60 protein-coding genes (2 of these 60 running past the window's edge) are annotated in these 55343 nt (G+C 62.1%); 40 read left to right on the forward strand and 20 right to left on the reverse strand.

All coding sequences use genetic code 11. The annotated features are described in order from the left end of the window. On the forward strand, positions 1–443 hold the final stretch of the coding sequence (locus GGR30_RS10575) for an alpha/beta fold hydrolase (RefSeq protein WP_183486027.1). The gene continues 478 nt to the left of window position 1, outside the view; 443 of the gene's 921 nt are visible here — the last part of the coding sequence; its start codon lies off the left edge, out of view; the stop codon is at positions 441–443. On the opposite strand, the gene GGR30_RS10580 is transcribed toward GGR30_RS10575, so the two are convergent. From GGR30_RS10580 to GGR30_RS10590, 3 genes are read right to left on the reverse strand one after another with little or no spacing between them, the layout of a single operon-like run. Then, on the reverse strand, positions 435–962 hold the full coding sequence (locus tag GGR30_RS10580; RefSeq protein ID WP_343066491.1) for a GNAT family N-acetyltransferase: 528 nt from the start codon (positions 960–962) through the stop codon (positions 435–437). The genes GGR30_RS10575 and GGR30_RS10580 overlap by 9 nt on opposite strands. A 27-nt stretch (positions 963–989) precedes the next feature. Next, positions 990–2408 (reverse strand): metalloprotease TldD, encoded by a 1419-nt coding sequence (gene tldD / locus GGR30_RS10585; protein ID WP_183486267.1) that lies wholly within the window; start codon positions 2406–2408, stop codon positions 990–992. Between the two features lie 57 nt (positions 2409–2465). Continuing rightward, entirely contained in the window at positions 2466–3074 is a 609-nt protein-coding gene (locus GGR30_RS10590; protein ID WP_246413742.1) for an invasion associated locus B family protein, read from the reverse strand. 361 nt (positions 3075–3435) lie between these two features. Between GGR30_RS10590 and coxB the strand changes: the two genes are divergently transcribed. The 15 genes from coxB (at position 3436) to GGR30_RS10660 (ending at position 14016) form a co-directional block, all read left to right on the forward strand. Beyond that, positions 3436–4329, forward strand: coding sequence for a cytochrome c oxidase subunit II (gene coxB / locus GGR30_RS10595; RefSeq protein WP_183486029.1), 894 nt, complete (start codon positions 3436–3438; stop codon positions 4327–4329). 17 nt (positions 4330–4346) lie between these two features. Then, on the forward strand, positions 4347–6002 hold the full coding sequence (gene ctaD, locus GGR30_RS10600; RefSeq protein WP_183486031.1) for a cytochrome c oxidase subunit I: 1656 nt from the start codon (positions 4347–4349) through the stop codon (positions 6000–6002). Between the two features lie 91 nt (positions 6003–6093). Next, a complete protein-coding gene (locus GGR30_RS10605) occupies positions 6094–7029 on the forward strand; it encodes a heme o synthase (protein WP_183486033.1) in 936 nt (311 codons plus the stop codon). A 7-nt stretch (positions 7030–7036) separates the two neighbouring features. Beyond that, the gene (locus GGR30_RS23565) at positions 7037–7171 is read left to right on the forward strand and encodes a hypothetical protein (protein WP_281378119.1); all 135 of its coding nucleotides are present in this window, start codon (positions 7037–7039) and stop codon (positions 7169–7171) included. A 13-nt stretch (positions 7172–7184) separates the two neighbouring features. Then, positions 7185–7787 carry a cytochrome c oxidase assembly protein gene (locus tag GGR30_RS10610; protein ID WP_183486035.1) on the forward strand — a complete coding sequence of 201 codons (603 nt, stop codon included), beginning with the start codon at positions 7185–7187 and terminating at the stop codon, positions 7785–7787. Positions 7788–7883: 96 nt separating this feature from the next. Next, the gene (locus tag GGR30_RS10615; RefSeq protein WP_183486037.1) at positions 7884–8768 is read left to right on the forward strand and encodes a cytochrome c oxidase subunit 3; all 885 of its coding nucleotides are present in this window, start codon (positions 7884–7886) and stop codon (positions 8766–8768) included. Positions 8769–8830: 62 nt separating this feature from the next. Then, a complete protein-coding gene (locus tag GGR30_RS10620; protein ID WP_183486271.1) occupies positions 8831–9109 on the forward strand; it encodes an N-acetyltransferase in 279 nt (92 codons plus the stop codon). A 36-nt stretch (positions 9110–9145) separates the two neighbouring features. After that, entirely contained in the window at positions 9146–9538 is a 393-nt protein-coding gene (locus GGR30_RS10625) for a DUF983 domain-containing protein (protein WP_183486039.1), read from the forward strand. Beyond that, entirely contained in the window at positions 9531–10268 is a 738-nt protein-coding gene (locus tag GGR30_RS10630) for an SURF1 family protein (RefSeq protein WP_183486041.1), read from the forward strand. Before GGR30_RS10625 ends, GGR30_RS10630 begins: the two co-directional genes overlap by 8 nt. Next, positions 10261–10788, forward strand: coding sequence for a uracil-DNA glycosylase family protein (locus tag GGR30_RS10635; protein WP_183486043.1), 528 nt, complete (start codon positions 10261–10263; stop codon positions 10786–10788). The genes GGR30_RS10630 and GGR30_RS10635 overlap by 8 nt, the downstream gene beginning before the upstream one ends. A 20-nt stretch (positions 10789–10808) precedes the next feature. Continuing rightward, on the forward strand, positions 10809–11804 hold the full coding sequence (ispH, locus tag GGR30_RS10640) for a 4-hydroxy-3-methylbut-2-enyl diphosphate reductase (RefSeq protein ID WP_183486273.1): 996 nt from the start codon (positions 10809–10811) through the stop codon (positions 11802–11804). Between the two features lie 31 nt (positions 11805–11835). Further along, positions 11836–12300 (forward strand): hypothetical protein, encoded by a 465-nt coding sequence (locus tag GGR30_RS10645; RefSeq protein WP_183486045.1) that lies wholly within the window; start codon positions 11836–11838, stop codon positions 12298–12300. Then, on the forward strand, positions 12264–13226 hold the full coding sequence (locus GGR30_RS10650) for a homoserine kinase (protein WP_183486047.1): 963 nt from the start codon (positions 12264–12266) through the stop codon (positions 13224–13226). The genes GGR30_RS10645 and GGR30_RS10650 overlap by 37 nt, the downstream gene beginning before the upstream one ends. A 2-nt stretch (positions 13227–13228) precedes the next feature. Beyond that, the gene (gene rnhA / locus GGR30_RS10655) at positions 13229–13672 is read left to right on the forward strand and encodes a ribonuclease HI (protein WP_183486275.1); all 444 of its coding nucleotides are present in this window, start codon (positions 13229–13231) and stop codon (positions 13670–13672) included. Between the two features lie 35 nt (positions 13673–13707). Then, complete coding sequence (locus tag GGR30_RS10660) at positions 13708–14016, forward strand: Dabb family protein (RefSeq protein ID WP_183486048.1); 309 nt, start codon at positions 13708–13710, stop codon at positions 14014–14016. Positions 14017–14020: 4 nt separating this feature from the next. On the opposite strand, the gene GGR30_RS10665 is transcribed toward GGR30_RS10660, so the two are convergent. From GGR30_RS10665 to GGR30_RS10675, 3 genes are all read right to left on the reverse strand, one after another. Then, entirely contained in the window at positions 14021–15130 is a 1110-nt protein-coding gene (locus tag GGR30_RS10665) for a hypothetical protein (RefSeq protein WP_183486051.1), read from the reverse strand. 173 nt (positions 15131–15303) lie between these two features. Then, positions 15304–15789, reverse strand: a complete 486-nt coding sequence (locus GGR30_RS10670; protein WP_183486053.1) for a peroxiredoxin — start codon at positions 15787–15789, stop codon at positions 15304–15306. Between the two features lie 43 nt (positions 15790–15832). Further along, the gene (locus GGR30_RS10675; RefSeq protein ID WP_183486055.1) at positions 15833–16666 is read right to left on the reverse strand and encodes a protein-disulfide reductase DsbD domain-containing protein; all 834 of its coding nucleotides are present in this window, start codon (positions 16664–16666) and stop codon (positions 15833–15835) included. 167 nt (positions 16667–16833) lie between these two features. Here GGR30_RS10675 and GGR30_RS10680 point away from each other — a divergent pair, with 167 nt between their 5' ends. Both GGR30_RS10680 and GGR30_RS10685 read left to right on the forward strand, forming a co-directional pair. Next, complete coding sequence (locus tag GGR30_RS10680; RefSeq protein WP_425488354.1) at positions 16834–17421, forward strand: YqgE/AlgH family protein; 588 nt, start codon at positions 16834–16836, stop codon at positions 17419–17421. Positions 17422–17495: 74 nt separating this feature from the next. Next, a complete protein-coding gene (locus tag GGR30_RS10685; RefSeq protein ID WP_183486059.1) occupies positions 17496–18551 on the forward strand; it encodes a zinc-binding metallopeptidase family protein in 1056 nt (351 codons plus the stop codon). A 57-nt stretch (positions 18552–18608) separates the two neighbouring features. On the opposite strand, the gene GGR30_RS10690 is transcribed toward GGR30_RS10685, so the two are convergent. The 4 genes from GGR30_RS10690 to thrC all read right to left on the reverse strand — a co-directional run bounded on the left by GGR30_RS10690 (position 18609) and on the right by thrC (position 24908). After that, the gene (locus GGR30_RS10690; RefSeq protein WP_183486061.1) at positions 18609–21500 is read right to left on the reverse strand and encodes an EAL domain-containing protein; all 2892 of its coding nucleotides are present in this window, start codon (positions 21498–21500) and stop codon (positions 18609–18611) included. A gap of 15 nt (positions 21501–21515) precedes the next feature. After that, a complete protein-coding gene (locus GGR30_RS10695) occupies positions 21516–22118 on the reverse strand; it encodes a GNAT family N-acetyltransferase (RefSeq protein WP_425488355.1) in 603 nt (200 codons plus the stop codon). Positions 22119–22195: 77 nt separating this feature from the next. After that, positions 22196–23494, reverse strand: a complete 1299-nt coding sequence (locus GGR30_RS10700; RefSeq protein WP_183486063.1) for a M16 family metallopeptidase — start codon at positions 23492–23494, stop codon at positions 22196–22198. A gap of 13 nt (positions 23495–23507) precedes the next feature. Beyond that, positions 23508–24908: a threonine synthase gene (gene thrC / locus GGR30_RS10705; protein WP_183486065.1), complete on the reverse strand. Its 1401-nt coding sequence runs from the start codon at positions 24906–24908 to the stop codon at positions 23508–23510. A 200-nt stretch (positions 24909–25108) separates the two neighbouring features. On the opposite strand from thrC, the gene GGR30_RS10710 reads away from it, so the two are divergent. Next, positions 25109–25645 carry a hypothetical protein gene (locus GGR30_RS10710; protein ID WP_183486067.1) on the forward strand — a complete coding sequence of 179 codons (537 nt, stop codon included), beginning with the start codon at positions 25109–25111 and terminating at the stop codon, positions 25643–25645. Positions 25646–25667: 22 nt separating this feature from the next. Here GGR30_RS10710 and GGR30_RS10715 read toward each other — a convergent pair whose 3' ends face one another. The 4 genes from GGR30_RS10715 to GGR30_RS10730 all read right to left on the reverse strand — a co-directional run bounded on the left by GGR30_RS10715 (position 25668) and on the right by GGR30_RS10730 (position 29440). Continuing rightward, on the reverse strand, positions 25668–26357 hold the full coding sequence (locus tag GGR30_RS10715) for an HAD family hydrolase (RefSeq protein WP_183486069.1): 690 nt from the start codon (positions 26355–26357) through the stop codon (positions 25668–25670). Positions 26358–26449: 92 nt separating this feature from the next. Continuing rightward, positions 26450–27358: an NAD-dependent epimerase/dehydratase family protein gene (locus GGR30_RS10720; RefSeq protein WP_183486071.1), complete on the reverse strand. Its 909-nt coding sequence runs from the start codon at positions 27356–27358 to the stop codon at positions 26450–26452. Next, complete coding sequence (locus GGR30_RS10725) at positions 27355–28215, reverse strand: glycosyltransferase (RefSeq protein WP_183486073.1); 861 nt, start codon at positions 28213–28215, stop codon at positions 27355–27357. The genes GGR30_RS10720 and GGR30_RS10725 overlap by 4 nt, the downstream gene beginning before the upstream one ends. A gap of 4 nt (positions 28216–28219) precedes the next feature. Beyond that, on the reverse strand, positions 28220–29440 hold the full coding sequence (locus tag GGR30_RS10730) for an NAD-dependent epimerase/dehydratase family protein (RefSeq protein ID WP_183486075.1): 1221 nt from the start codon (positions 29438–29440) through the stop codon (positions 28220–28222). A 298-nt stretch (positions 29441–29738) separates the two neighbouring features. Between GGR30_RS10730 and ybgC the strand changes: the two genes are divergently transcribed. The 15 genes from ybgC (at position 29739) to GGR30_RS10805 (ending at position 46460) form a co-directional block, all read left to right on the forward strand. Continuing rightward, positions 29739–30209: a tol-pal system-associated acyl-CoA thioesterase gene (ybgC, locus tag GGR30_RS10735; protein WP_183486077.1), complete on the forward strand. Its 471-nt coding sequence runs from the start codon at positions 29739–29741 to the stop codon at positions 30207–30209. Positions 30210–30533: 324 nt separating this feature from the next. Then, positions 30534–31253 (forward strand): protein TolQ, encoded by a 720-nt coding sequence (tolQ, locus tag GGR30_RS10740; RefSeq protein ID WP_138748323.1) that lies wholly within the window; start codon positions 30534–30536, stop codon positions 31251–31253. A gap of 18 nt (positions 31254–31271) precedes the next feature. Next, the gene (tolR, locus tag GGR30_RS10745; protein WP_138748324.1) at positions 31272–31724 is read left to right on the forward strand and encodes a protein TolR; all 453 of its coding nucleotides are present in this window, start codon (positions 31272–31274) and stop codon (positions 31722–31724) included. Positions 31725–31733: 9 nt separating this feature from the next. Next, positions 31734–32885, forward strand: coding sequence for a hypothetical protein (locus tag GGR30_RS10750; protein WP_183486079.1), 1152 nt, complete (start codon positions 31734–31736; stop codon positions 32883–32885). A 79-nt stretch (positions 32886–32964) separates the two neighbouring features. Beyond that, a complete protein-coding gene (gene tolB / locus GGR30_RS10755) occupies positions 32965–34272 on the forward strand; it encodes a Tol-Pal system beta propeller repeat protein TolB (RefSeq protein ID WP_183486081.1) in 1308 nt (435 codons plus the stop codon). A gap of 209 nt (positions 34273–34481) precedes the next feature. After that, on the forward strand, positions 34482–35027 hold the full coding sequence (gene pal, locus GGR30_RS10760; protein ID WP_425488350.1) for a peptidoglycan-associated lipoprotein Pal: 546 nt from the start codon (positions 34482–34484) through the stop codon (positions 35025–35027). A gap of 160 nt (positions 35028–35187) precedes the next feature. Further along, on the forward strand, positions 35188–36006 hold the full coding sequence (ybgF, locus tag GGR30_RS10765) for a tol-pal system protein YbgF (RefSeq protein ID WP_183486082.1): 819 nt from the start codon (positions 35188–35190) through the stop codon (positions 36004–36006). Next, entirely contained in the window at positions 36000–37322 is a 1323-nt protein-coding gene (gene tilS / locus GGR30_RS10770) for a tRNA lysidine(34) synthetase TilS (RefSeq protein ID WP_183486084.1), read from the forward strand. Before ybgF ends, tilS begins: the two co-directional genes overlap by 7 nt. A gap of 110 nt (positions 37323–37432) precedes the next feature. Beyond that, positions 37433–39379, forward strand: coding sequence for an ATP-dependent zinc metalloprotease FtsH (ftsH, locus tag GGR30_RS10775; protein ID WP_183486086.1), 1947 nt, complete (start codon positions 37433–37435; stop codon positions 39377–39379). 217 nt (positions 39380–39596) lie between these two features. Then, positions 39597–40955, forward strand: a complete 1359-nt coding sequence (glmM, locus tag GGR30_RS10780; RefSeq protein ID WP_183486088.1) for a phosphoglucosamine mutase — start codon at positions 39597–39599, stop codon at positions 40953–40955. Positions 40956–41178: 223 nt separating this feature from the next. Continuing rightward, entirely contained in the window at positions 41179–41631 is a 453-nt protein-coding gene (locus GGR30_RS10785) for a hypothetical protein (RefSeq protein ID WP_183486090.1), read from the forward strand. Positions 41632–41860: 229 nt separating this feature from the next. Beyond that, on the forward strand, positions 41861–42967 hold the full coding sequence (locus GGR30_RS10790) for a linear amide C-N hydrolase (RefSeq protein ID WP_183486092.1): 1107 nt from the start codon (positions 41861–41863) through the stop codon (positions 42965–42967). Between the two features lie 224 nt (positions 42968–43191). Then, entirely contained in the window at positions 43192–44361 is a 1170-nt protein-coding gene (locus GGR30_RS10795) for a phosphoserine transaminase (protein ID WP_183486094.1), read from the forward strand. Between the two features lie 91 nt (positions 44362–44452). Then, on the forward strand, positions 44453–46048 hold the full coding sequence (gene serA / locus GGR30_RS10800; RefSeq protein ID WP_183486095.1) for a phosphoglycerate dehydrogenase: 1596 nt from the start codon (positions 44453–44455) through the stop codon (positions 46046–46048). 136 nt (positions 46049–46184) lie between these two features. Further along, positions 46185–46460: a hypothetical protein gene (locus GGR30_RS10805; RefSeq protein ID WP_183486097.1), complete on the forward strand. Its 276-nt coding sequence runs from the start codon at positions 46185–46187 to the stop codon at positions 46458–46460. Positions 46461–46511: 51 nt separating this feature from the next. On the opposite strand, the gene GGR30_RS10810 is transcribed toward GGR30_RS10805, so the two are convergent. After that, positions 46512–46769, reverse strand: coding sequence for a YjhX family toxin (locus GGR30_RS10810; protein ID WP_183486281.1), 258 nt, complete (start codon positions 46767–46769; stop codon positions 46512–46514). Positions 46770–47078: 309 nt separating this feature from the next. On the opposite strand from GGR30_RS10810, the gene gatB reads away from it, so the two are divergent. The 6 genes from gatB (at position 47079) to GGR30_RS10840 (ending at position 52001) form a co-directional block, all read left to right on the forward strand. Next, the gene (gene gatB, locus GGR30_RS10815; RefSeq protein WP_183486283.1) at positions 47079–48581 is read left to right on the forward strand and encodes an Asp-tRNA(Asn)/Glu-tRNA(Gln) amidotransferase subunit GatB; all 1503 of its coding nucleotides are present in this window, start codon (positions 47079–47081) and stop codon (positions 48579–48581) included. Between the two features lie 5 nt (positions 48582–48586). Then, positions 48587–49090: a GNAT family N-acetyltransferase gene (locus GGR30_RS10820; RefSeq protein WP_183486099.1), complete on the forward strand. Its 504-nt coding sequence runs from the start codon at positions 48587–48589 to the stop codon at positions 49088–49090. A 1-nt stretch (position 49091) separates the two neighbouring features. Continuing rightward, positions 49092–49559 (forward strand): GNAT family N-acetyltransferase, encoded by a 468-nt coding sequence (locus GGR30_RS10825; protein ID WP_343066495.1) that lies wholly within the window; start codon positions 49092–49094, stop codon positions 49557–49559. Between the two features lie 94 nt (positions 49560–49653). Next, complete coding sequence (locus GGR30_RS10830; RefSeq protein WP_183486103.1) at positions 49654–50052, forward strand: NADH:ubiquinone oxidoreductase subunit NDUFA12; 399 nt, start codon at positions 49654–49656, stop codon at positions 50050–50052. Between the two features lie 95 nt (positions 50053–50147). Beyond that, positions 50148–50558, forward strand: coding sequence for a DUF2155 domain-containing protein (locus GGR30_RS10835; RefSeq protein ID WP_183486105.1), 411 nt, complete (start codon positions 50148–50150; stop codon positions 50556–50558). 27 nt (positions 50559–50585) lie between these two features. Next, complete coding sequence (locus GGR30_RS10840) at positions 50586–52001, forward strand: pectinesterase family protein (protein ID WP_183486107.1); 1416 nt, start codon at positions 50586–50588, stop codon at positions 51999–52001. A 7-nt stretch (positions 52002–52008) separates the two neighbouring features. On the opposite strand, the gene aat is transcribed toward GGR30_RS10840, so the two are convergent. From aat to GGR30_RS10865, 5 genes are all read right to left on the reverse strand, one after another. Beyond that, the gene (gene aat / locus GGR30_RS10845) at positions 52009–52626 is read right to left on the reverse strand and encodes a leucyl/phenylalanyl-tRNA--protein transferase (RefSeq protein ID WP_183486109.1); all 618 of its coding nucleotides are present in this window, start codon (positions 52624–52626) and stop codon (positions 52009–52011) included. Positions 52627–52636: 10 nt separating this feature from the next. Further along, positions 52637–53983 carry an acetyl-CoA carboxylase biotin carboxylase subunit gene (gene accC / locus GGR30_RS10850; RefSeq protein WP_183486111.1) on the reverse strand — a complete coding sequence of 449 codons (1347 nt, stop codon included), beginning with the start codon at positions 53981–53983 and terminating at the stop codon, positions 52637–52639. Positions 53984–53996: 13 nt separating this feature from the next. After that, on the reverse strand, positions 53997–54473 hold the full coding sequence (gene accB, locus GGR30_RS10855; RefSeq protein WP_183486113.1) for an acetyl-CoA carboxylase biotin carboxyl carrier protein: 477 nt from the start codon (positions 54471–54473) through the stop codon (positions 53997–53999). Positions 54474–54494: 21 nt separating this feature from the next. Beyond that, the gene (aroQ, locus tag GGR30_RS10860; RefSeq protein WP_183486115.1) at positions 54495–54932 is read right to left on the reverse strand and encodes a type II 3-dehydroquinate dehydratase; all 438 of its coding nucleotides are present in this window, start codon (positions 54930–54932) and stop codon (positions 54495–54497) included. Between the two features lie 110 nt (positions 54933–55042). Then, a protein-coding gene (locus GGR30_RS10865) for a DsbA family protein (protein WP_183486117.1) crosses the window boundary here: on the reverse strand, positions 55043–55343 show its end. It continues 503 nt past the right edge of the window; 301 of the gene's 804 nt are visible here — the last part of the coding sequence; its start codon lies off the right edge, out of view; it ends in the stop codon at positions 55043–55045.

Raw genomic sequence — 55343 nt, forward strand, 5'->3', positions numbered from 1 at the left:
CGCGATCAGCCCTGGTAAACCGCATGCTGAAACGCAGGCTCGGCGATCCTGTCGAGGCTGCCCGCCGTTCGATCCGCGATCCGGATGTTCTGGCCCGCACGCTCGCCGACCCCGACGCCTCGCGGCTGATGGCTCTGCTCAACAGAAGCGTCAGCGACCGGATGGCGGAAAGGCTCCCGGGTACGATCGCCGATACCCGATGTTTCGCAGCGCAGGCGGAGATTGCCGTGAAAAGCCTGAAGGCGCCGACGCTGGTCATCCACGGAACGGCGGACAGGGTCGTGCCGTTCGAGCACGGAAGTCGGGTCGCCGAGCAAGCGCCTTCCGGCGAACTGATGGCGGTGGAGGGCGGCGAGCACGTGGCCCTCTTTACCGCGCTTGATCACGTGCGAAGCCGGGTGGCGGTATTTCTGGCGGCTAACGAGAAGCCCGCCTCAGGCTGATGGCCGCGGCGTTGCCCTCTGTCCGGTCGGGCAGGGTTTCTGCATCAGGATCAGCGGATGCGGCAGGCCGTTGTCGTCTGTCTCGCGGCGGCGTACGCCGCAGAAGCCGTGACGACGGTAGAAGGCGACGGCGCGATGGTTGGCGGCATAGACCTCGAGCGCCAGTTTGCGCTTCAGGTCAAAGGCATGGCCAAGCAGCCTGCCGCCGATGCCCGAACCCTGGGCCTCAGGCGCCACGAAGAGCCCGCCGATGAACGTGTCCATAAGGCCGATGAAGCCGACCGGACCGTTTTCGCCGACGGCGACCCAGGTCTCCGTTTGCGGCAGGTATTTCTCCGCGATCTCCCGGCGCTGGCGCAAAAGAAGGTCGTCCGGCAGAAAGCCATGTGAAAGACGGGAGGCCTGATACCAGATTTCGGTGAGCGATGCGTTGTCATCCGCCGCATAGGGGCGGATGACAAGCTTCGTTTCGCGGGCAGGTCCGCTCGTGGTCTGGGCTACGCAATACATGGCACCCATCAAAGCCCATCAGCGGTAAAAAAAACGCTAAGCCTGCGTGCCGCCGACGGTCACTTGGTCCAGCCTGAGATGCGGCTGACCGACGCCGACCGGCACCCATTGGCCGGCCTTGCCGCAATTGCCGATGCCGTTGTCGAGCGCAAGGTCATTGCCGACCATGGAAACGCGCTTCATCGCGTCCGGCCCGTTGCCGATCAGCATCGCGCCCTTGATCGGCGCGCCGATCTTTCCGTTCTCGATCATATAGGCTTCGGTGCAGGAGAAGACGAACTGGCCGGAGGTGATATCCACCTGTCCACCGCCAAAGGTGACGGCGTAGATGCCCTTCTTGACCGATCCAATGATCTCGTCCTTGGTCTTGTCGCCGGCGAGCATGTAGGTGTTGGTCATGCGCGGCATCGGCAGGTCCGAATAGGACTGGCGGCGGCCGTTGCCGGTGGGCGCAACGCCCATCAGCCGCGCGTTCATGCGGTCCTGCATGTAGCCTGTCAGTCGGCCGTTCTCGATCAGGACGTTATAACCCGAGGGCGTTCCCTCGTCGTCGATCGAGATCGAGCCGCGCCTGCTGGCGATCGTGCCGTCATCGACGATGGTGACGCCGGGCGCTGCGACCATTTCGCCGACGAGACCGGAAAAGGCGGAAAGGCCCTTGCGGTTGAAGTCGCCTTCCAGCCCGTGGCCGACGGCCTCGTGGATCATCACGCCCGGCCAGCCATTGCCGAGCACCACATCCATGGTGCCGGCTGGCGCTTCGATGGCTTCCAGATTGACGAAGGCCTTGCGCAACGCCTCTTCCGCACCCGACTGCCAGTCCTGGCGCGCGAACAGATCGGTGAAGCCTTCCCGTCCGCCGATGCCGAAGGAGCCGGTTTCCTGCCGGTCGCCGTCGCCGACGACAACGGAAATGTTCAGCCGTGTCATCGGCCGGACATCGCCGACGCGGTAGCCGTCGGCCCTGAGGATATCGACGATCTGGTGGCTTGCGGCAAGCGAGGCCGAGACCTGGCGCACGCGCGGATCGCGCGCGCGCAGATAGGCATCGATCTCGCCGAGAAGCTTGACCTTCTCCTCGAAGCTCGGCGCGCCGATCGGGTTCTCGTCCGAATAAAGCTTCGTATTAGTGCCCCGCGGCGGTTCGGCATAGGTGCCGGCATAGCCGGAGGTGACGGCCTTGGCGGTCGCGGCGGCGCGTTTCAGCGCGCCGAGCGACAATTCGCCCGCATGGGCAAAGCCGCTCGCCTCGCCGGCCACCGCCCTGAGGCCGAAACCGTGCCCGGTATTGAAGGAGCCGCTCTTCAGCCGACCGTCATCGAAGGTCAGTGATTCGTTCTGGCTGTATTCGACATAGAGCTCGCCGTCGTCCGCGCCGTGAAGAGTATCCGAAACGATGTCGCGGATCGTGCTCTCGTCTGCGTCGAAATGGCTGATCAGGTCGCGATCCGTCATGTGGCTGTCGTCCTTTTTCTTGTCCACGCCTCCATATAGGACGTGGCGGGCGCAATATCAGGGCAGGGCGTCAAAGCCTTCGCCGAAGCCGGAAAGATCGACCGGAATGCCGATCGTGTCCTGATCGATGGAGAAATTCAGCGTGAACACGGCCTCGGTGCCGGCGCGCAGGATCTTCATCAGATCCTCGTCGATATCGACCTCCACATAGCAGCCATCAAGGTAGCAACGGGAATAGGCAGCCTTGCCGATATTGATGCCGTCGACGAAGAGGCCCATGCCCTCCGGCAGGAATACGCCGAGCGGAGAGAGAACCCTGAGCAGTGTCGCCTGCCGGTCGGCCGTCTTCAGCACGGCGATTGAAAGACCGATTTCCGGGCGGTCATCGGCGATTACGTTCTGCATCAGGGCGCATTGCTCGAGTGTTGCGCCCGGCGGCTGATCACAGATCATCGACCAGGCGCCGTGATTCTCCCGCACCATGGTCGGATCCTGCTCGTCTCCGAGATCGATGCTCTGTTCGGTCGGCGGCGCGACGTTCTCCGCGCCGGTGCTCTCCTGGGCGCTGGCCTGAAACGGCGCAAAGGCGATCAGCGCGGTTGAGAGCGCAAGCCCGGCTGCGGCGCCGATTGCGCGCGACGGGCGTTTTGCGGGAAGTGTGGGCATGGAGCGGGTTCCTGCATGAGAGGATAAGGCGTTGTCTTCTGAAAGGGTTTTGCAGGTTTCAAAAGAAATTTTCAACGGCGCGGGACACTGGCGCGAGGCAAACACGAAACGAAATTTCCGTTTTTTATTTCGTGCGCATGAGACAATTTGACGCTTCAAATCGGCAAATGCTATGGCATAATTGTGACTGAGGGAGAAAAAGGGGCACACGCACCGCGCCGCCGCGCGCAGCAGGGGCGTGCGCCAGCGAAAACAAATGTTATCATGGCCTAAGATGTGCTTCGGGCCTTCACGCCATATAGCGTTCTAGGAAAGGGTCCGGTTTGACCACGGTCAAACGATGGAGGGAGAATTCAACGTGATGAACAAGACCAGAGCATGCATGGCAGCTCTTCTCTGTCTTGCGGGCACGGGCAGCGCCTTTGCGGCGCAGCCTCAGCCGTGGGAAATGGGCATGCAGCCGGCGGCATCGCCGATCATGCATCAGATTCGCTGGTTCGAGCAGTATACGCTCTGGTTTATCGTGCCGATCGTGCTTTTCGTTCTGGCACTGCTGATCACCGTGATCGTGCGCTTCAGGGCGTCAAAGAACCCGGAAGCCTCGCGCACCAGCCACAACACCGCAATCGAGGTGGTCTGGACCGTTGCGCCCGTGCTTATCCTCCTGTTCCTGGCCGTGCCGTCGTTCAATCTTCTGACGGCGCAGCTGACCATGCCGGAAGACCCGAAGCTGACGGTCAAGGCCACCGCGACTCAGTGGCTGTGGAGCTATGACTATCCGGAAATCGAGGATGGCGAGATCTCCTACTCCTCCTACATGCTGACGGAAGACCAGCGCGCCGAATACGGCAAGGAAGACAAGGCCGTCTATCCGCGCCTTCTCGCCGTCGACAACGAGATGGTGGTGCCGGTCGGCGAGGTGGTGCGCCTTCTGGTGACGGCGGCGCCGACGGACGTCATCCATTCCTTCGCCATGCCGGCCTTCGGCATCAAGATCGATGCCGTGCCGGGCCGTCTCAACGAGACCTGGTTCAAGGCCGATGAAGAGGGCATCTACTACGGCCAGTGTTCCGAACTGTGCGGCAAGGACCACGCCTTCATGCCGATCGCGATCCGCGCGGTCTCGGCCGAGCAGTTCGCGACCTGGCAGGCCTCCGCCGCGACCGATGTGGAAGCCGCCAACAAGGCGCTGATGGCCAGCATCGACACCGAAAAGCAGGGCGACGACGCCGTTCTGCTGGCAGACAAAGACTAAGGGGGAGGGAGACGATCATGGCCGAAGCAGGCACTCACACCGCTCACGACGACGACCATAAGCCCGGCTTTTTCGCCCGCTGGTTCCTGTCGACCAATCACAAGGATATCGGCACGCTCTACCTGATCTTCGCCATCTGTGCGGGCATCATCGGCGGCGCGCTCTCCGTTGCCATGCGTATGGAGCTGCAGGAGCCCGGCATCCAGATCTTCAACGGTCTGGCCTCCATGGTCTATGGCGACGCAGGCGCTGCGGCCGTCGACCAGGGCAAGCACCTCTACAACGTCTTCACCACCGCGCACGGCCTGATCATGATCTTCTTCATGGTGATGCCGGCGCTGATCGGCGGTTTCGCCAACTGGATGATCCCGATCATGATCGGCGCGCCGGACATGGCCTTTCCGCGCCTCAACAACATTTCTTTCTGGCTGATCATTCCCGCCTTCCTGCTGCTGCTTCTTTCCATGTTCGTGGAAGGGCCGGCGGGGTCCAACGGCGTTGGCGGCGGCTGGACGCTCTATCCGCCATTCTCGTCGACCGGCATGCCGGGCCCGGCGGTGGATCTGGCGATCTTCGCGCTGCATGTCGCGGGTATCTCGTCCATTCTCGGCGCGATCAACTTCATCACCACGATCCTCAACATGCGCGCGCCGGGCATGACGCTGCACAAGATGCCGCTCTTTGCCTGGTCGGTGCTGGTCACTGCCTTCCTGCTGCTCCTGTCGCTGCCGGTTCTTGCTGGCGGCATCACCATGTTGCTGACGGACCGGAACTTCGGCACGACCTTCTTCTCGCCCGATGGCGGCGGTGACCCGATCCTCTACCAGCACCTGTTCTGGTTCTTCGGTCACCCGGAAGTCTACATCCTGATCCTGCCGGCCTTCGGCATCATCAGCCACATCATCTCGACCTTCTCGAAGAAGCCGGTGTTTGGTTATCTCGGCATGGCCTATGCCATGGTCGCGATCGGCGCCGTCGGCTTCATCGTCTGGGCGCACCACATGTATACGGTGGGTCTTTCGCTCGACACGCAGCGCTACTTCGTCTTCGCCACCATGGTGATCGCGGTGCCGACGGGCGTGAAGATTTTCTCATGGATCGCGACCATGTGGGGCGGGTCGATTTCTTTCCGCGCTCCGATGGTCTGGGCGGTCGGCTTCATCTTCCTGTTCACCGTCGGCGGCGTCACCGGCGTGCAGCTTGCCAATGCCGGGCTCGACCGGTCGCTGCACGACACCTATTACGTGGTGGCCCACTTCCACTACGTTCTGTCGCTCGGCGCCGTCTTCGCGATCTTCGCCGGCTGGTATTACTGGTTCCCGAAGATCACCGGCTACATGTACAATGAGCGGGTCGCGGTCATCCATTTCTGGGTCATGTTCGTGGGCGTGAACCTCGTGTTCTTCCCGCAGCATTTCCTCGGTCTTTCGGGCATGCCGCGCCGCTATATCGACTATCCGGACGCCTTTGCCGGCTGGAACGCGGTGTCGTCCTACGGCTCCTATATTTCCGCCATCGGGGTTCTCATCTTCCTTTACGGCATCTATGAAGCCTTTGCGAAGAAGCGGGTGGCCGGCGACAATCCCTGGGGTCCGGGCGCAACCACGCTCGAATGGCAGCTTTCCTCGCCGCCGCCCTATCACCAGTGGTCGGAACTGCCGCGCGTGCGCTGAACCGCGCCGCTGAAGAGAGACAAAGGCCGCGCGCCCGCTGAACGAGCGAGGGGCGCGCGGTTTTTTCAAGAGAATTGAGACAGAGCAGAACATGACAGTTTTGGACAGCGAGACCGGCCTGGGACATGCCGATATCGGCCTTTCGGAGGCGACGGCGCGCGACTATTTCGCGCTTTTGAAGCCGCGGGTGATGTCGCTGGTGGTCTTTACCGCCTTTGCCGGGCTGTTTCTGGCGCCGGGACCGATCAACCCGGTCATGGGCGCGATCGCAATCCTGTGCATCGCCACAGGGGCGGGCGCGGCCGGCGCGCTCAACATGTGGTATGACGCCGATATCGATGCCGTCATGTCGCGCACGGCGAGGCGGCCTATCCCCGCCGGTCGCGTGGCCCGCCAGGAGGCGCTTGCCTTCGGCATCGCGCTCTCCTGCTTTTCCGTCGCCACGCTCGGGCTTGCGGTCAACTGGTTTGCCGCGGGCCTGCTGGCCTTCACCATCTTCTATTATGCCGTCTTCTACACGATGTGGCTGAAGCGTTCGACGCCACAGAACATCGTCATCGGCGGGGCCGCCGGGGCCTTTCCGCCCATGGTCGGCTGGGCCGCCGTCACCGGCAGCGTGTCGCTCGACAGCATCATCCTGTTCTCGATCACCTTCCTGTGGACGCCGCCGCATTTCTGGGCGCTGGCACTCTTCAAGATGCGCGACTACGACGATGTCGGCATTCCGATGATGCCGAATGTCGCCGGCGAGAAATCGACCAAGAACCAGATGGTGGCCTATGCCGTGCTGACGGCAATCGCCGGCGTCGCGCCCGCGCTCACCGGCCTTGCAAGCCCGGCCTATGCGGTCTTTGCCGGAGCGATGGGGGCCTATTTCATCTACGCCTCGCTGAAGGTGCGGGCGATGCCCGAGGGCGACGAGCGCATGGTGCCGGCACGGAAGATGTTCGGCTTCTCCATCCTCTATCTGTTTTCGATCTTCGCGGCGCTGATCGCCGACCGCGCCATCTTCATGTTGTTCGGGTGAGGGCGTCATGATCGAGACCGTCAAGCTCACCGACAAGCAGAAGAAGGCCCGGCGCGGGCGCAACGTGGCGCTCGGCGTGGTGCTCTTCGGCCTCGTCGTGCTGTTCTACGTCATCACCATGGTCAAGTTCGGATCGGTCTGAGGAGGCGGCACGCATGACGGAGGAGACGGGACAGAGAAAACCGCGCAACAACGGCGCGATCGTCGCCATGTGCCTTGTCTTCGTGATCGGCATGACCGGCATGAGCTTTGCCGCCGTGCCGCTCTACCGCATCTTCTGCCAGGTGACCGGCTATAACGGGACCGCCCAGCGCGTCGAGCAATATTCCAACACCATTCTCGACAAGACCATCAAGGTGACCTTCGACGCCAATGTCGCCCCCGGCCTCGACTGGGAGTTCAAGCCGATGCAGAAATCGGTCTCGCCGAAGATCGGCGAGACGGTGCAGGTCATGTTTGAGGCGCGCAACAAGTCGAGCGAGCCGATCAACGGCCAGGCGATCTTCAACGTGACGCCACTGCAGGCCGGCGCCTATTTCAACAAGGTCGAGTGCTTCTGCTTTACCGATACGACGCTGCCGCCCGGCGAAACGCTCGAGATGCCGGTGGTCTTCTTCGTGGATCCTGCCATCACGGAAGCCGAGGAGACGAAGGACATCAAGGTCCTGACGCTGTCCTACACATTTTTCGAGCACGACTTGCCTGCCGGGGCAGAAGCCGCGGCACTGGAGGTGAAGGCTGCTGGCAGCAAAGGCTGAGCCGGTCGCCTGAATTGCGGATTGTCATCCGCGGGGATTGATTAAAGCAGCAAATTCGGCCCTTATGCTGCGAGGGAGAGGAAACGGGGACCATCCATGGCGGAAACGCAACACAAAAACCACGACTACCACATCATCGACCCGAGCCCGTGGCCGCTGGTCGCCTCGATCGGCGTGTTCCTGATGGCCTTCGGCGGCGTCGGCTACATGCGCTATCTGAGCGGCGGCACGTTTTCGATGTTCGGCCTTAACCTGGCGCAGCCCTGGCTGTTCCTGATCGGTCTGGTCGTCGTTCTCTACGTGCTTCACGGCTGGTGGTCGGACACGATCAAGGAGGGGCAGGAGGGCCATCACACGCCGGTGGTGTCGCTGCATCTTCGCTACGGCATGATCATGTTCATCGCCTCGGAGGTGATGTTCTTCGTTGCCTGGTTCTGGGCCTTCTTCGACGCAAGCCTGTTTACCGGGGAGGCGATCCAGGCAGCGCGCGTCGAGGCGACGGGCGGCACCTGGCCGCCGGAAGGCATTGCCGTTGTCGATCCGTGGCACTTTCCGCTCTACAACACCGTCATCCTGCTGCTTTCGGGCACGACGCTGACCTGGGCGCATCACGCGCTCCTGCACGGCGACCGCAAGGGCATGATTCAGGGGCTGTCGCTGACGATCGCGCTCGGCATACTGTTCTCCGCCGTTCAGGCCTACGAATATTACGAGGCGCCGTTTGCCTTCAAGGATTCCATTTATGGCGCGACCTTCTTCATGGCGACCGGCTTCCACGGTTTCCACGTCATCGTCGGCACGATCTTCCTGATTGTCTGTCTGGTGCGCGCATCGCGCGGTGCGTTCACGCCGGAGAAACATTTCGGGTTTGAGGCGGCGGCCTGGTACTGGCACTTCGTCGATGTCGTCTGGCTGTTCCTGTTCTTCACGATCTATATCTGGGGCGGCTGGGGCGCACCGCTTGCCGAAACCGGACATTGATCCTAAATTCACGGTCGCCGCGTCAGAAGATGCGGCGGCCGCAGTTTTCGTGAGGCACCGTCATCGATATCCATGAAGAAAAGGCCGCTTCGGGCGGACGCTATTTCACCAATGTGGATGGCCATGAGGCCGAGATGACCTATTCGCGGGCATCCGCAAATCTCGTCATCATCGATCACACCGGCGTGCCCGATGCGCTGCGCGGCAAGGGCGTCGGCCAGGCGCTGGCCGAACATGCCGTTTTGGCCGCGCGCGAGGGAGGGTGGAAGATCGTTCCCCTTTGCCCCTTCTTCAAGGCGCTCAGCATTCGCCAGAGGGAATGGCAGGACGTCATTCAGTAAGAGGCGCCGCGCAGTCTGCCTGGCGGCGAGCAATTCATGCCAGACGAGCATCACAGCAAGCAATCCGTCGGTCTGATCGTGCCGGGGCTCGCCGGGCGCTGCCCGCGCTGCGGCAAGGGCAAACTGTTTGACGGTTTTCTGGCGCTGAAGCCGGAATGTGAGAATTGCGGGCTCGACTATGCCTTTGCCGATTCCGGCGACGGACCGGCCGTCTTCGTCATGTTCGCCGTCGGCTTTCTCGTGATCGCGCTGGTGCTGTGGACCGAGATCACCTATTCGCCGCCGCTCTGGGTGCATGCGCTCATCTGGGTGCCGGTGACGATCGCGCTGTCGCTCGGCGCGCTCAGGGCCTTCAAGGGCGTGTTGATCGGCCTGCAATATCGCCACAGCGCCGCGGAAGGCGTGATCGATCGCTCCGACGATGCCTGAGCGCCGCCTTTCTCCGCTCAGCGTCATCGGCCTCGGTCTGGCGCTCGTCGCCTTCATCTGCCTCATCCTCCTCGGCAACTGGCAGGTTCGCCGGCTCCACTGGAAGGAAGGCCTTCTGGCGACGATCGAGGCGCGCCTTGCCGCACCGCCGGTCTCGCTTGCCGAAATCGAGACGATGGCGACAGAGGGCGCGGATATCCGTTACCGGCCGGTGACGGTTACCGGCACTTTCGAACACGACCGCGAGCGGCACTATTTCGCGACCTTCGAGGGCCTGTCCGGCTATTACGTCTATACGCCGCTCAAGCTTGAGGACGGCCGGATCGTTTTCGTCAATCGCGGCTTCGTGCCCTTCGACAGGAAGGATGCCGCAACGCGCGCCCAAGGGCAGGTGGAGGGGCCTGTCACCATAACCGGCCTTTCGCGCGAGCGCCTGCCGGAAAAGCCGTCCTTTCTCGTTCCCGAAAACGATCTGTCGAAGAACATCTTCTACTGGAAGGACCTTGATGCCATGGCGGCTTCCGCCGGGCTTGGCGCGGAGACCGTGCTGCCCTTCTTCATCGATGCCGGCGACGCGGAAAATCCGGGCGGCCTGCCGGTCGGCGGGGTTACCCGCATTTCCTTCCCCAACAACCACCTGCAATACGCCATCACGTGGTACGGGCTGGCGGCGGTGCTTGCCATCGGGGTCTGCGTGTTGGCGATCAGAAGGCGCCGCAACCGTGATTGACCTTCTGGCGCCGGAGCTGAAGATCGTTTTCTGCGGAACCGCGAAGGGCACGATCTCGGCCCGCACCGGTTCCTTTTACGCCAACCCGTCAAACCGCTTCTATCGCACCCTGCACGAGACGGGTCTGACGCCCGAGCGGATCGACCCGGCAGAGTTCCGCCGGCTCCTCGATTACGGCATCGGGCTGACGGACCTCAACCAGGTCGAAAGTGGCATGGACCGGGTACTGAACGAGAAGCATTTCGACCTTCAGGGCTTCCGCGAAAAGATGCTGCATTTCCGGCCGAGGCTGATCGCCTTCACCAGCCTGACGGCCGCCCGCATATTCTTTGCCGACAGGACGATCCGCTGCGGGCTTCAGGACAGAGCCATCGGCGATATACCCGTCGTCGCCCTGCCGTCCACATCCGGCGCCAACGCGCATTGGACAAGGGACCGTGATCATTGGTATCAGTTGCGGGCGTTGATTTGCCGCGCCGAAAACCCATCTTGGGGCGAAGAGCAAAAGGCGACGGAATGACAGATACGAAAGAGCCCGACATGACCAAGTGCCCTCTCACCATCCGTCTGTGCGGGCCGCGCGGCTTTTGCGCGGGCGTTGACCGGGCAATCCAGATCGTGGTGCTGGCGCTGAAACGCTACGGCGCGCCGGTCTATGTACGCCACGAGATCGTTCATAATCGCTATGTGGTCGAGGGGCTGGAGGCCATGGGCGCGATCTTCGTCGAGGAACTCGACGAGATCCCGACCGAGCACCGCGAGCAACCGGTGGTTTTTTCCGCCCATGGCGTGCCGAAATCCGTGCCGGCGGATGCCGAAAGCCGCAATCTCTTCTATCTCGACGCCACTTGCCCGCTGGTCTCCAAGGTGCACAAGCAGGCCATGCGCCACGAACGGCTCGGCCGCCACGTGGTGCTGATCGGCCATGCCGGCCATCCGGAAGTGATCGGCACGATGGGGCAGTTGCCCGAAGGCGCGGTATCGCTGGTTGAGACGGTGGAAGACGCGGAAAATTACGTGCCCGTCGACCCGGACAATCTCGGCTACGTCACCCAGACCACACTTTCGGTGCAGGATACGGCGGCAGTGATTGCCAAGCTTCAGGAGCGTTTTCCGAACCTGACCGCGCCGTCAGCCGATTCGATCTGCTATGCAACCACCAACCGGCAGGAGGCGGTCTCTGCCGCTGCGCCCGGCTGTGATCTCTTCATCATCGTCGGCGCGCCGAATTCTTCGAATTCCCGGCGTCTGGTCGAGGTCGCCAGCCGTGCCGGCGCCAGGAACGCCATACTCGTCCAGCGTGCCTCGGAGCTTGATTTCGACACGATCGGAGATATCGGGACACTCGGCATTTCCGCGGGTGCTTCCGCGCCGGAAGTGGTCGTCAACGAAATCATCGAGGCCTTCCGCGACCGTTTCGACGCCACGGTCGAACTTGCCGAAACGGCGATCGAAAACGAGCATTTCCTCGTTAACCGGGAGCTTCGGGACGTCGAGCTGACGGTCGAGGACATGGCCTTCGTGAACGGGCGGTAGGCGCGCAGAGCACTCACTAGGGAGGGCAGGGATGTACGGTGTTCTTCTCGCGCTCCAGATGCTCGCTTATGCGATTGCAACGGTTGCTCTCATGATTTTCGTCATCGGTGTTGTGACCTGGAGAGTGAACCCGCCGATTGATCTTGTCCGGCTTCTCACCAGGCATCCATCCGACACTGCCGACGATTTCAAGCTGTTCTGGTATATACGTCTTCATGGCGGGCGATACCGGATAGAGCGCGGCATGGTGCGCTGGGGGCTTGCCGTTGCGGTGATCGGCGCTTCCTGTGTCTATCTCATCGGCGATATCGCGATCTGGCAGACCTGCCGCGCGCGCGAGGATGTCGGAGCGTGCTGGAAAGAATATTGGGGCTCGCAGTTCTTCATCGACACGCGTTTGCTTGACAGCGGCGCGGCCATCGTGAAAACCAGCAGCAGATTTTCCATCGGGGATTTGCATTGGCCGTCTATACCGACATCAACGAGGTCGAGCTGAAGGACTTCCTTCAGGCCTACGACGCCGGAACGCTCCTGTCCTTCAAGGGCATTGCCGAGGGCGTCGAGAACTCGAACTTCCTGCTTCACACCGACCGGTTTCCGCTGATCCTGACGCTTTACGAAAAGCGGGTCGATGAAAACGACCTGCCCTTCTACCTCGGGCTGATGCAGCACCTGGCCGAGCGGGGCATTTCCTGCCCGCTGCCGTTGCCGCGCTCCGATGGCGCGCTCTACGGTGAACTCTGCGGCAGGCCCGCCGCGCTGATCTCGTTTCTGGAAGGCATGTGGCTTCGAAAGTCCGAGGCGAAACACTGCCGCGAACTGGGTGCGGCGCTTGCCCGCATGCACATCGCCGGCCATGACTTTGATATCCGGCGCGAGAACGCTTTGTCGCTGAAGGGCTGGGTCGATCTGTGGGACAAGTCCGCCGCGCGCGCCGACGAGGTTCAGCCGGGCCTTGAAAACGAGATTACCGACGAGCTGGCGCTGCTTGAGGACCGCTGGCCGGTGGACCTGCCGGAAGGTGTCATTCATGCCGACCTCTTTCCCGACAATGTGTTCTTCATCGGCGACGAACTTTCGGGGCTGATCGATTTCTATTTCGCCTGCAATGATTTCCTCGCCTATGATCTGGCGATCTGCCTCAATGCCTGGTGTTTCGAAAAGGACGGCGCCTTTAACGTCACCAAGGCGCGGGCGCTGATCGAGGGCTATCAGAGCGTGCGCCCGCTGAATGCCGCCGAGATCGAGGCGCTGCCGCTTCTGGCGCGCGGCTCGGCGCTGCGTTTCTTCCTGACGAGGCTTTACGACTGGCTGACGACGCCGGAGGGCGCGCTGGTGGTCAAGAAGGACCCGCTGGAATATCTGCGCTATCTGCGCTTCCATCGCTCGGTGAAAAGCGCCGGCGAATACGGGCTGTCATGAGCATGAAGCAGGTCGAGATCTTCACCGACGGGGCCTGTTCCGGCAATCCCGGGCCCGGCGGCTGGGGCGCCGTGCTGCGCTACGGGGACAAGGAGCGCGAGCTTTCGGGCGGCGAGGCGCTTACCACCAACAACCGCATGGAGCTGATGGCGGCGATCGAAGCGCTGAAGGCGCTGAAACAGCCTTGCGCGGTGTCGCTTTATACCGATAGCGTCTATCTGAAGGACGGGATCGGAAAATGGATCCATGGCTGGAAGAAGAACGGCTGGAAAACGGCTGCGAAGAAGCCTGTCAAGAATGCCGAACTCTGGCAAGCGCTCGAGACCGAGCGCAATCGCCATGAGGTTACGCTTTTCTGGGTGAAGGGCCATGCCGGCCACGAGGAAAACGAACGCGCGGACGAACTGGCGCGTCAGGGGATGGAACCATATAAGAAAGGCCGGTAATGGCGCGGGCGCCCTTGCCGCCATGGAGGATGTTCATGATCTTGCATTGTGTTTTCATACGGTTTCGACAGGAGGTCACTGCCTCCGAGAAGGAAGCGATCTATGCCGGCATCGCCGCGCTCAAGGGCATCATCGACGGCATCGTCGATGTGAAGGCGGGGCCGAATGTTTCGCCGGAAGGGCTCGACAGCGGCTACGGAGACGGTTTCGCCGTTACCTTCGAGAACGCCGCGGCGCGCGATGCCTATCTCGACCATCCAGATCACAAGGCCGTCGGTGAGAAGATTGTGGCGGCTGCAGCAGGCGGCATGTCGGGTCTTCTCGTCTTCGACATGAAGGTTTGAGACATCACGCGACGAGGCGCACGATCAGTCTTCCCGCAGGCAAGAGCGCGATCCGCCACGACAGCCTGAGCAGGCGAAAGCCGAAATAGGCCGCACCCGCAAGCCAGACGGCAAAAGAGGCCGTCCAGCTTGCCGCGCTGAGCAAAAGCCCTCCAAGGGTGATGGCGCCGGATCCAAGAAGAAGCAGGACAGCGCGGAAGCGCTTGCCGACCCGCGCGGAAAGCTTGCCGAGCTTGCCGAGGTCGGCGGGCGTGTCGGCTACCTTCAGCATGTCCGTTCCGGCCCTGAGACCCTGCTTGGTCATCACTGTGCCAACATTGGCCGCGGCGTCCTGCATGCGCATCAGCGGTTTGGCATTGAGCGAAGAGGAAAGAGCGCGGCTTGCGGCCGGCACATTGCCGCGCTTGAGCATGGGCACGGCCGTGCGCAGGGCGGGCGCGTTGACGGCCTGGCGCGAGAGGCGGGTGAAGGAGCGTCTCAGCGGCGCCGTCAGCGCACCGGTCTTGCCTGCCGCCTTCAGCGCGCTGGTGCCCACTTTGGCGGCCGTCGCCGATCCCGCCGAGAGGATCACGGCTCCGGTAATCGCCAGACCTGCGACCGATATCCCGAGGATGAAAGGGTCGTATTCCTCGCCGGAGAGATAGGCGTCGCCCTCGATGATGATGTCGCGCACGTCGCCGACCGTCGTCAGGTCGGTGGCAACCGCGCCGATCAGGCCTGCCGTGCTGTCGGGACGGCCGGTCAGAGCCCCCTCGAACAGTTGCGAGAGCCGGTTGCCGAGGCTGTTTTCGTTGGAGACGGCGACTTCGATACGATCGCGCAGCGCGCCGTCTACGGGAATGTCGCGGTTGTCGGCGAGCGCCATGACGCTTGCTGCAAGGTCCGGGTCATCGTCCGCAAGCGCCTCCAACATCGCCACTTCGTATTGCGCCGGCGCCAGCCGGTCCAGCCGGTAGTCGGTGATCGCCACCGGGTCGTTGCGCTCTGCGAGCAGCCGAACGGCATCAATGCCGTTCGGCACGACAAAAGGCGTCGTCACGACAAGGGCCGCAACGAGGACCGCCGTGCCGATCCCGCGAACCGATTTCCGTGCTCCAAGCCTCATCGCAGCCATTTCCGTTTGCTGCATTCTAGATCAGCTCTCTCAAAGATTGAAACAAATAAATCATTGCAATCTCGGCTGGCCGGAAGCGGGCGCCCGGGCCGTCAGCCAGGCGCGGGCGTGCCTTTTTGGGTGTCTGGATGTGCGGGCGGGCCGGAGGAAAACCTGCGGCCCGGCCAAAACGATCAGAGCTGGCCGAGAATGGTTGCGGCGGCCGAAACCGTGGCCTCGCCGGAATTGTCCTCGACGTTCAGCTCTTCGACGACGCCGTCCTTGACCAGCATGGAATAGCGCTTGGAGCGGGTGCCCAGCCCGCCGCCCGAAAGGTCGAGCTCCATGCCCAGAGCCTTTGCGAACGCGCCGTCGGGGTCGGCGAGATAACGGATCTTGCCTTCGCCGCCCGTTGCCTTGGCCCAGCCGCCCATGACGAATGGATCGTTGACGGCGACGACAGCGATCTCGTCGACGCCGCGCGAGAGGATGGCGTCCCGGTTTTCCAGATAGGTGGGCAGATGGTTGATCGAGCAGGTGGGCGTGAAGGCGCCCGGCACGGCAAACAGCACCACCCGCTTCGACTTGAAGAATTCATCGCTTGCGACTTTCTCCGGCCCGTTTTCCGTCAGTTCCATGAAGGTCGCGGAAGGCAGGGTGTCTCCCTTGGCAATCGGCATCTTGAAATCCTCTTTGCGTTTGTTGAAAAGGCGTAATGAGGACTTAGGGTCGCATGCGGGCGATGACAAGCGGTGTTTCCATGGTGCGATCGCCGGATTTCGCCAGTAACAGCCAGTCTCCGTGTTCCGGATCGGCATCCTGCGGCAGGGCGGACAGGGGAATGTCGATAACGTAATGCCCGTCCGCAAGCCGCCCGGCAGGCGCTTCGACAATATAGCCGCTGCTGTTGGCGAGAGTGATCTCGCGTGCGGCATCCACATCGGGAAGGGTGAGCGAAATCCGGATGAAGTCGGGGCCCACAAACGCATCATCAACCTGGAAATCCGCCGAGGGCTTTTCGGGAAGGCTCGCGCGGGCGACGGCCAGAATGGCTCTTTCGACGGGCGTTTCCTCAAAGGCCTTTTCTTCGGGGGCAATTTCGAAACTTGCCTGGAAGGGGATGCAGATATCCTTGCAGAGCCCGATGAAGGCCGAGACTGTGAGGGCCGGAAGAGTGCCGGGTTCAGCCTTCAGCTCCAGCGGAAAGGTCACCGGGCCGTCATAGCCCATGTCGGTTGCCGCCGCGATCTTCAGCCTCTTCGGCACGGGGTATTCAATTGCCTGAAATCGGACGCCGTCCGTCCCGGTGACGTCGATCTGCGGAGGTATGCCGCTTTCACCAGGCTCGCGCCAATAGGTGATGAAGCCCGGATCCGGCTCGACCTGCAGAGCGGCCCTGATCGTGCCGTCGCTTGCCGGCGGCGTGACGATGACGCGCATGCGTCCGCCCATGTCCTCCGCCCACGGCGTTGCGGCCGCTTGCGCGTGGATCGCCGAAGCGCAGGAGAGAAGGCCCAGAATAGCGGCGGCAGAAATTTGATAAATCCAGCGTTGCATTCGGTCTATTTAGCGCAGGCGCCCATCCGCCGCCACGCACGTCTTTGTCTTTTCGGACAAATTGATTTGAACATTGCGTGACCTTGCCCCATGTTGCTCCTATGCCTACGATGAACTTCGAAAGCGGCGCGAACACTTTGCTGGAGGCCGACTTGTTTGACAACCTGATGACAGGGCGCGAGCGGGGCCCATTCGACGGCCAGTTCCTGATCGCCATGCCGCAACTTGCGGAAAGCGATTTTGAACGCAGCGTGATCTATATCTGCGCCCATTCCGAAGATGGCGCGATGGGTTTCGTCATCAATCGCGCCCAGTCCGTGACCTTTCCCGAAGTGCTGGAACAGCTCAAGCTGGTCGGCGAGGGCATGCCGGATCTTTCCGCGCCGGGGATCGGAGATTTCCCCGTTCTGTGCGGAGGACCTGTGGAGCCCGGCCGCGGCTTCGTGCTCCATTCCGACGACTATGCCGGCGACGGCAGCATTCCGATCACCGACGAGTTGTTCATGACCGGCACGCTGGACGTGCTGCGTTCGGTTGCCGCCGGCAAAGGGCCCGACAAGGCAATTCTGGTGCTCGGCTATGCCGGTTGGGCGCCCGGACAGCTCGAAGGCGAGATCGCCAACAACGACTGGCTCACCTGTCCGGCGATCGAGGATCTGCTGTTCGACCGCGATCTCGACAGCAAATATGAGCGCGCGCTGTTCTCCATGGGCGTGCGTCCGTCCTCTCTCTCCTCCAATGTCGGGCATGCCTGAAACAAATCGGCGGCATTTCCGTTTACCGGACGCTGTCGGCCGCTGATGAGCGCGGTCGCGACTGTGAGGTTCTCATGAAGATATTTGAATGCGACCATTGCCGCCAAGCCATCTATTTCGACAACGAGGTCTGCGTCGCCTGTGGGCATCGGTTGGGTTTCGATCCTGATACGATTGCCATGTATGCCCTGAAGCCGGTGGATGCGGTCAACTGGCACAAGGCCGACGAAACCGGGCGGCAGTTCCGCTTCTGCGACAACGCCCAGTTCAACGTCTGCAACTGGCTGCTGCCGGAAGGCAGCGACGAGCCCTTCTGCCCGTCCTGCCGGCACAACAACCTTATCCCGGACACGAGCACCGAAATCGGCCTTGCCCGTTTCGGCAGGATCGTGGCGGCTGAGCGCCATCTCTTCTATTCGCTGCTGCGCTGGGATGTCGACACGCCGACGCGCGCCGAGGATCCCGATTGCGGGCTGGTCTTCGATTTTCTCGAGGATAGGCTCGATCCGAGCGGCAATCTTCAGCCGGCGATGACCGGGCATGAAAACGGCCTGATTTCCCTGCGCGTTGCCGAGGCCGACGACGTCACGCGCGAGATTGCGCGCCAGCAGATGAACGAGCCCTACCGGACCCTGCTCGGCCATTTCCGCCACGAGGTCGGCCATTATGTCTGGGATCGGTTGGTGCGGGATGGCGGCAGGCTTGAGGAATTCCGCGCGCTTTTCGGAGACGAGCGACTGGATTACCAGGCAGCGTTGCAGATTCATTATGAAAACGGGCCGCCGGCCGGTTGGCCGGACAATTACGTCAGCGCCTATGCCTCGACGCACCCCTGGGAGGACTTTGCCGAAAGCTTCGCCCATGCGCTGCATATCGTCGATACGCTGGAAACCGCTCGCGCCTTCGGGCTGATGCTGGACGATGCCAGCCTGGAACCGCTCGGCGACCCTTACAAATGCGCAAGCGGAAAGCGATTGGCCGATGCCTGGGTGCCGCTGACCATCGCGATGAACGCCATCCACAAATCGATGGGCCAGAAGGATTTCTATCCCTTCGTGCTGACGCTCGAGATCATCCGCAAGCTCGATTTCGTCTTCGCCCTGCTGATCCGGCAGATGAGCGAGGACTGAGGCATTGCGCCCGGTCGGCTGCCGCGCTGCAGCTCAGGACCGGCCGCCCGATGTTTTTCAAGCCTCGGCGGCGGCGACTTCCTTGAGCAGGCGAAGCGCTGTCGGGGCTGCGACAGAAGCGCCGTAGAGCGGGCCGCTGGCATAGGTGCAGCCGGCATCTCCAAGCGCCTGCGCGTCAACCTCGATTGCGACATCCGTGACGCCGACGGAGGTGCCGAGCCTCGAGGCCAGTTCGGTGAAGGCCTTGACCACATCCGTCTGTGTCTCGCCATTCTGCTTGAAAACGGCATTGTCGACATAGGTCGCGTCGAAGCGGAAACCCTTGAGCAGTGTCAGCGAGCCGTGACCGTTGCCGAAGCCGGACAGCGTCACGCCCGCGCCGATCGTGCGCAGGTACTGGAGCGCGAGCTTGGCCTGTTCGGGCGCTTTCTGGACGACATCCTCGGGAATGGAGAAGACCACCTGGCGCGGCGCGTTTTCCGATTGGCGCACCAGGCTCTCCAGTTCGATCAGTGTGCTGGTTCTCAGCATCTCAGTGCAGTTGAGTTCGATCGACACGAAAGGGCGGACCTTAGGCAAGGTCTGCTGCCAGGCGGAGAGATCTTCCAGGGCCTGGCGAACGGTATAGAGCACCAGTTCCGCTGAACGCTCCGCCTCGCGGCTGATCTCGAAGATCTCCCCAGTCGAAATCTCGCCGCGCTGGGGATGTTTCCAGCTCAATACGCAGGCGAATCCGGCCACCCTGTGGTTTTCCAGGCGCATGACCGGGCGGTAGAACACCGACATTTCCTTGCGGTCGATGGCGCGCCCGAGATCGGCCTCGACGCGTTTGCGTTCGTCATCAAGCATGCGCAATGCGGGTCGGTAGGTCTCTACCTTGTTGCCGCCCATGCGCTTGGCGCGCAGCATGGCAAGCCGTGCATCCTCCAGGAAAACTTCTGCCGATTCGGGCGCGTCATGCCAGGAAGCGATTCCGATGGAAGCCCTCAGAGCGATCTCGCGGTTCTCGAACGTAATCGGCACATCGATTGCGGCCACCAGCGCATCGGCGAATTCCGCGACGGCATCGGGTTCGGTCTCCGATTGCAGCACGATGGCGAAACTGTTGCCCGAAAGTCTGGTCAGCGTGTCCTCGGGTTTCAGCAGCCGCTGGATCCGGCGCGTGAGCGCGATCAGGATGTTGTCGCCGGCAGCAAAGCCGAGCGTTTCGTTGATGTCGCTGAACCGGTCGATGTCGGCGACGATCAGCGTCGGCCGCATGTCCGGCATGGTCTTCGACATGGCGATCAGATAGCTCAGCCGGTCGATCAGGATGGTATGGCTGGGCAGCCCCGTGAGATTGTCCACGACGGCATCCTGCAACAGGCGCTGGGTGCTGACCTTCTGGTCGGTCTGGTCTGTCAGCGTACCGACGCAACGGATCACCTCGCCGTCGGTGGAAAGCACCGGCCGCGCGCGGATCAGCATCCAGTGGTAATGCCCGTCATTGGCGCGGATGCGGAATTCGAGCTTCAGCCTGCCGCGCCGCCATTCGAGAAACAGGTCGAGCGTGGAGCGGAACCGGTCGCGATCTCCCGGGTGCAGATATTGCAGCCATGAGCGGGCAGGACCGTTGAGCGTGCCGGGAGAGAGGCCGAGCTTGGGCGCGAAATCCGGTTCGGTGACGATCCGGTCACGTCCCACATCCCAGTCCCAGACGGTTGCTTCCGTACCGAGAAGGGCAAGCGCCTGACGCTCAAGATCGGAAAACAGCCCGGGCTGATAGGCGCCGCCGGCGAAGGAATGCTGAATGACGGTAAATCCGAGCAGCAGCACGATCAGCACAAGCCCACCGTCAAGCGCGGGCTGGACGATGTCATTGTCCACGCGCCCGGTCACCGTCATCCAGGCGGCAAAGAGCCAGGCAACGATCAGCGCCCAGGCCGGCATCAGCAGGATCGCGCGGTCATAACGGCGAAGGCTGAGATAGACCATCAGCACGATGCCGGCGAGGACCGTCGCGGCAAAGGAGATGCGCGCAATACCGGCTGCTGCGGAAGGATCAAACAGAGCCAGGCCGAAAAGCGCCATGAGCAGCACGCCCCAGGCCGCGGCGGCATAGCCGAGCTGGGCGTGCCAGCGGGCCAGGTTCAGATAGGTGAACAGGAAGACCACCAGGCTGAAGGCAATCGCCACATCGGCGCTTGCCCGCCAGATGCGCAGATCGCCGGGTGAGAGCGGGATAAGCTGATTGAGGAAGCTGAAATCGATCGCAACGTATAGCAGCACCGACCAGGCCAGCATCGCCGTCGCTGGCAGAACGGACGTCCCCTTCACCACGAAAAGGATGCTCAGGAAAACGGCCAGCAGGCCGGCAATGCCAAGCACCACGCCGTGGTAAAGTGTGAAGGCGTTTTCCGTATCCTTGTAGGCTTCCGGCTGCCAGAGATAGAGCTGAGGCAGTTCGGCGGTGTCGAGTTCCGCCACGAAGGTGATGACCGCGCCGGGATTGAGCGTAATCGAGAACACATCGGCATCGTCGCTTGTCACCCGGTTGAGCGCGAAACCTTCCGACGGCGTGATCGCCGCGATCCGCGCCGATCCGAGGTCCGGCCAGAACATGCCGGAGCCGGGCAGGCGGAAATGCGGGGCGACGATCAGGCGCTCAAGCTGTTCGTCGGAGATGTTTGCGAGCGAGAAGACCGCCCAGTCGCCCGAATGTCCGGCATTGCCGGAGCGCACCTCGATGCGACGCCTGATGCCGTTGGCATCGGGAACCGTGGAGATCTGCAGCACACTGCCTTCATTGGGGTAGAGGTCGACATGATTGGTCAGGTCGATCGCGATATCGCCGCGCGAAACCTCGACCGGCTCAAGCGCCAGGGCCGGGATGGCCTGGGACAGGACAACCATGGCCAGGACAAGAATGGCAAGGGCGTGTCGGCCGATCCGGCTGAGGTTTGGAGGCATGCGCATCTTCGCTCTTCAATTCCCTTTGGCTTCGTGATCATCTTTCAGCAGGGCATAAAGGTGATGATCCTGCCACTGGCCGTTGATGCGAAGGTATTTTTGCAAATGCCCCTCCTTGGTGAAGCCTGCCTTTTGCAGCAGCGAAGCACTGCGGTTGTTTGAGGGGATACAGGCGGCCTCGATGCGGTGCAACCTCAACTCTTGAAAGATATAGGGAATTACAAGCTGAAGTGCGGCAAACATATGGCCTTTGCCGGCATGGGGCTCGCCCATCCAGTAGCCCAGCATGCACATTTGAGCGACGCCGCGCCGGATCAGTCCGATGGTGATTCCGCCGGCAAGCGTGTTTGTCTCCTTCAGGAAAATAAAGAGCTGGATACTGCTGCCCTCATCGAACTCGCTGTTGAGACGGGCAATGCGTCTGCGGAAGAGACGCTCGGTCAAGTCGTCGACGTTCCAGAGCGGTTCCCACGGCTGCAGGAAAGACCGGCTGCGCATGCGCAGTTGCCGCCAGTCATGATAGTCGGAAGCGCGCGGAAGGCGCAGCAGGTGCGTTTCGGACTGAATGGCGAATCGGCGTCGCCGCAATGTTCTAGGCGCGGCAAACAAGGCGAACAACTGACTGTCTCCGCTCAACTGGCCTGCCGCCGCCGCACATCAGAACGATACCGCGTTCATCGCTCGCCATCCCGTTTTCAGACACCAGCGCCCGCTGCCTTCTTTTCCTCGAAGGAGAGGCTGTCCACGATCTCCTCGAGGGGCGCGAGCTGCTCGATCGGACCGACCGCGGAAAGCGTCGGGCGGGCATTGTAGAAGGCGCGACCGGCAAGATCTGTCAGCCGCTTGGGCGTGATGTTCTCGATCCGCATCATCATTTCCTCGTTCGGGATCGGCCGGCCCCAGAGCATGACCTGGCGGGCGATCTGTCCGGCGCGCGCGGCGGCACTCTCCTGGCCCATCAGAAGCTGGGCGCGGATCTGCGCCCGGGCACGCTCGATTTCGGTGGGATCGACTTTCTCGGCGGCCTGGCGCAATTCGTTGATGATGACGGGGACGAGTTCGGGAAGCTGGTCGCCGCCGGTCGCCGCGTGTACGGCAAACACGCCGGAATCCGAAAAACCCCAGTGAAAGGCGTAGACGGAGTAGCAAAGGCCCCTGATCTCGCGCACTTCCTGGAAGAGGCGCGAGGACATGCCGCCGCCAAGCACATTCGCCAGGATCTGCGAGCAGTAGAAGTCCTGGGCATGATAGGCCGGGCCCTCGAAGCCGAGGATGACCTGCGCATCGGAAAGCGTGCGCATCTCGCGCGCCTCGCCGCCGGTATAGTTGGCGGGCTCGACGAGCGGCGGCGTCTCCGGTTTCTGCGGCAGGGCTGCGAAGCGGTCGGCGACCAGCCGCACGAAGGCGTCGTGGTCGACCGCGCCGGTTGCCACGATATAGATTCGGTCGGTGGTATAGTTTCGGGCAAGGTAGCGGCGGATATCGTCGGGGTTGAAGCCCATCACCGTTTCCGCCGTGCCGAGGATCGGCCTGCCGATCATCTGGTCGCGATAGGCGGCGCCGGCGAAATTGTCGAAGACGACGTCATCGGGAATGTCGCTCGCCGCGCCGATCTCCTGCATGATGACGTTCTTCTCGCGCGCGAGTTCTTCCTCGTCGAAGGCGGAGTTGGTGAGGATATCGGCGAGGATATCGACTGCCAGCGGCAGATGGTCCTTCAGGACGCGCGCATAATAAGAGGTCGTCTCCGTCGAGGTCGCGGCATTCACCTCGCCGCCGACATTCTCGATCTCCTCGGCGATCTGGCGCGCGGTCCTGCGCTTGGTGCCCTTGAACGCCATGTGTTCGAGAAGATGGGCGATGCCGTGTTCATTCTGAAGTTCGTTGCGCGAGCCCGACTTGATCCAGGTTCCGATCGCCACGCTTTCGATATGGGGCATGTTCTGTGTTACGACGGTCAGCCCGGACGGCAGTCGGGTGTACTCTACTGTCATGCGATCCTGTTTCCTATCGTTGGCTTCCAGTGTTCAGTCCGTTGCGAACGAACGCTTCCACCGTGTCGAGATCGGGGGGAAGGACACTGAAACGCTCCTCCTTGTCCATCAGGCCAGCAAGCCATGCCGGAAGCGCCGGGTCAATACCACTCGCCGATTTTACGGCCGCCGGGAACTTCGCCGGATGGGCGGTTGCGAGCACAATCATGGGGTTTGTCGCCTGGTAGGCGCGCGCGACCGCCGTGGCCACCGCCGTGTGCGGGTCAATCAGCACGCCGGTCTCTTCAAGCGTGCGTGCGATCTCGGCTGCCGCTTGGCTCTGGTCGGTGCGGCCTGCGTCAAAAACCTGACGAATGCGCGCTATCGTGTCCTCCTCTATATCGAAGGCGCCGGATTGTTTGAGGCTTGCCATCGCGCGGCGAACATAGCCGGCATCGCGCCCGCTCGCCTCGAACAGAAGACGTTCGAAATTGGAGGAGATCTGGATGTCCATCGACGGCGAGGTCGTGGCTTCGACGCCGCGCATCTCGTAGCGCCCTGTCTCGAGCGCGCGGGCGAGAATGTCATTCTCATTGGTGGCGATCACCAGCCGGCCGACGGGAAGGCCGATCTGCCGCGCGACATAGCCGGCGAAGATGTCGCCGAAATTGCCTGTCGGGACGGTGAAGTCGATTTCGCGGTCCGGCGCGCCGAGCGAAATGCCGGCGGTGAAATAATAGACCACCTGCGCCATGATCCGCGCCCAGTTGATCGAGTTGACGCCGGAGAGCTTCACCTCGTCCCGGAAACCGCCGTCTGCAAACATCGCCTTGACGAGGTTCTGGCAATCGTCGAAATGCCCTTCGACGGCGATCGCGTGAACATTGGCGGCGCCGAGCGTGGTCATCTGCCGCTGTTGCACCGGCGAGACCTTGCCGTGCGGGAAGAGGATGAAGATGTCGGTGCGCGTGCTGGCCGCAAAGGCGTCGATTGCAGCGCCGCCGGTATCGCCCGAGGTCGCGCCGACGATCGTGGCGCGCGCATCACGTTGTTCGAGCGCGTAATCCATCAGCCGCGCCAGGAGTTGCATGGCCACATCCTTGAACGCGAGCGTCGAGCCATGGAACAGTTCAAGCGTGAAGCGGTTCGCACCGCTTTGGATGATCGGTGCCACCGCTGCATGCCTGAAGGTGGCATAGGCTTCTTCGATCATGGCCTGGAGGCGAGCATCGGGGATTTCGCCGCCGACAAACGGCTTGATGATGGCAAAGGCGATTTCCTGATAAGACTTGCCGCGCAGCGCCCTTATGTCGTCGGCCGACATCTTCGGCCAATCGCGCGGCAGGTAGAGCCCGCCATCCGTTGCAAGTCCTGCGAGAAGCGCGTCCGAGAAACCGAGGGTCGGGGCGTCTCCCCGCGTCGAAATATAGTCCACGCATAGCCCCTTTGTGCTTGCCAGGTTCCTGAAAATGTCTAGCTTGTGGCACGCTTTGGCCTTACCGGTTATCACGGAAGGGCTTCGGGTATGCCTCGTGCCTGCGGGTCATGCCAGACATCGAATTCTTGCGTTCGCGCTGATATAGAACAAAGCCGGAGGGCTTGAAAAGCCCTTGAGAGAGGAAAGGAATACTCGCCGTGTCATTTCGCACTACCCGCCGCCTGGCTGCTGTTCTGGCCCTTTCCGGCCTCGCGGCCTGCTCCACTGCCACCCCGGAACCGGAGCCCCAGCCCGCCCAGCCGATCACCCCGGGCATCAATCTGACGGCGCTCTCGCGCATCTGCCCGCAGGCGATGCTGGATGATGACCAGGCCTTCAGGCGCGTCTATTCGCCCGCCAGTTCCAGTTCGCCCGAAAACCTCGTCTACCAGGCCTCTCTTGCCGAATATACGCGCACCTGCACAGTCGCGCCGACGGGGGATCAGCTTGTGCTGCAGGTCGCCGTCGCCGGCCGCCTGATCGGCGGTCCGAAGGCCAGGCCCGGCACCTACAAGGTGCCCGTGCGCGTCGAAGTGGTCGATGGCGATGTCGCGCTTTACGACAAGGTCACGGTCCAGGAGGTCGAACTGCCGGCCGAGGGTCTTTCGACCCAGTTCCTGTTCCGCGCCAATGACCTGCCGGTTCCTGTCACCGCCGGCGAAAACACTCGGGTCAGGATCGGGATCGACAGATAGCCGGAACCGGACGCGGACGCCGTCAAACGGCGTCCGACCATTCCAGAAGCGCGGTCGCGACTGCCGGCAGGTCTTCCATGCGATGGATCACCGTCTCGGCGCCGGCCTCGGTCAGCTTGTCGGCATGGGTCGGTCCGGTGTGCGACGCGCCGGTAAAGCCGACGACGCGCATGCCGGCTGCCTTGGCGCCGGTGACGCCGTGAACCGAATCCTCGATCACCAGCGTGTTCTCAGGCCGCGCCCCCATCTTTTCCGCGCCGTGCAGGAAGACGTCCGGCTTCGGCTTGACCCGGTCGGGGCCGAGGCTTTCGGCGGAGAAGATGTTCGGCTTGAACAGGTCGATATAGCCGACCTTGGTCAGCATCGCCTTGATGCGGTCTTCCGTCGAATTGGAGCAGACGCAGCGCGGCTCGGAAAGCTGGTCCACGGCCTCGCGCACGCCCGGGATCGACTGCAACTCGCGCTTCAGCCGCTCATCGAGGATGGTCTTGTGCTGTTCGATCAGGCTGGCCTGCAGCGGAATGGCGGCTTCCTTCTCCACGGCAATCAGGATGTCGCGGAAGGTCAGGCCCGAAAAGCGTTCGCCGATCTCGCCGGCGGTGATCGGGTAGCCGGCCTCGCTCAATAGCCTGGATTCCACCTGGGCGGCGAGAAATTCGGAATCGACGAGAACGCCGTCGCAGTCGAAAATGATGAGGTCAAAGCGGCTCATTGAGAAATCCTGTTGGTCATTTCAGTCTTGGGCGCGGCACGATAGCATGCCGGAGATAGTGTCAAAGGATGTTCAGATCAAATTCGCGTTGATCACGAACCGGGATGACGGGCCAGAAATCCTTCGACCAGGGTCTGTAGCGTTGCCGAGAAGAGCGGCATGCCGCCCGTTCGCCAGCCGAGCGCATTCAGCCGGCTTGTGGCCATGACGCTGACCTGGTCATGGTCGGCGCGCGCGGGCAAGGGGTGGGGCGAGGCAAGCGCTGCCTTTAAGGGCGCCAGGATGGTGTGATTGTCGACCACGATGTCTGAGACGTTAAGCGCCTTGCCGGAGACCTTGGGAATGTGGGCGCCGAGCACGGCGAGAACTCCGCCGGCGAGATCGCGGCCGTGAAGCTCGCTTCCGGCCCGCGGCGAGATCGTCCTGCCCTCCAGATAATCGGAGAAGAGGCTCTCCCATTTGTTGGGGTAGAGGTCGCCGTAAATGCCGGTTGCCCTGAGGCTCGCCGGCACGAAACCGGGCGCTGCAAGGGCGGCAAGGGCCTTCTCCGCCTCAAGCTTGGCCTTGCCGTAAAGGCTTGCCGGTTCCGGCGCAAGCGTCTCGGAAAGCGCCGTTCCCGCAGGATAGCCGTCGAAGACGGCGCGGCTTGAGAGGAAGAGACAGTGCCTTACGCCGGCCTGCCGTGCGGCCTCGAACAGGGCGACGCTGCCGTCGACATTCAGCCTGAGAAAGCCCGCCGGATCGTCTCCCTCGCCGCCGCGATAGCGCCCCGGCACATGGGAAAAGGCGGCATGGACGAAGACGTCGATGCCGTCGAACAGCGCACCGTCTGGCTTTCCTGCCGCAAGGTCGAGCGGCCGGTAGCCGACGGCCGGGGAAAACAGCCCGTCGGCCGGAGCCCTGCGGCCGGCAACCGTGACCTTGTGGCCCGCCGCAAGGCATTCTTCCACGATGTAGCGGCCGGCAAGTCCGGTTCCTCCGCTGACGAGCAGGTGTTTCATGCTGGTTTTTTCGGGTTCTCGAGCGTTGCGATATCGGGGATCCGGTCACCGTCGAAATAGGCCCACCAGAGATCGATCAGCGGTTTGAGCGCTTCGGCGCGCGGATGGTCCTCTTCCCATGGCTTTTCGTACTGGAAGTGCAAGACGCCGATATCGGACCAGCTCCAGAGGTCCGGCATGTTGAACCAGACATATTGCAGCATGTTCATGAACACCGGTAGGCCGTGCCAGTCGGGAAAGAAGGTCTGCAGGAAGGTCTGGTCGGTGCGCCGCCAGAAGGCCTCCGGCGCATCGAGCGCTTCGAGCATGGCGCCGAAGGTCGCAAGATCCGGGCGGGCGACGAAGACGCCGGAATTCAGCCGGTGGAAGTCGGCAAGGCTCTCGTAGACGTTCGGCGCGGCCGAAAACTCCGGATAGAAGAACAGCTTGTCGATATTCTTCAAGACGATGGCATCGGCATCGATAAACACGACCGCATGATATTCGACAAGCTGCCAGAGCCTCAGCTTGCAGAAATTGTCGAGGGGCGTGTGGAAGTCCGGCTTGCGGCCCTTGGTGAAGGGCGCATTGCCATGCACTTCGCGCCGCGCATGGCGGGCGTTGAACGCATCCGACAAGGGCAGATGGTCGACGCTGATCATCCGGCAGCCGATATCTTCGAGCTGTTTCAGGCTCTCCTCCGGCGTGCCGCCGGTGAAGAGCACGACGACATCGGCCGGCGTGCCGGTGAGAAGGATCGAGCGGGCAAGCGCCAGCGCACCCATCGCATAGTCTGCGTTGGTGACAAGCGTGACGAAGGCGAACGGAGCCTTGGCGTCCGCGCTGCGGCGGACGCCTTCGTTTGAAGGATCAGGCATCAAATCAAGAAACCGATTTCAGCGACTTGCCTTCGGGATCGCGGTTGATCTTGGTGGCAATGTCCTTGGTCCAGGCGGAAACGGCCGGAACGCGCTTGCGGTCGACGCGATAGGCATATTTCTTGGCGATATCGACGATCTCTTCCAGAAGCCCTTCCTTCAGCGTCGTCGGGTTGAGGCCGAGGGAGAGGAACTTGTCGTTCTTGACGATCAGGTCGTTCTCCGGCGCCTCCTTGCGCGGGTTGGGCAGCCAGGCGATCTCGGTTCCGCTCATCTCCGAGATCATCTTCGCCAGATCGCGCACCCGGTGGGTCTCGGTCATCTGGTTGAAGATCTCGACGCGGGCGTTCTTCTCCGGCGGATTGTTGAGCGCGAGCTCGATGCAGCGCACCGAATCCTGGATGTGGATGAAGGCGCGGGTCTGGCCGCCGACGCCGTGGACGGTCAGCGGATAGCCGATTGCCGCCTGTATCAGGAAGCGGTTCAGCACCGTGCCGTAATCGCCGTCATAGTCGAAACGGTTGATCAGCTGCGGATGGCGCTTGGTCTGCTCGGTGTGCGTGCCCCAGACGATGCCCTGATGCAGATCGGTGATGCGAAGGCCGTCATTCTTGGCATAGAAGGCGAAGAGAAGCTGATCCAGGCACTTGGTCATGTGGTAGATCGAGCCGGGGTTCGACGGATAGAGGATTTCCTGGCTGACCTTCTCGCCGGTCGTCGCCTCGATATCCACCGGCAGATAGCCTTCCGGGATCGCCGCGCCGACGGTCGAATAGCCATAGACGCCCATCGTGCCGAGGTGAATGATGTGGGAATCGAGACCGATCTCGACGAGTGCGTTCAGAAGATTGTGCGTCGCGCTGACATTGTTGTCGACCGTGTAGTTCTTGTGCCGGTCCGACTTCATCGAATAGGGGGCGGCGCGCTGTTCGGCGAAATGGATGATCGCGTCCGGCTTTTCTTCGGCGAGCCATTTCTTCAGGATCTCGTAGTCCTTGGCGAGATCGATCAGGTGGAAATGGATCCGGCGGCCAGTTTCCGCGTGCCAGATGCGGGTGCGCTCCTGGATGGAGTCCATCGGCGTCAGCGATTGAACGCCGAGCTCGGTGTCGATCCAGCGCCGCGACAGGTTGTCGATGATATGGATTTCGTGTCCGGCATCTGACAGATGCAGCGACGTCGGCCATCCGATGAACCCGTCTCCGCCCATAACCGCAATTTTCATGGAGCCACTCCGATCCGTTTTGTCATGCAGTGAAATTCGGTGTTAACCGAAACCAGTATGACATAAATGCAATGGTTTTTTTACGCAATCTCTCGCAATGCCGCGCCGACGACCTCTGAAGCGGTCATTTTGCCGTTGCAATCGAGCAATCGGCGGTACTAGAGCGCCGTGCGTCCATTCGGACGCACAAAGGACGCTCTAACATATTGAGTCTACGCATCGTGCTTTCCGAAAATCGATTTCGATTTTCGGGCCGATGCGTTAGGAAAGTGCGAAATCAGCTGATGCGGGGTCCGATATGACAGAAGAACGTTCAAAAGATGGTCCGGATCTGTGTGGCTGGCTTGAGAATGGCGAGCACCATTTGCGTCAGCGGGTCTATTACGAGGACACGGACTTTTCCGGCGTCGTCTATCACGCCCGTTACCTGCATTTCCTCGAGCGCGGCCGCACCGACTACCTGCGCTGCCTTGGCGTCGAGCAGCGCACGCTGCACACGATCGACGAGGAAGGGCTGGCCTTCGCCGTCCATCACATGGACCTCAAATTCATCCGGCCGGCGCGTATGGATGATATTCTGGAGATCACCACGAAAACGACGCGGGCGACCGGAGCGCGCATGGTGCTGGAGCAGTCGATCTCCGCTGCCGGCGTGCTTCTGACGACCGCAACGGTCACCGTGGTCGTTATCAACAAACACGGCCGCGCGCGGCGGATGCCGGACGATCTGGCGGCGACATTGCTGCAGGCAAGGGAAGATCAGGCCTGAGCCTGCTGCATCGGGCTTGCTAAAACATGAGTATTATGTGAAGGAATTCCGCCATCGCCCTGCGGGGTGGCGTGATCCTCGGCGCGCGCCATGGATTTCAGGGGTTTCGGCCCTCTGGTAACCGGGCGTTAACCATGATCATGTTTCATGTGAGAAGCGGGATTTCGGGCGGTTTTGCCTAGGTTTCACCACGTTTTTATACGAGATGAAACTAATATGCGGAAGCTTCGCAATCCCATCGCAAACCGAACACTTAATCTCGCAGGCGGCTCTAACCGTACCCGCCCGGTCAAACGGGCCCATATATTCAAGGACTTACGTCACATGGAACAGCTTGGGTTGGAAGCAGCACACGCCGATGTCGGCCTTCTGGCGCTCTTCATGCAGGCCGGACTGATCGTCAAACTGGTCATGATCGGCCTGATCGCCGCCTCGGTCTGGACGTGGGCGATCGTGATCGAGAAGATCATCGCCTACAACAAGGAACGCCGCGCCTATAACCAGTTCGAGGATGCCTTCTGGTCCGGCACCTCGCTGGAAAAACTCTATTCGAATCTTTCCGAGCGCAAGACGTCCGGCATGTCGGCGGTTTTCGTGGCTGCCATGCGCGAGTGGAAAAAATCCTTCGAGCGCGGCGCGCGTGCCCCCGTCGGCCTGCAGATGCGCGTGGAAAAGGCGATGGATGTCGCCATCCAGCGCGAATCGGAAAAGCTGGAGGCCCGCCTCGGCTTCCTCGCCAGCACCGGTTCGGCAGCGCCCTTTATCGGTCTCTTCGGCACCGTTGTCGGCATCATGACCTCCTTCCAGGCGATCGCCGGTTCGAAATCGACCAATCTCGCCGTCGTCGCCCCCGGCATTGCCGAGGCGCTTCTGGCAACCGCCATCGGCCTCGTTGCCGCCATTCCCGCCGTTGTCGCCTACAACAAGTTCTCCGCTGATTCCGGAAAGCTGGTGGGCCGCATGGAAGGCTTTGCCGACGAGTTCGCCGCGATCCTGTCGCGTCAGATCGACGAGAAACTCCAGTCGCGCCCGGCCGCGGAATAATCCGAGGGAGATAGCGATATGGGAATGACCGCAGGAACAAGTGCCTCGGGCGGCAGCCGCCGGGGACGAAGACGCGCCCGGCGCGGCCCCGTCAGCGAAATCAACGTGACGCCGCTCGTCGACGTCATGCTCGTGCTTTTGATCATCTTCATGGTCGCCGCGCCGATGATGACCGTCGGCGTGCCGATCGACCTGCCGGAAACGCAGGCGCAGGCGCTCAATTCCGATACCCAGCCGATCACGATTTCGGTCAATCCGGAAGGCCAGATCTATCTTCAGGAAACCGAGATCGGTATCGACGAGGTCGTGCCGAAGCTCGAGGCGATCGCGACGACCGGCTATTCCGAGCGCATCTATGTGCGTGGCGACGCCAATGCCGATTACGGCACGGTGATGCGGGTGATGGCCCGGATTTCGGCGGCGGGTTTCAAGAATATCGGCCTGGTGACCCTGCAGGAACAGGATAGCTGATTTTCCGCCATGACGCGCAGCATCGCCATTTCTTTTGTTCTGCACTGTCTGGTCATCGGCTGGGCAGTGTTTCTGCTCGGCTCGCCGCCGTCCATGGAAGTGGCGGATGTCGATGCCCTGCCGGTGACGCTGATCCCGGTTCAGGACATCACCCAGGTGCAGGAAGGCGATCAGGATGCGGAGCTAGCCGAGATCGCAGCACCCGTCCCGACGCGGCGTCAGGACCAGGTGGCGGATGCGCAGAATGTCGGCGAAAACGAGATCGACCTGAACAGGGCGGAACAGGCGACGCCTGACAATGTGGAGCAGGAGCAGGCGGCGCTGCCGACGCCTTCCGCCGCCGAAACGCCGGAGCCTGCGCCGCAGCAGGACGTCGCGGAGGCCCCGCCGCCTGTGCCCGAACCCGCACAGCGTCCCGAGCCCACACCAGAGCCGGCGCCCACGCCTGAACCCGAGCCTGCACCTGCGCCCGAGCCGACCCCGGCGCCAGAACCTGCGCCCGAGCCGGAAGCCGTTGAAACGCCCGAGCCAGCACCCGCGCCAACGCCGGAGCCGGCCGAGGCCAGTGCGCCCGAACCGGAGCCCGCTCCGCCAGCCGAGCCGGCTGAGCCTGAACTGGCTTTCCCGGATCAGGCGCCCCTGCCGACGCGCCGTCCCGCGCAGCCGGCGCTGCGCGAGACCCGCACGGCGCAAGCCCCGCAAACCGACAGCCAGACGACGGCTTCCACGGAAACCGACGACTTCAATGTCGACGACATCGCCGCGCTCCTGAACCGGACCGAGGCGACCGGCGGCGGCGCGCGGCGCACGGAAACGCCGGCGGCCCTCGGCACGCAGCGCCCCAGCAATTCCGCGCAGCTTTCCCAGAGCGAACTCGACGCGCTGCGCGGCCAGATCCAGCGCAACTGGTCGATCCTTGCCGGGCTTGACGGCGCGGAAGGCGTGCGCATACGCATACACATGAAGCTTGATCCATCCGGTGCGATTGTCGGAACGCCCGAGGTGACGGCAACCGGCGGCAGCGAGAGCGCGCGGCGGATTCTCGCCGGCGGCGCGCGGCGCGCGGTGCTGAAATCCTCGCCCTTCGTCCAACTTCCGCCGGAAAAATATGACGCCTGGAGCGAGGTTATCGTGAACTTTGACCCGAGCCAGATGCTTTAACGGATAACCGGAGGAAAGCGGAGGGCGCCAGCCCGCCGCATCAGACCGTCGCACTCAACGCTGAAAGGCCTGACCTGTCATGCTCAAACGCTGTCTCGTATTTCTTTCTGTCGCCTGGGCCGGCCTCGGCCTCGCTTTCGTGGCACCGGCCTATGCGCTGGTCGAGATCGACATCTCGCGCGGCAATGTCCAGCCGCTGCCGATCGCGATCACCGATTTCATTTCCGATGACGGGCTGGGCGCTGATATTTCCGGCGTGATCGCCGCCGATCTGCAGCGCTCCGGCCTGTTCAAGCCGATCGACCGCTCGGCCTTCATCCAGCAGATCAACGACCCCGACCAGACGCCGCGCTTCCAGGACTGGCAGTTGATCAACGCCGAGGCGCTGGTTGTCGGCCGCGTCACTCGCGAGGCGGACGGCCGTTTGCGTTCGGAGTTCCGGCTGTGGGATACCTATGCCGGCCAGCAGATCATCGGCCAGCAATTCTATACCCAGCCCGACAACTGGCGGCGCGTCGCCCACATCATCGCCGATTCGATCTATCAGGCGCTGACGGGTGAACAGGGCTATTTCGACAGCCGTATCGTTTATGTTTCCGAAAGCGGACCGAAAACCGACCGCAAGCGGCAGCTCGCGATCATGGATCAGGACGGCTACAATGTGCGCATGCTGACCGACGGCCAGTACATGGTGCTCACGCCGCGCTTCTCGCCCAACCGGCAGGAAGTCACCTACATGTCCTATGAGAACGACCAGCCGCGCGTCTATCTGCTGCAGCTTGAAACCGGCCAGCGCGAGGTCGTCGGCAATTTCCCCGGCATGACGTTCGCGCCGCGCTTTTCGCCGGACGGCCAGCGCATCATCATGAGCCTCCAGCAGGACGGCAATGCCAATATCTACACGATGGATCTGAGGACCCGTGCGACCACGCGCCTGACGAGCACGGCCGCGATCGATACCTCGCCGTCCTATGCGCCCGATGGTAACCAGATCGTGTTCGAGAGCGATCGCGGCGGTCGCCAGCAGCTTTACGTGATGAATGCCGATGGTTCGAACCAGCACCGCATCTCATTCGGCGACGGCAGCTATTCGACGCCGGTCTGGTCGCCGCGCGGTGACCTCATCGCCTTTACCAAGCAATCCGGGGGCAAGTTCTCGATCGGCGTGATGAAGCCGGACGGCAGCGGCGAGCGCATCCTGACCACCGGCTTTCACAATGAAGGTCCGACCTGGGCGCCGAATGGCCGCGTGCTGATGTTCTTCCGGCAGAATGCCGGGGAGGGCGGTCCGCACCTTTATTCCATCGACCTGACAGGCTATAATGAACAGCGGATTTCGACGCCTGATTTCGCCTCCGATCCGGCCTGGTCGCCGCTTCTCGAATAGCGGCGCTTGAGGGTTTCCGACTTCGCATTTACCCTTTGTTAACGATATTCGTTGAGGGGGGATTAACGGCGATTTGCTAGGTCATTTCGTCAAAGCCGGCAGGTGCGCATGATGCAATCAGCGCACGGCCGTCACGGTAGAAAAATCGCGTATCTGAGCCGACCCGATGATGTCGGACACTTGATTGGAACGCTTGAAGGAGAGCGGTAATGAGCCGAGCCATGCTTGGAGTTGAAGGCCTTTCCAGGAAAAGGACGATGAGGCCTGCTATTGTCGCGCTGTGCGCGGTCATGGCGCTTGGCCTTGCCGGCTGCGCATCCAAGCAGGATGGCAATCTGCCGGGCACCGGCCAGGGCATGGCGGGCGCCAATGCGGGCGTCGCTTCCGCCGGAAGCGTTCAGGATTTTGACCTCAATGTCGGCGACACGGTCTATTTCGAGACCGATTCGGCTGCGATCACGCCGATCGCCGCCCAGACGCTCGACAAGCAGGCGCAGTGGCTGCAGCGCTACACCAGCTATGCCATCCGCATTGAGGGCCATGCCGATGAACGCGGCACGCGCGAATATAACCTGGCGCTCGGCGCCCGCCGCGCCACGGCCACCAAGAACTATCTCGTCTCGCGCGGCATCCCGGCCAACCGGATCTCGACGATTTCCTACGGCAAGGAACGCCCCGTCGCCGTCTGCGACAACATTTCCTGCTGGTCGCAGAACCGCCGCACGGTGACCGTGCTCAAGGGCGCGGGAAGCTGATCGGGACTGATCGATGAAGAAAAAACCGGCCTCGAGCCGGTTTTTTTGTGTCCGCAGTGCATGAAAATGCGTTTTGATCTAAATATGGCCGAAAACGGCATGTCGGTGAACATGCAGGTCTGTTTTACTGGTTTCAGGGACAGTTTTTGGGAAAGGGATCATGAGAAAAGCAATTTTGTGTCTGCTTGCAGGCTCCGCCGTCCTCGGCATGCAGGCAAGCGCCTCGGCAGCCGGCCTGTCGCTGTTTCCGACAACCGGCGGCGGACAAGGTCAGGTGGTTCAGGTTCAGGCAACCGACCCCGCCATGCGGATCATGCAGCTTGAGGAGCAGGTCCGGAACCTCAACGGCCAGGTCGAGGATTTGAGCTTCCAGCTTCTGCAAATGGAGGAACGGATCCGCAAGTTGCAGGAGGACATGGAGTTCCGCCTGCAGGACCTGGAAAGCGGCATGGCCGCGCCGCCTTCATCGGGCAGCGGGCCGGACAATGAAACGGCGTCGATCGACAACCCGCCGCCCATGCCCGACAGCGCCATGAATGACGCCACCATGCCCGGCGACGTCTCGCCCGACCTGCCGGAAGGCGCGGAAGGCGGCGGCGATGACGCCGCCTTCTACAATGTCGCCTACAACCTCATCCTTTCCGGCGACTACCAGCAGGCCGAGGATGCTTTCGGCGAATTCGTGCTGAGCTATCCGAACAGTCCGCTTATTCCCGATGCGAGCTTCTGGCTCGGCGAATCGATGCTGGCGCAACAGAAATACAACGAGGCCGCCAAGACCTTCCTGAACGCCTACAAGGCCTATGGCACCTCCGACAAGGCCCCGGAAATGCTGCTGAAGCTCGGTCAGTCGCTGGCCGGCATGGACAACAAGGATGCCGCCTGCGCCACCTTCGCCGAAGTGCCCACGCGTTATCCGGACGCCGCCCGGGCGGTTCTCGACAAGGCAAGCGCGGAACTGACGGCCAACGGATGCTGACGCCGGCCCCGGCCGCCGTTTCCTCCGATGCCCGCGCGGTCGAGACCGCTTCACGGCAATTCCTGCTTTCGCTCAAGAAAGATTGCCATCTCCTCGTTGCCGTTTCCGGCGGCGGCGATTCGATCGGCCTGCTGACGGCGCTGGATGAGATGCGTCTTGCTTCGGGCCGAGACGACGTCAGGCTGTCGGCGGCAACCGTTGACCACGGCCTGCGCCCGGCGGCAGCCGAGGAGGCGGCATGGGTCGCGACGTTCTGCGCGCGGCGCGGCATTGCTCACCGGACACTGCGATGGGAGGGGGAGAAGCCGGGCTCGGGACTGATGGCCGCGGCCCGTAACGCCCGTTATCGACTGCTCTGCGACGAGGCAGGGCGCATCGGCGCTGATGCCATTGTGCTTGCCCATACGATGGAGGATCAGGCCGAGACCCTCGCCATGCGCCGTGCGCGCAACGGAACCGCGCTCGCAAGCGGCATGGCCGGGCGGACGCTGATCGCGGCGACGAGCTGGGCCGTGCGCCCGTTCTTGCGCATCCGGCGTGAGGCGATCCGGGATTTCCTTGAAGCGCGCGGTCTCGCCTGGATTGATGATCCGAGCAATGACGACACCCGTTTCGAGCGCGTGCGCATGCGCCAAATGGTGCGCAACCGCGTCGAGGCGCTGGCCGACGAGGCGGAAGATGCCGCGCGGGCGCGAGTAGCCCTGTCGCTCGGAGCCGCAGCGCTTTTTGCCGAGGCTGTTACGCTTCATGACGGCCTAGTCGCCGAGATCGATGCGGGGCGGCTTGCCGATGATCACGCTCCGGCGCGCTATCTTCTCAATGTGCTGGTGTCCGCGCTTGGCGGGCTCGCCTATGGTCCGGGCGGCGCGGCGCTCGACCGGGTGTCGGCGCTGTGTTCCGCGCCCCATGGCGCGCGCATGACGACCGGGCGCTGCCTGTTCGAGAAGCATCGGCATTCGCTCTTCATCCTGCGTGAAGCGCGTGAACTGTCGGAAGCCGAGGTCGCGCCAGGAGATAGCGCGGTCTGGGATGGACGTTTTCGAATCGAAAACCGCGCGTGCGAACCGCTGCACATCCGCCCTGCCGGCGCTGGTGCGGAGAGCTTATGCGATGCCGCCGGCCTGCCGCGTCGTCTTGCGCGGCTTGCAGGCGCGGTCCGTCCCGTCCTGCCTGCGGTCGCTGACATTTCCGCCGCTCCGTTCCTGGCGCCGTTCGACCGGTTCCTGCCGGGTTTCGATCTGGCGCTGGCCAATACTCTGGCGGAGGCTTTCGCGCGCCCGGCCTATCCTGATCCGGCTTCGGCCTATTTGCGTTGAGAAAATGAATCTTGGGACGGGCTTGTCTTGGCAAGACATGGCACCGACCCTATGTTAGGCGTAATTCAGCGGCATTCTGACGTGCCGGAAATATGATTTCGGGGAGTTTAATGAACCCAAACCTACGCAATATTGCGCTGTGGGCCATAATCGCGTTGCTGCTGGTCGCGCTGTTCAGCATGTTCCAGTCGACGCCGTCGCAGAACACCGGCAACCAGGTGGCCTATTCGCAATTCGTGACCAGTGTTGAATCCGGCAGGGTCAAGGAAGTGACCATCACCGGCAACAACATCACCGGCACTTACACGAGTGGCGGGTCGCCCTTCCACACCTATGCCCCGGTCATCGACGACAACCTGCTCACCAAGCTCGAGAACAACAATGTCGACGTCACGGCCAAGCCCGTCAGCGATGGTTCGGGCGGTATCCTGAGCTATGTCGGCACGCTTCTGCCCATGCTGTTGATCCTCGGCGTCTGGCTGTTCTTCATGCGCCAGATGCAGGGCGGTTCGCGCGGCGCGATGGGCTTCGGCAAGTCCAAGGCCAAGCTTCTGACGGAGGCCCATGGCCGCGTGACCTTTGACGATGTCGCCGGCGTTGACGAGGCCAAGCAGGATCTGGAAGAGATCGTTGAATTCCTGCGCGACCCGCAGAAATTCCAGCGTCTCGGCGGTCGTATTCCGCGCGGCGTCCTGCTCGTCGGCCCGCCCGGCACGGGTAAGACGCTTCTGGCGCGCTCGGTCGCCGGCGAGGCCAATGTGCCGTTCTTCACCATTTCCGGTTCCGACTTCGTTGAAATGTTCGTCGGCGTCGGCGCATCCCGCGTGCGCGACATGTTCGAGCAGGCCAAGAAGAACGCCCCCTGCATCATCTTCATCGACGAAATCGACGCGGTCGGCCGTCATCGCGGCGCCGGTCTCGGCGGCGGCAATGACGAACGCGAGCAGACGCTGAACCAGCTTCTGGTGGAGATGGACGGCTTCGAGGCCAATGAGGGTATCATCCTGATCGCGGCGACCAACCGTCCCGACGTTCTTGACCCGGCGCTTCTGCGTCCCGGCCGTTTCGACCGTCAGGTCGTGGTGCCGAACCCGGACATTGTCGGCCGCGAGCGCATTCTCAAGGTTCACGCCCGCAACACGCCGTTGGCACCCAATGTCGATCTCAAGGTCGTCGCACGCGGCACCCCTGGTTTTTCCGGCGCGGACCTGATGAACCTCGTCAACGAGGCGGCGCTGATGGCGGCGCGGCGCAACAAGCGCCTTGTCACCATGGCCGAGTTCGAGGACGCCAAGGACAAGATCATGATGGGCGCCGAGCGGCGCTCCACCGCGATGACCGAGGCGGAGAAGAAGCTGACGGCCTATCACGAAGCCGGTCATGCGATCGTTGCGCTGAAGGTGCCGGTGGCTGATCCCGTCCACAAGGCGACGATCATTCCGCGCGGCCGTGCACTTGGCATGGTGATGCAGCTGCCGGAGGGCGACCGCTATTCCATGAGCTACAAGTGGATGATCTCGCGGCTCGCGATCATGATGGGCGGGCGCGTTGCCGAGGAAATCACCTTCGGCAAGGACAACATCACCTCCGGTGCTTCATCCGATATCGAGCAGGCGACCAAGCTTGCGCGGGCGATGGTGACGCAATGGGGCTTTTCCGACGAGCTCGGCCAGGTCTCCTATGGCGAGAACCAGCAGGAGGTCTTCCTTGGCCATTCGGTGTCGCAGAGCAAGACCGTCTCCGAATCGACCGCCCAGAAGATCGATTCCGAAGTGCGGCGCCTGATCGATGAGGCCTATATCGAGGCGACGAATATCCTGAAGGACAATCACGACGGCTTCGTCGCCATTGCCGAGGGGCTTCTTGAATACGAGACGCTCTCCGGCGACGAGATCAAGGCGATCCTGCAGGGCGAAAAGCCCTCGCGCGACCTTGGCGACGATACCCCGCCCTCGCGCGGCTCGGCGGTGCCCTCCATGGGGCCGAAGAAGGATGCCCCCTCGGGCAAGCCTTCGGACGGCACGGAAGGCGACGGCTTCAAGCCCCAGCCGAACTGATAGGAAGAACCGCCGGCGCCGACCGGCGGTTTTTTTGTCTCGACGATCCCCCGGCCGTCCTTCTGAAACTCTGCGACACGCGCTCCGGTAACGTCGTGTTAGCGTTGTTGACGTTATTTTAGGTGCCTTGACGACGAATTTCTGCCAAGAGATCGATCTAGATAGGCTGGCAGGATGATGACGGTTGCCCAGGGCGGCGGCCCAGACGAGGAACGACATGGCACGCAAGTATTTCGGAACCGACGGTATTCGGGGTCTGTCCAACACCTTCCCGATGACGCCTGACCTCGCCATGCGGGTCGGGATCGCGGTCGGCACGATCTTTCGCCGCAACGACCACGCCCGCCGCGTGGTGATCGGCAAGGACACGCGGCTTTCGGGCTACATGCTGGAAAACGCGCTGGTCGCGGGCTTTACCGCCGCCGGCCTCAACGTCTATCTCCTGGGTCCTATCCCGACACCGGCCGTTGCCATGCTGACGCGTTCTCTCAGGGCCGATGTCGGCGTCATGATTTCCGCCTCGCACAATCCCTTCGCTGATAACGGTATCAAGCTCTTCGGCCCGGACGGCTACAAGATGTCGGACGAGATCGAGGCCCGGATCGAGGCGCTTGTCGATCGCGACGATTTCTATTCCCAGCTTGCCCGCTCCAACGAGATCGGCCGCGCCAGCCGCGTCGAGGGCGACATCTACCGCTATATCGAATTCGTCAAGCGGACGCTTCCCCGCGACGTGACGTTGCATGGCTTGCGCGTCGTCGTCGATTGCGCCAATGGCGCGGCCTACAAGGCGGCGCCGACCGCGCTATGGGAACTGGGCGCCGACGTGGTGACGATCGGAACCGAGCCGAACGGCCTCAACATCAACAAGGAATGCGGCTCGACCTATCCGAAGACGCTGCAGGCGAAGGTGCACGAGGTGCGCGCCGATATCGGCATCGCGCTCGACGGCGACGCCGACCGGGTGATCATTGTCGACGAGAAGGGCAATATCATCGACGGCGACCAGTTGATGGCCGTGATTGTCGGCAATCTCGCCGATGACGGCGAGCTCAAGGGCAACGGCCTTGTGGCGACCGTGATGTCCAATCTCGGCCTCGAGCGCCACCTGAATGCGAGGGGGCTCGATCTCGTACGCACCAAGGTTGGCGACCGCTATGTGGTCGAATATATGCGCAAGCATGGCAACAATGTCGGCGGCGAACAGTCGGGCCATATCGTGCTCTCCGATTTCGGCACGACCGGCGACGGCCTGGTGGCCGCGCTGCAGATCCTTGCCGCCGTCAAGCGGGCGGGCAAGCCGGTGAGCGAGGTTTGCCGCAAGTTCGATCCGGTGCCTCAGCTTCTGCGCAATGTCCGCATTTCGACGGGCGCCGTGCCGCTGGAAGACAGCAGCGTCAAGCAGGCGATCGCCGATGCCGAGGCGGAGCTGAAGGGCAGGGGCCGGCTGGTCATCCGCCCGTCAGGCACCGAGCCCCTGATCCGCGTCATGGCCGAAGGCGACGATCCGGCTCAGGTCGAGCGCGTCGTCTCCGGCCTCATTGACGTGATCTCCAACGTGCGCGACGCCGCCTGAGATTTTCCAAAAGGTCGGACGTCTCACGACCTGATCGCGGGCACGCGACTGGCGCGTAGCGTCACGGTCTTGTGCATCGCCGGAAGCGGCAGCGCGCTCAGGCACATTCCCTTCGGCTTGTCTTGCTGGTTCGGCTGCGGCCGGACCAATCTGGCCATATTCCTATTGCATCATCGCCCTGCGTTGCGGCGCTTTTGGGTTTTTAAGGCAGGAGGACTGGCAGATGTCTGCAGCAGCTTTGATCGTGGTGACCATTCTCGGCTGCGATGACAGCCTGACCCGGTGCCAGTATATCGATACCTCGCCGGATACCTATGAAAGCGTCGCTCTTTGCGACGAGGCGCTGGAGCGGGATCTCAGCCATTACAAATATTCCGAATATGCGAGCGTCATCGGGGTTTGCCGCTCCGAGGATGAGCCGATTGAAGCCGCGCTCGGCGGCATGGCCGTGGCGGGGATACCCGAGGATCAGAAAAAGCTCGTCGCCGAAACGCAGCCCGGGGATCGGGACCATTTGCCGCAGCATGGAAACAGACTGCTGATCCTGGCTGACGGCGCCCTGGGCAAGGCCGTCTCCGTTCTGCCCGACAAGGCGCAGGTCCGGGCCGTGCTTGTCGCGCCCGTCGACGCCGTGAAGGACGGCTATGCCTGGGCTGTGGGCCGGCTCGGCCTATAGCGCCAGAGGGTCGCTGTCGCCTCCTTGTTCGCAAGTCGATTGCGGCCCGCCGGCTGCATCCGCCGCCCAGACCAAAATTGGGACTACCTCTTCTGGTTCGTTGACGCGGAAAAGATTGTCAAACTATTGATTTCACTGATCCGGGAGGTTTCAGGCGCGTCGTCTTCAAACGCTTCGCCTTGGTAAGGCGGGACCAATCGGATCGCCTCAATTGCAAGGATGAAGTTTCATGAAAATCTTTTCTTCAAAGGGCAGGACGTTCATGGCGGCGGCATTGGCTTCCGTCATGTTTTCCGCTTCCGTGGCCGAGGCCTGCACGGGCATTACGCTGACAGCCGGGGACGGCGATGTGGTGCGTGCGCGCACGATGGAGTTCAACGTCGACCTCGACGCCTCCGTCATTCTGGTGCCGCGCGGCACGGATCGCACCGGAGAGACGCCGGATGGCGAAAACGGCCTGGGCTGGAGCGCCAAATATGCCAGCATCGGCGCGAACCCCATGGGGCTGCCCTATCTGGTTGACGGCGTGAACGAGAAGGGGCTTTCCATGGGCCTGTTCTATTTTGCCCAGGCGGCGGAATACCAGCCCTACAAGCCGGAAGACGCCGGCAAGACAATGGCCTCCTGGCAGCTTGGCTCTTACATCCTCGACAATTTCGCAACGGTCGACGAGGTTAAGGCGGCGCTTTCCGATATCGTCGTCGCGCCCGTCATCTTCAAGCAGTTCAACATGGTGCTGCCGGTCCACTTCGTCGTCACCGATGCTTCCGGCGAGACGATCGTGATCGAATATGTCGGCGGCAAATTGCAGGTGACCGATAATCCGCTCGGCACCTTCACCAACAATCCGCCCTTCGACTGGCACATGACCAATCTGCAGAACTACGTCAATCTCGGCGTTGACAATGTGCCGCCGCAAAAGCTTGGCGATGTGACGATCCAGGGTCTGGGCCAGGGCACGGGCCTGCTCGGCATGCCCGGCGATTTCACCTCGCCCTCGCGATTCGTGCGCGCAGCGATCTATTCGCACGGCGTGGAGCCGAGCGAGACCGGCAATGACGCGATCTTCCAGGCCTTCCACATCCTCAACAATTTCGACATTCCGCGCGGTGTCGCACGCGACGAGGAGAAGGACGAGCACGGCAACACGGTTTCCGACTACACGCAGTGGACGTCCGCGGTTGATACGGCCAACAAGCGTTTCTTCTTCCGCACCTACGACAACAGCGATATCCGCTTTGTCGACCTGATGAAGCAGGACCTCGACGCTACCGGCATCAAGACCTGGTCGATGGACGGCTACGAGACCGCCCACGAGCTCGGCGCACCGGAATAAGCTTGTGAAAACAAGGGTAACGGGCGGCTTCGCGCTGCCCGTTTCAATGCCCGCATGCTCAGACCTGCCGGGCGCCATGGGCCTCCCTGCGGCCCAAAAGGCACATCTCAGCCCGCCGTCATCACCAGGTCATCTTTTCCCTTGCCTATTTTCAAAGCCTCCCGTATATCCGGCGGCGGGACACCTCTCCCCAACGAGAGGCTACTATCTGAAAGGGTAGAGATATGACAGATACGACCAAGCCGGACGTGCGTCCGGTCAATCCCCGCTTTTCTTCTGGCCCCTGTGCAAAGCGTCCCGGTTGGACGCCCGAAGCGTTGAACGACGCTGCCCTTGGCCGTTCCCACCGCGCGAAAATCGGCAAGGCGAAGCTGAAAGAGGCTATCGACCTGACCCGCGAAGTGCTCGACGTTCCGGGCGACTATCGCATCGGCATCGTGCCGGCTTCCGACACCGGCGCTGTCGAAATGGCGCTCTGGTCGCTGCTTGGCGAACGCGGCGTCGACATGCTCGCATGGGAATCATTCGGCGCCGGCTGGGTAACCGATGTTATCAAGCAGCTGAAGCTGAGGGATGCGCGCAAGATCGAAGCGCCCTATGGCCAACTCCCCGACCTTTCCACTGTCGATTTCGACAATGACGTGGTCTTCACCTGGAACGGCACGACCTCCGGCGTGCGCGTGCCCAATGCCGATTTCATTCCGGCCGACCGCAAGGGCCTGACCATCTGCGACGCCACCTCGGCGGTGTTTGCGCAGAAGGTCGACTTCAACAAGCTCGACGTCGTTACCTTCTCCTGGCAGAAGGTTCTGGGCGGCGAGGGCGGCCACGGCATCCTGATCCTGTCGCCGCGTGCGGTTCAGCGGCTCGAGACCTATACGCCCGCATGGCCGCTGCCGAAGATCTTCCGCATGACCAAGGGCGGCAAGCTGATCGAAGGCATCTTCGTAGGCGAGACGATCAACACGCCCTCCATGCTTTGCGTCGAGGACTATCTCGATGCGCTGAAATGGGCCAAGACGGTTGGCGGCCTTGATGGACTGGTTGGCCGCGCCGATGCCAATGCCAAGGTGATCTTCGATTTCGTCGAGAAGAACGACTGGATCGAAAACCTGGCCGAAGACCCGGCGACCCGTTCCAATACGTCGGTCTGCCTGAAGATCGTCGATCCGGACGTCGTCAAGCTTGACGATGCGGCTCAGGCCGCCTTCGCCAAGGCGATCGTCTCCGCGCTCGACAAGGAAGGCGTGGCCTATGACATCGGCGCCTATCGCGATGCGCCGTCCGGTCTTCGCATCTGGGCCGGTTCCACGGTGGAAACCGCCGATATGGAAGCCCTGATGGGCTGGCTCGACTGGGCCTTCAAAACCGAAAAAGCCAAGCTCGCGGCTTAAGCGAGGCGAATTGACAAGGCTCGCGCCGCCTTTGACGGAGAGGCGCGGGCTCATCATTCCCGACAATTACCCCATTTTGAAGGAGGCCATCATGGCACCTCGCGTACTCGTATCCGACGCCCTGTCGGAAGCCGCCGTCCAGATCTTCAAGGATCGCGGCATCGATGTCGATTTCCAGCCGAAACTCGGCAAGGACAAGGAAAAGCTGCTCGAGATCATCAACCAGTATGATGGTCTGGCGATCCGTTCGGCCACCAAGGCGACCGAAAAGCTGATCGAAGCGGCGACCAATCTCAAGGTCATCGGCCGCGCCGGCATCGGCGTCGACAATGTCGATATCCCGGCCGCCTCGCGCCGCGGCATCATCGTCATGAACACGCCCTTCGGCAACTCGATCACGACGGCCGAACATGCCATCTCCCTGATGCTGGCCGTTGCCCGCCAGATCCCGGCCGCCGACGCCTCGACCCAGGCCGGCAAATGGGAAAAGTCGAAATTCATGGGCGTTGAGATCACCGGCAAGACGCTCGGCGTCATCGGCGCCGGCAATATCGGCTCGATCGTCTGCGACCGCGCCATCGGGCTGAAGATGAACGTGATTGCCTATGACCCCTTCCTGTCGCAGGAAAAGGCCGAGAAGATGGGCGTCACCAAGGTCGATCTCGACGAGCTTCTCTCCAAGGCCGACTTCATCACGCTGCATGTTCCGATGACGGACAAGACGCGCGGCATTATCGGCGCCGAGGCGCTGGCCAAGACCAAGAAGGGCGTTCGCATCATCAACTGCGCACGCGGTGGTCTGGTCGATGAAGCTGCCCTTGCGGAAGCCATCAAGTCCGGCCATGTCGCCGGCGCCGGCTTTGACGTGTTCGAAACCGAACCGGCCACCGAGAGCCCGCTCTTCGGCCTCGACAACGTCGTCTGCACGCCGCATCTCGGCGCTTCGACCACGGAAGCCCAGGAAAACGTGGCGCTGCAGGTTGCCGACCAGATGTCGGATTACCTCTTGAAGGGCGCCGTCACCAACGCCATCAACATGCCGTCGATCTCGGCCGATGAAGCGCCGCGCCTGAAGCCGGTGATCAAGCTGGCGGAAGTCCTCGGCGAATTCGCCGGCCAGGTCACGGAAAACCCGATCAAGGAAGTCGAGGTTCTCTACGACGGCAATTTCGCGCAGATGAACACCACGGCGCTGACGAGCGCTCTGCTCGCCGGCCTGCTGCGCCCGCTGGTGGCCGACGTCAACATGGTGTCCGCGCCGATCATGCTGAAGGACAAGGGCATCATCCTGCAGGAGACCCGCCGCGACAAGTCGGGCGTCTATGACGGCTACATCAAGCTGACGATCACGACGGAAAAGCAGACCCGTTCGGTTGCCGGCACGGTGTTCTCCGACGGCAAGCCGCGCTTCATCCAGATCAAGGGCATCAACATGGATGCCGATGTCGGCCGCCACATGGTCTACATCTCCAACACCGACGTTCCCGGCATGATCGGTTTCATGGGCACGACCCTTGGCCAGGCCGGCGTCAACATCGCCAACTTCCAGCTCGGCCGCGACAATCAGGGCGGCGATGCGATCGCGCTTCTCTATGTCGACGAACAGCCGACCCCGGAAGTGCTCGACAAGCTGCTCGGCCATGAAGCCATCAAGCAGGCCAAGCCGCTGGAATTTTCCGTCGAGTAATCGGCGAACGCTTTGGGTGCACCGGCCCGGCATTCCGAAAGGGGTGCCGGGTCTTTTTCGTTCCGGCTTGCTTCCGACTTTGGTGCGCTGAAGTGGCAAAGCTGATATGCTGCCGCTCTGAAAACGGGGATAGCCTATGCCTGATCACAGTCTGTCTGCTCTGGCGCAGGCGCTCGAAAGCCTTGCCGAAGCGGGCTTCGTTATCGGTCCTGAATGGGAAAGCGTGCACGAAATCTGCCAGGCGCATGAGGGCGAGATGCCTTATGACGCGGCGCATGCGCTGTGCCACCGGATCGAGGGTGATAGCTGGAACGCCGGCTACTGGTATCGCCGCGCGAAAAAGCCGGTTCCGCAGGGCGACTTTGCGGATGAATATGTGAGCCTGAAGGCGGAGATCGCGGCCATGCGATAGGCGCGCGACCGTGCGGGAGAAGCGCTGCTGCGCCCCTCCCGTTCGTCGCCTTCATTTGTTGTCAGGCTGGCTTCTGACCAGCCGCAGACCGCGCTCGGTGATCTGGTAGGGCCTGCCGCCTTTGGAGCGGATGGCGCGTTTGGCCTTCAGCTTGCGAAACAGGATGAGGTCCAGACCGGGATAGAGCCAGCCGTCGCGGGTGAAGCAATCGGCTTTCTCGATCTTGCGGGTTGCGGTGCGTGTCAGTTCGATCCTGCCGCCCTGGGCGAGCAGGTGCAGGATGCGCTGTTCGTTGCGCGAGATGTCCATGATCGTCAAATCCGGGTTGGCGCCAAAAAGGCGCGCAAAAACATGTTTCCCGCTGACGAGATCGTCGGCGAGGCTCATGGTTTCCGGCCGCTGCGCGCGTCTTGCTTCAACAAAGCAGAGCGGGCAGGGCCCTTACCGGGATTCCGATCGGTTAAACATCCAAACTCCAGGTTGACGTCGACGGAATACGCCCGCCGGCGCGAAAGGTCAAGGTTTTTTGCCGTGCGGCAGCGCACCCTATCGCTTGCGTCTTGCCCCCATTTGCTCTACCTCACGAACAAGTTTCCGTAGATGAACGATGAGCTGATCATGACCATTGTCGATACCCGCACGCCCGATCCCAAACGCATGTTGCCCGGTGTCACCGGCGACTGGGAAATCATTGTCGGCATGGAGGTGCATGCGCAGGTCACGAGCAATTCGAAGCTCTTCTCCGGTTCCTCGACGCAATTCGGCAAGGCGCCCAATGCCAACGTCTCGCTGGTCGACGCGGCCATGCCCGGCATGCTGCCCGTTATCAACGAGGAATGCGTCAAGCAGGCGGTGCGCACCGGTCTTGGGCTGAAGGCGAAGATCAACAAGCGTTCGATCTTCGACCGCAAGAACTACTTCTACCCGGACCTGCCGCAGGGCTATCAGATCTCGCAGTACAAGGATCCGATCGTCGGTGAGGGCACGATCACCATTTCGCTCGGGCCGGACAAGAAGGGCAATTTCGAGGATATCGAAGTCGGCATCGAACGCCTGCACCTGGAACAGGATGCCGGCAAATCGATGCATGACCAGCATCCGGCGATGTCCTTCGTCGATCTGAACCGCTCCGGCGTGGCGCTGATGGAAATCGTCTCCAAGCCCGACATGCGCTCGGCCGACGAGGCCAAGGCGTTCCTGACCAAGCTCAGAACCATCGTGCGCTATCTCGGCACCTGCGACGGCAATATGGACGAAGGCTCGATGCGCGCCGACGTCAACGTCTCCGTGCGCAAGCCCGGCGGCGAATTCGGCACGCGCTGCGAGATCAAGAACGTCAACTCCATCCGCTTCGTCGGCATGGCGATCGAGAGCGAGGCGCGTCGCCAGATCGATATCCTGGAAGAGGGCGGCGAGATCGATCAGGAAACGCGGTTGTTCGATCCGGTCAAGGGCGAGACGCGGTCGATGCGCTCCAAGGAAGACGCGCATGACTATCGCTACTTCCCCGACCCCGACCTTCTGCCGCTCGAATTCGACGATGCCTTCATCGCGGAACTGGCCAAGGACCTGCCGGAACTGCCCGACGACAAGAAGGCGCGGTTCGTCAACGACCTCGGTCTTTCCGTCTATGATGCCTCGGTTCTGGTCTCCGACAAGGCGGTCTCCGACTACTACGAAAAACTCGTCGGCCTTTCCGATGCGAAGGTTGCCGCCAACTGGGTGATCAACGATCTGCTCGGCGCGCTCAACAAGGCGGGCAAGGGCATTGACGAGACCCCGGTTTCGCCCGAACAGCTTGGCGCGATCCTGTCGCTGATCAAGGACGGCGTGATTTCCGGCAAGATCGCCAAGGACCTGTTCGAGATCGTCTGGAACGAGGGCGGCGATCCGAAGCAGATCGTCGAAGAGCGCGGCATGAAGCAGGTGACGGATACCGGCGCGATCGAGAAGATCGTTGACGAGATCATCGCCGCCAATCCGGAGCAGGCCGAAAAGGTCAAGGACAAGCCCTCGCTTGCCGGCTGGTTTGTCGGCCAGGTGATGAAGGCGTCCAAGGGCAAGGCCAACCCGCAGGCCGTGCAGGCGCTGGTGAAGGAAAAGCTGGGCGTTACGGAGTAAGCCTGTTGTTCTTCGTCCGCACAGCGATGGAAACCGATATTCCGGCCGTCTGCGCGCTGCTCTCCGAGACCTGGCACGCGACCTATGACGAGATTCTGGGACCCGAGAAGGTCGAGACGATCGTCAACAGCTGGCTTTCGCACGAGGCGGTGTTACGGCGGCTTCGCCGACCTCACGGTGAGTTCCTTGTGGCCGACAGCGGAACGATGATCGGCGGCATGGCCTTTGCCGCGCCTGACAAGAACAACGCCGAGATCGTCAATCTCAGTCAACTATACGTGCTTCCAGGCTGCCAGCGCCAGGGCATCGGCCAACAGCTTTTTGCCGAGATCGAAACCTGCTTTCCCAATGCGAAGCGGTTGGCGCTTGAGGTGTTGCCGCAAAACGCGTCGGCCATCCGGTTTTACGAGGCACATGGCATGCGAGAAGTCGGGCGACACGATGAATGCGGTGCACCCGGCTCCGGCATTCCAGCAATACGCATGGAAAAGGACCTGCCCGGTGTCTGACATCGAAGGCTTGGTGATCCGCGAGGCCGTGCCCGGCGATCTTGAGGCGTTGATCGCAATCTTCGCCGCGGATGACCTTGGCGGCCACGGCGATACCACGGATCCTGAAGCCTATGGCGATTATCGCGCCGCCTTCGACGCGATCGCCGCCTCGGCCAATGACACGCTCTATGTGGCGGAGATTGACGGCATGGTCGTCGGCACCTTCCAGACCTCCTATACCCGGACGCTGACCGGTCGCGGCGGCGCGACGTTGACCGTCGAAGCGGTGCAGACCCACCCCGATTGGCGCAGTCGCGGCATCGGGGCGAAGATGATCAAAGCGGCGATCGAGGAAGCGAGGGTGGAGGACTGCCGGCTGGTGCAGCTGATGTCGAACCGGAGCCGTACGGACGCCCATCGCTTCTATGAACGGCTCGGTTTCTCCCAGTCCCATCTCGGCTTCAAAATGAAGCTGAAAGGCGCCTGAGGCGGCCTGCCGCTCTGGACAAGCGCGCCATGACGCGCCATACACGAGTTTAGAAAATCGGCCGCGTTCGCGGTCCAAGACGTAAGGAAAGAGAATGGCAAGCTTTCTGGCGAAGATGTTTACCTGGTGGAACGGCTCGACCATCGGCACGGATCTGTTCACGCGTCGCTTCGGCAAGAAGGTCGGCGAGGATCAGTTCGGAAACGTCTACTACGAAGGCGGCATGTCGACCTATGGCCTGAAGCGCCGCTGGGTTGTCTACAATGGCTATGCCGATGCTTCCGCCATTCCGCCCGGCTGGCACGGCTGGATGCACCACCGCACCGACACGCCGCCGACCAAGGCTGCCTACACGGCGCGCGAATGGGAAAAGCCGCATAATCCGAACCAGACGGGCACCGCGCTTGCCTATCGCCCCAAGGGCTCGCTCGCCGTTCAGGGCGAACGCAACAAGGTAACGGGCGATTACGACGCCTGGACGCCGGGCGCGTAAGGTTTTTGCCGCAATCTGACGGTAGGCTGGCATTCGTGTCAGTCTGTAAATGAAGCGCGGCATCGGTCGCGCTTTTTGTTATCAAGGGATGATCCATGGATTTCCGTGCATTGAGCCGTCTCATCACTCTGTCGCTCGGCCTTGCGGCGACGGGCCTTGTCGCAGGTCCGGCTCTTGCCGCGCGGGTGGAAAACCCGGTCGCCGTCTTCGGCGGCATCGACAAGATTACCGGCCGCACCTACACATTCGATGCCTATGTCGGCGAGACGGTGCAGTTCGGCCGCCTGCAGGTAACGCCGCGCGTCTGCTATTCGCGTGACGAGACCGAGGAACAGCAGGTCGATGCCTTCGTCCAGGTCGACAAGGTGTCGCTGCAGAACGAAGTCTCCCGCATCTTCTCCGGCTGGATGTTTGCCGATTCGCCGGCGCTCAATGCCGTGGAAGATCCGATCTATGACGTCTGGCTGACCGATTGCGTCAGCGAGGCAAGCATTCCCGCTCCCTGATCACCGAACATATTGCGAAGGCCCGCCATGTCCGATGCGCGTCCCCAACTGAGCGCCGCCGAGGCCGAGAAATTCCATTATCTCGAAGTCCTGAAATATACCGGGCGCGCAGGGGCCGAGCGCATCGACCCATGGGATCCGAAGGCCGATGCCTTCATGGCCGGCGGCGCCAAGGTGCGGGCGGATTATACCGTCGCCAAAGAAGGCGGAGACTTTTCCTCAGTCCAGATGGCCGTCAGCCAGGCCATCCGTGATGCCGGCGCGGGCAAGACGGGCGACCGCATCTATATCGCCGTCCGCCCCGGCATTTACGACGAGACGGTCATCGTGCCGCGCCTCGCCGTCGGCGATCGGTCCGTCGCGATCACGCTTTTCGGAACGGGCAGCGCGCCGCAGGACACGGTGATCCGCGCCAATATCGACCAGGGCATGAGCGGGGCTGATTTTCTGGCGACCTTCGGGAAAGCGGTTGATGATTACGCGCCCGTGATTGCGGAAATCTACCGCGCCAATGCGGCGCTCGACCGCCTTTCGACCGAGAACGCCTGCGTGCTTCGCGTCGAGAATGACGGCTTTCAGGCGAAGAACCTGAGCATCCGGAACGCCTATAATTGCGACAGGGCGGACAAAAACTCGAAGTGCGAGGATGGCAAGGGCGGGCCGAAGAATGCGGCCGGCCAGTTCGCCAAAGGCTGGCATCAGGCTGTGGCGACGCTGGTGCACAATGCCGACCGCGTCCATTTCGACCATGTGCGCTTTTCAAGCTTCCAGGACACGCTCTATTTCAAGGGCCGCGTGCCGGGCATGACCGTGCGCTCCTATTATTCGCACTGCCATGTCGAGGGCGACATCGACTTCATCTTCGGCCGTTCGACCGCCTATTTCGAGGCTTGCGAGATCCGCTCGCTCGGAAGCCGCGTCGACCACACCTATGTGGTCGCCCCCTCGACCAACATGCATACGCGCTATGGCATCGTCTTCAATGATTGCGACTTCATCCATGATGGCAGCGCGGCAGCGCTTCAGGGCAGTTTTTCGCTTGGGCGGCAGTGGTTCCAGACGGTGCGGGCCTCGCCCTACGGCATCCCCAACATCGAAGGCTACCGCACGCGGCTTGCCGAAACCTCCGAGTTCGATCACCCGCCGGAAGGCACGATTTCTCTCGACGTGCTGGAGGCTGTCGGCAAATGCGTGATCCTCAACTCACGCATCGGCGCGCATATCAACCAGCAGGCGCCTTGGGACGACTGGAGCGGCGGCAGGCGCAATTCCGACGGCGAGTTCGTTCCGGGTGAATGGAACACGCGCTATCGCCCGGTGCAGTACACCTCGGCCGATTTCTTCCGCTACCTCGGTGATTGGCTGAAGGGCGAGGGACTTTCGATTGACGCGCCTGATCCGGCCGAGCCCTGGCTTGCGGAGTTCAATAACCGGCAGGCCTGATCATTTCTCACGGAAACGGCTGATCAGGCCAGACGAGCGCCGCGTTCAGCAGCGTCATATATTCTTCCTTGGGGATATCGATCGCGCCCATCGTCTTCAGATGGTCGGTGGTAAACTGCGTGTCGAGCAGCAGGAAATTGTTGGCGCGCAGGCGTTCCACCAGATGCACGAGGCAGATCTTGGAGGCGTTCGGGCGCCGCGAGAACATGCTCTCGCCGAAAAACGCCGCCTTCAGCGAGACGCCGTAAAGCCCGCCGACGAGCTCGCCGTCCTGCCAGGCCTCCACCGAATGGGCGCGGCCCATGGCGTGCAGGGACTTGTAGAGCGAGCGGATCTCGTCATTGATCCATGTCTGCGGCCGGTCGGGGGCCGGCTGGGCGCAGGCGGCGATCACGCCTTCGAAATCATGGTTGAAGCGGATTTCGTAAGGGGACCTGCGCATGAATTTGCGCAGGCTGTGGGAGACGTGAAGCGCATCCAGCGGGATGATGCCGCGAATTTCCGGTTCGACCCAGAAGAGCTCGGTGTCATCGGCCGATTCGGACATGGGAAAGAGGCCGATGCTATAGGCATTCAAAAGCAATTCAGGGGTGATCCTGCTGCTCTTTCCGGCGTTCTTTTCCATGGCCTCTCAGCTACTTTGCCTTGTCTTCCAGATAGTGTTCCAGCCAATGGATGTCATAATCGCCATTGGCGATATCCTGGTTGGCAATCAGATCCTGAAAAAGCGGCAGCGTCGTGTCAATGCCGTCGACCACGAACTCGTCGAGCGCGCGTTTGAGCCGCATCATGCATTCCACACGGGTGCGACCGTGGACGATGAGCTTGCCGATCAGGCTGTCGTAATAGGGCGGTATCCGGTAGCCCTGATAGACGCCGGAATCGATGCGCACGCCAAGCCCGCCGGGGGCATGGAAATGTGTGATCGTGCCCGGCGACGGGCGGAAGGTCTCCGCGTTCTCGGCATTGATGCGGCATTCGATCGCGTGGCCGGAGAAGGAGATATCCTTCTGGCTGACCGAAAGGCCGGCGCCGGCGGCGACGCGGATCTGCTCATGCACGAGGTCGATGCCGGTAATAGCCTCGGTGATCGGATGCTCCACCTGAAGACGGGTGTTCATTTCGATGAAATAGAACTCGCCATTTTCATAGAGAAACTCGATCGTGCCCGCGCCGCGATACTTCATCTTGCGCATCGCATCGGCGCAGATCTCGCCGATCTGCATGCGCTGCTCGACATTGAGCGCCGGCGAATTGGCTTCTTCCCAGACCTTCTGGTGGCGGCGCTGCAGCGAGCAGTCGCGTTCGCCCAGATGAATGGCCGCACCTTCGCCGTCGCCGAAGACCTGAACCTCGATATGACGCGGCTTGTCGAGATATTTCTCCATATAGACCGAATCATTGCCGAAGGCGGCTGCCGCTTCGCCGCGGGCCGTGCTCCAGGCTTCCAGCAGGTCGTCGGGGGTGCGGGCAAGCTTCATGCCGCGCCCGCCGCCGCCGGCGGTTGCCTTGATCAGCACCGGATAGCCGATCTCTTCCGCCGTCTTGACGGCGTCTTCTTCGGTATCGACCGAACCGCCGGAGCCGGGGACGACCGGGATGCCGAGGTTCTCAGCGGTCGTCTTGGCGGTGATCTTGTCGCCCATCATGCGGATATGTTCGCTGGTGGGGCCGATGAAGGTGATGCCATGGGCCTCGAGGATCTCGGCGAACTTGGCGTTCTCGGAGAGAAAGCCGTAGCCGGGATGGACCGCGTCGGCGCCGGTGATCTCACAGGCGGCAACGATCTGATGGATGTTGAGGTAGCTCTCGCGCGAGGAGGGCGGGCCGATGCACACGCTCTCGTCGGCAAGGCGTACATGCATCGCGTTCGCGTCTGCGGTGGAGTGCACGGCAACAGTGGCGATGCCGAGCTCCTTGCAGGCGCGCTGTACGCGAAGCGCAATTTCGCCGCGGTTGGCGATCAGGATTTTGGAAAACATTCGCTCTGACCCGTTATTCGATCACGACAAGCGGTTCATCGAACTCGACCGGCTGGGCGTCGTCGACGAGAATCTGGGTGACCTTGCCACTCTTGGGCGCGGGGATCTGGTTCATCGTCTTCATCGCCTCGATGATGAGAAGCGTCTGGCCTTCCTTCACATTGGCGCCAACCTCGATGAAGGGGCGCGCGCCGGGGGCCGGGGCCAGGTAGACCGTGCCGACCATGGGGGCCTTGACGGCCTGGTCGAGATTGCTGGCGGCGGGTGCTGCGGCCGGGGCTTCTGCCGCCGCCGGCTGCGGCGCGGCGGCGGGTGCTGCCGGTGCGGGCGCATAGGCCATGGCGTGCTGCGGGGCGACGGTCACTTCGCGCGCGACGCGGATGTGCAGGCCGTCCTGCTCGACCTCGATTTCGGTGAGGTCGGTCTCGTTGAGAATAACGGCGAGTTCGCGCACCAGCTTTGCGTCGACTGCCTTCTTTTGATCTGCCATGGGTGTGTTCCTTTGTTCTTCTTATTCCGTGAGCGTCCCGAGCGCGCGAAGCGCCAGCAGGTAACTGTCCTGTCCGAAACCACAGATTACCCCCTTCGCCGCCGCAGACGTCATCGTCTTGTGGCGAAAGGGCTCACGGGCATGAATGTTGGAAATGTGAAGCTCCACGACAGGCACGCTGATGGCGCGAATGGCGTCGTGAAGCGCAATGGATGTGTGCCCGTAGGCACCCGGATTGATGGCGACGCCGCAAGCCTTCTCGTTGGCTTCATGGAGCCAGTCGACAAGAACGCCTTCGTGATTGCTCTGGCGGCAGTCGGCCCGAAACCCGAGCGTTTCGGCTTCCTTGCGACATGCATCCTCAATCGATTCAAGGGTCAGCGCGCCATAAATGCCCGGCTCGCGTTTGCCCAGAAGATTGAGGTTGGGTCCGTTCAGAACAAAGATTACGCGTGTCATCCGTCAATTCCAGTTTCGCATTCACCTATAGACGTTCAGGTCTTTCAGGAAAAGCCCAAAGACCGGACCATGAAACGCCTTGGTTAAGCTTCGCTTGGGTTGAGAAACCCTTAGGAGCAGGTGCCCTTTCCGCAATCGCGGATATTGTCGATGACCTGCTGGATACGGTCGGCGCCGATTGCCCCGTGCAGCATGGTATCGCCGACGATATAGGCGGGCGTGCCCGTCACGCCAACCGCGTTTGCCAGGGCAAAATGCTCCTCAAGCGCCGCTTCCGGCGGAAATTCCGCCATCGCCGCGTCGATCTGCGCGTTGTCCACGCCGAAGGCCTCCGCTACGGCGCGCGCGCTTTCATCCGTCGCTCGGTTGCCTGAACCCATCAGGGCGCGGTGGAAGTCCGGATAAAGATCG

The organism is Martelella radicis, from assembly GCF_014196625.1.
GTDB lineage: Bacteria > Pseudomonadota > Alphaproteobacteria > Rhizobiales > Rhizobiaceae > Martelella > Martelella radicis.

Excerpts from the sequence above, each read along its gene's own strand:
- GGR30_RS10580 (WP_343066491.1), bottom strand. The coding sequence starts at position 962 with ATGGGTGCCATGTATTGCGTAGCCCAGACCACGAGCGGACCTGCCCGC.
- tldD (WP_183486267.1), bottom strand. The coding sequence starts at position 2,408 with ATGACGGATCGCGACCTGATCAGCCATTTCGACGCAGACGAGAGCACG.
- GGR30_RS10590 (WP_246413742.1), bottom strand. The coding sequence starts at position 3,074 with ATGCCCACACTTCCCGCAAAACGCCCGTCGCGCGCAATCGGCGCCGCA.
- coxB (WP_183486029.1), top strand. The coding sequence starts at position 3,436 with ATGAACAAGACCAGAGCATGCATGGCAGCTCTTCTCTGTCTTGCGGGC.
- ctaD (WP_183486031.1), top strand. The coding sequence starts at position 4,347 with ATGGCCGAAGCAGGCACTCACACCGCTCACGACGACGACCATAAGCCC.
- GGR30_RS10605 (WP_183486033.1), top strand. The coding sequence starts at position 6,094 with ATGACAGTTTTGGACAGCGAGACCGGCCTGGGACATGCCGATATCGGC.
- GGR30_RS23565 (WP_281378119.1), top strand. The coding sequence starts at position 7,037 with ATGATCGAGACCGTCAAGCTCACCGACAAGCAGAAGAAGGCCCGGCGC.
- GGR30_RS10610 (WP_183486035.1), top strand. The coding sequence starts at position 7,185 with ATGACGGAGGAGACGGGACAGAGAAAACCGCGCAACAACGGCGCGATC.
- GGR30_RS10615 (WP_183486037.1), top strand. The coding sequence starts at position 7,884 with ATGGCGGAAACGCAACACAAAAACCACGACTACCACATCATCGACCCG.
- GGR30_RS10625 (WP_183486039.1), top strand. The coding sequence starts at position 9,146 with ATGCCAGACGAGCATCACAGCAAGCAATCCGTCGGTCTGATCGTGCCG.
- GGR30_RS10630 (WP_183486041.1), top strand. The coding sequence starts at position 9,531 with ATGCCTGAGCGCCGCCTTTCTCCGCTCAGCGTCATCGGCCTCGGTCTG.
- ispH (WP_183486273.1), top strand. The coding sequence starts at position 10,809 with ATGACCAAGTGCCCTCTCACCATCCGTCTGTGCGGGCCGCGCGGCTTT.
- GGR30_RS10645 (WP_183486045.1), top strand. The coding sequence starts at position 11,836 with ATGTACGGTGTTCTTCTCGCGCTCCAGATGCTCGCTTATGCGATTGCA.
- rnhA (WP_183486275.1), top strand. The coding sequence starts at position 13,229 with ATGAAGCAGGTCGAGATCTTCACCGACGGGGCCTGTTCCGGCAATCCC.
- GGR30_RS10660 (WP_183486048.1), top strand. The coding sequence starts at position 13,708 with ATGATCTTGCATTGTGTTTTCATACGGTTTCGACAGGAGGTCACTGCC.
- GGR30_RS10665 (WP_183486051.1), bottom strand. The coding sequence starts at position 15,130 with ATGGCTGCGATGAGGCTTGGAGCACGGAAATCGGTTCGCGGGATCGGC.
- GGR30_RS10670 (WP_183486053.1), bottom strand. The coding sequence starts at position 15,789 with ATGCCGATTGCCAAGGGAGACACCCTGCCTTCCGCGACCTTCATGGAA.
- GGR30_RS10675 (WP_183486055.1), bottom strand. The coding sequence starts at position 16,666 with ATGCAACGCTGGATTTATCAAATTTCTGCCGCCGCTATTCTGGGCCTT.
- GGR30_RS10680 (WP_425488354.1), top strand. The coding sequence starts at position 16,834 with ATGACAGGGCGCGAGCGGGGCCCATTCGACGGCCAGTTCCTGATCGCC.
- GGR30_RS10685 (WP_183486059.1), top strand. The coding sequence starts at position 17,496 with ATGAAGATATTTGAATGCGACCATTGCCGCCAAGCCATCTATTTCGAC.
- GGR30_RS10690 (WP_183486061.1), bottom strand. The coding sequence starts at position 21,500 with ATGCCTCCAAACCTCAGCCGGATCGGCCGACACGCCCTTGCCATTCTT.
- GGR30_RS10700 (WP_183486063.1), bottom strand. The coding sequence starts at position 23,494 with ATGACAGTAGAGTACACCCGACTGCCGTCCGGGCTGACCGTCGTAACA.
- GGR30_RS10715 (WP_183486069.1), bottom strand. The coding sequence starts at position 26,357 with ATGAGCCGCTTTGACCTCATCATTTTCGACTGCGACGGCGTTCTCGTC.
- GGR30_RS10720 (WP_183486071.1), bottom strand. The coding sequence starts at position 27,358 with ATGAAACACCTGCTCGTCAGCGGAGGAACCGGACTTGCCGGCCGCTAC.
- GGR30_RS10725 (WP_183486073.1), bottom strand. The coding sequence starts at position 28,215 with ATGCCTGATCCTTCAAACGAAGGCGTCCGCCGCAGCGCGGACGCCAAG.
- GGR30_RS10730 (WP_183486075.1), bottom strand. The coding sequence starts at position 29,440 with ATGAAAATTGCGGTTATGGGCGGAGACGGGTTCATCGGATGGCCGACG.
- ybgC (WP_183486077.1), top strand. The coding sequence starts at position 29,739 with ATGACAGAAGAACGTTCAAAAGATGGTCCGGATCTGTGTGGCTGGCTT.
- tolQ (WP_138748323.1), top strand. The coding sequence starts at position 30,534 with ATGGAACAGCTTGGGTTGGAAGCAGCACACGCCGATGTCGGCCTTCTG.
- tolR (WP_138748324.1), top strand. The coding sequence starts at position 31,272 with ATGGGAATGACCGCAGGAACAAGTGCCTCGGGCGGCAGCCGCCGGGGA.
- GGR30_RS10750 (WP_183486079.1), top strand. The coding sequence starts at position 31,734 with ATGACGCGCAGCATCGCCATTTCTTTTGTTCTGCACTGTCTGGTCATC.
- tolB (WP_183486081.1), top strand. The coding sequence starts at position 32,965 with ATGCTCAAACGCTGTCTCGTATTTCTTTCTGTCGCCTGGGCCGGCCTC.
- pal (WP_425488350.1), top strand. The coding sequence starts at position 34,482 with ATGAGCCGAGCCATGCTTGGAGTTGAAGGCCTTTCCAGGAAAAGGACG.
- ybgF (WP_183486082.1), top strand. The coding sequence starts at position 35,188 with ATGAGAAAAGCAATTTTGTGTCTGCTTGCAGGCTCCGCCGTCCTCGGC.
- tilS (WP_183486084.1), top strand. The coding sequence starts at position 36,000 with ATGCTGACGCCGGCCCCGGCCGCCGTTTCCTCCGATGCCCGCGCGGTC.
- ftsH (WP_183486086.1), top strand. The coding sequence starts at position 37,433 with ATGAACCCAAACCTACGCAATATTGCGCTGTGGGCCATAATCGCGTTG.
- glmM (WP_183486088.1), top strand. The coding sequence starts at position 39,597 with ATGGCACGCAAGTATTTCGGAACCGACGGTATTCGGGGTCTGTCCAAC.
- GGR30_RS10785 (WP_183486090.1), top strand. The coding sequence starts at position 41,179 with ATGTCTGCAGCAGCTTTGATCGTGGTGACCATTCTCGGCTGCGATGAC.
- GGR30_RS10790 (WP_183486092.1), top strand. The coding sequence starts at position 41,861 with ATGAAAATCTTTTCTTCAAAGGGCAGGACGTTCATGGCGGCGGCATTG.
- GGR30_RS10795 (WP_183486094.1), top strand. The coding sequence starts at position 43,192 with ATGACAGATACGACCAAGCCGGACGTGCGTCCGGTCAATCCCCGCTTT.
- serA (WP_183486095.1), top strand. The coding sequence starts at position 44,453 with ATGGCACCTCGCGTACTCGTATCCGACGCCCTGTCGGAAGCCGCCGTC.
- GGR30_RS10805 (WP_183486097.1), top strand. The coding sequence starts at position 46,185 with ATGCCTGATCACAGTCTGTCTGCTCTGGCGCAGGCGCTCGAAAGCCTT.
- GGR30_RS10810 (WP_183486281.1), bottom strand. The coding sequence starts at position 46,769 with ATGGACATCTCGCGCAACGAACAGCGCATCCTGCACCTGCTCGCCCAG.
- gatB (WP_183486283.1), top strand. The coding sequence starts at position 47,079 with ATGACCATTGTCGATACCCGCACGCCCGATCCCAAACGCATGTTGCCC.
- GGR30_RS10830 (WP_183486103.1), top strand. The coding sequence starts at position 49,654 with ATGGCAAGCTTTCTGGCGAAGATGTTTACCTGGTGGAACGGCTCGACC.
- GGR30_RS10835 (WP_183486105.1), top strand. The coding sequence starts at position 50,148 with ATGGATTTCCGTGCATTGAGCCGTCTCATCACTCTGTCGCTCGGCCTT.
- GGR30_RS10840 (WP_183486107.1), top strand. The coding sequence starts at position 50,586 with ATGTCCGATGCGCGTCCCCAACTGAGCGCCGCCGAGGCCGAGAAATTC.
- aat (WP_183486109.1), bottom strand. The coding sequence starts at position 52,626 with ATGGAAAAGAACGCCGGAAAGAGCAGCAGGATCACCCCTGAATTGCTT.
- accC (WP_183486111.1), bottom strand. The coding sequence starts at position 53,983 with ATGTTTTCCAAAATCCTGATCGCCAACCGCGGCGAAATTGCGCTTCGC.
- accB (WP_183486113.1), bottom strand. The coding sequence starts at position 54,473 with ATGGCAGATCAAAAGAAGGCAGTCGACGCAAAGCTGGTGCGCGAACTC.
- aroQ (WP_183486115.1), bottom strand. The coding sequence starts at position 54,932 with ATGACACGCGTAATCTTTGTTCTGAACGGACCCAACCTCAATCTTCTG.